Source organism: Delftia sp. Lp-1 (assembly GCF_020523835.1).
In the GTDB taxonomy this organism is placed as follows: Bacteria; Pseudomonadota; Gammaproteobacteria; order Burkholderiales; family Burkholderiaceae_C; genus Comamonas; species Comamonas acidovorans.
This window is the reverse complement of record NZ_JAJALJ010000001.1, coordinates 2338733-2396403: the sequence shown is the minus strand read 5'-3', so window position 1 is coordinate 2396403 and position 57671 is coordinate 2338733. Positions and strand designations below refer to the sequence as shown.

The window sequence follows — 57671 nt, the reverse complement described above, 5'->3', positions numbered from 1 at the left end:
CACGGTGCTGGACGAAACCGCCGCCCAGACGCCCTGGGGCAGTGCCGGCGTCTGGCCCAAGCACAGCCTGCTGGTCGCCCTGCACAACGAAACCTGGGGCGGCGAGAAGTTCTTTCAGCTGCTGGCCCGCCTGGTGCAGACGCCGCACCAGCACATCGACCTGATCGAGCTGCTGTACTACTGCGTGATGCTGGGCTTTGAAGGCCGCTACCGCGTGATCGACAACGGCCGCGCCCAGCTGGAAACGCTGAAGGCGCGCCTGCTGCAGCTCATCGAATCCACGCGCGGCGACCGCAGCAGCCTGCTGTCCGTGCACTGGCGTGGCGTGCAGCGCCTGGCCTCGCCGCCCTGGGCCATGGTGCCGCTGTGGGTGGCGGCTGCCATCACCTTGCTGCTGGCGTTCTTCATCTACCTGTGGTTCAGCTACCGGCTGTCCAACAGTTCGGACGACCTGTTCGCCGCCATCAACGAGATCCGCTTCCCGCGCACCTCGGCGGCCGCCACCGTCGCCACGCTCAAGCCGCGGCTGCGCCAGTTCCTGGAGCCCGAGATCCGCGAAGGCCTGGTCAGCGTGCGCGACGAGGCCGACCGCAGCACCGTCATCCTGCGCGGCGACGGCCTGTTCGACCCGGCCGCCACCGTCGTGAAGCCCCGCTACGTGCAGGTCATCCACCGCGTGGCAGCGGCCCTGGACGAAGTGCCGGGCAAGGTCGTCGTCAACGGCTACACCGACAACCTGCCCATACGCACGGCGCGCTTCCCGTCCAACTGGAACCTGTCGCAGGAACGTGCCCAGGCCGTGTCCCAGATGCTGGGCGGCTCGCTGCGCGACCGCCAGCGCCTGCATGCCGAGGGCCGTGCCGACAGCGACCCCGTCGCCCCCAACAACACGGCAGAAGGCCGGGCGCTGAACCGGCGGGTGGAAATCGTCCTGCTGGTCGCGCCCCAGCAACGTGACCAGCAACTGCAGGCCCTGCCTGCCGCACCCGAGACCAGGAACTGATCCCATGATCCGTCGCATCGCCTCATGGCTGTTCAACCGCTACATGCTGGAGCTTCTGGGCCTGGTGGCCCTGAGCCTGCTCATCTGGTTCGTCGGCCCGCTCGTCTTCATCCAGCCCTACCAGCCGCTGGGCAGCCCCACCGTGCGCTGGTGGATCATCGCCGGCCTGTTCATCCTCTGGTTCCTGCGCCTGCTGCTGCGCTGGTGGCGCGCACAGCGCATGAACGAGCACCTCATGACCGGCCTGGCCCGCCTGACCTCGCCGCGCGAGGCGGACGGCACGCCCGCAGCAGGCTCCGAGGAAGTGGCCGAGCTGGAGTCGCGCTTCAAGGAAGCCCTGGACACGCTGAGCAAGACCCGCTTCGGCCAGACCGAAGGCGGCCTGTTCGGCCGCTGGAACAAGCGCTACATCTACCAGCTGCCCTGGTACCTGATCATCGGCTCGCCGGGTTCGGGCAAGACCACGGCCCTGATCAACTCGGGGCTGGACTTCCCGCTGGCGGCCCAGTTCGGCAAGCGCGCCATCCCCGGCATAGGCGGCACGCGCAACTGCGACTGGTGGTTCACCGACCAGGCCGTGCTGCTGGACACGGCCGGCCGCTACACCACCCAGGAAAGCGATGCGGAGCAGGACAAGGCAGCCTGGAAGGGCTTCATGCAGCTGCTCAAGCGCTTTCGCGGACGCCAGCCCGTCAACGGCGTGATCGTCACGCTCAGCGTGCAGGAGCTGCTCAGTGCCAGCGACGCCGAGCGTGCCCAGCTGGCCCAGCTGATCGGCCTGCGCCTGAGCGAGCTGTGCGAGGAGCTGACCATCCGCTTCCCCGTCTACGTGCTGGTCACCAAGAGCGACCTGCTGGCGGGCTTCAACGAGTTCTTCGGCGCCATGAGCCGCGAGGAGCGCGCCCAGGTCTGGGGCTTCACCTACCCCTATGACGAAAAGACCCAGCGCTCGCCCGCCAGCGACCCGCAGGCCGCCAGCGCCCTGTACATGGAGGAGTTCGACGCCCTGGTCGCCCAGATCGACCGCCTGCTGCCCCAGCGGCTGATGACCGAGCCCGACCTTGCGCGCCGCAGCCTGCTCTACGCCCTGCCCCAGCAGTTTGCCGGCCTCAAGGACGTGGTGCGCGACACGCTGGATGCGGCGTTCTCCGCCTCGCGCTTCAAGGAAAAGCCGCTGCTGCGCGGCGTCTACTTCACCAGCGGCACGCAGGAGGGCATGCCCTTCGACCGCGTGATGTCGGCCCTGTCGCGCCGCTTTGCGCTGCGTGGCCGCCTGCCGGCCGATGCCGTGCCGCAGCAGGGCCGCAGCTATTTCCTGGAGTCGCTGTTCAAGGACGTGATGTTCAACGAGTCCGGCTTGACCGGGCGCAACGCCAAGAAAGAGCGCCAGCTGCGCCTGATGCAGGCCGCCGGCCTGTGCGCGCTGCTGCTGGCCCTGGGCGGCGCGGCCCTGGCCTGGACGCTGAGCTACGAGAACAACCAGCGCTACCTGAACGAAGTGGCCGACAACGCCGGCACGCTGCGCCAGGCCGTGGAGGAATCCAAGGCCACCGATCCCGACAACGTGGTCGCCCTGGTGCCCATGCTCAACCACGCGGCGCGCGTGGCGCAGAGCAGCCGCTTCGAGGAATCGGCCCCGCTGGGCTGGCGCTGGGGCCTGCTGCAGGTGCCCAAGGTGCAGACGGCCGCCCACGCCACCTACCTGCGCCTGCTGGAAGACGCCTGGCTGCCGCGCCTGAGCAGCCATGTCGCGCGCTCGCTGCGCCAGGTCAGCACCGGCAGCCCCGAGGCCAGCTACGAAACGCTCAAGGCCTATCTCATGCTCTACGAGCCCGACCACTTCGACGCCACCTTCGTCAAGGCCTGGCTGCGCAGCGATTGGGAAAACACCCTGCCCCAGCATCTGGTGCAGGCCGGCCTGGTGGACCAGCTGTCCGAACACCTGGACCGCCTCATCGACGGCCGCGTGGTGGTCTCCGCCCAGCCCATCGACGCCAACCTGGTCGCCGAGGTGCGCCAGCGCCTGGCCCAGATGTCGCCCGCCCAGCGCGCCTACAGCCGCCTCAAGCAGCTGCTGAACACCGGCGACAAGCTGCCGCCCGACTTCAGCGTGGTGCGTGCCAGCGGTCCCGAGGCGCCCCAGGTCTTTGCGCGTGCCAGCGGCAAGCCGCTCACCCAGGGCATCAGCGGCCTGTTCACCTATGACGGCTACCACGGCCTCTTCCTGCACGAGCTGCCCAAGGTCACCACCTTGCTGGCCAAGGAGGAAACCTGGGTGCTGGGCCAGGCCGAAGGCCGGCGCAGCGTGGCCCAGGAAGTGCTCACGGGCCAGCTGGCCAACGAGGTCAAGCGCCTGTACCTGATGGAGTACGCGCGCCTGTGGGAAACCTTCCTGGCCGACATCCGCCCCATACGCACGGCCTCGCTGGAGCAGGCCGGCGAGCAGGCCCGCCTGTACTCGTCCGCCAACTCCAGCCTGGAGCAGTTCATCCGCGCCGTGGCCCGCGAGACCACGCTGGCCCGCCGCCCGGAACAGCAGGAAGGCGGCAGCTCCGGCAGCACCAGCAGCTGGCTGGGCGAGAAACTGCAGCGCATCCGCGAGGAACAGCACCAGCTCAGCCGCCTGACCGGCAAGCCGCTGAACGTGGGCGGCATGCTGGCCACCGGCACGCTGGAGGCCGACATCGTGGACTTCCGCTTCCGCGAGTACCGGCGCCTTGCCACCAGCAACGGCTCGGGCCCGGCGCCCATCACCGCCAGCCTGCAGGTGCTCAACGAAGCGGCGGCCGTCATCGCCTCGGCGCGCCAGCAGGTGATCCAGGGCGGCGGCGTGCCTCCCTCGCTGAGCGGCACGCTGGAGAAGGTGCGCTCGGAAGCCAAGCGCGTGCCGCCTCCGCTCAACAGCATGTACGAGGCCCTGGCCACGTCCACCTCGTCCTTCGTGGGAAGCAGCGTGCGCAGCACGCTGGGCGGCAACCTCAACGCCACCATCGGCGACTTCTGCCGCCGGGCCATCCTGGGCCGCTACCCCTTCACGCGCAGCGCCACGCGCGACGTGACCACGGACGACTTCGCCCGCCTGTTCGCCACCGGCGGCACCATGGACGAGTTCTTCCGCACCCAGCTGCAGACCATGGTGGACATCTCCACCGTGCCCTGGACCTTCAAGCAGGGTGTGGACGGCACGCCCGTGGGGGGCTCTGCCTCGCTGGCCGCCTTCCAGCGCGCGGCCTCCATCCGCGACGTGTTCTTCCGCGCAGGTGGCAACACGCCCGGCATTCGGCTGGAGATCAAGCCGCTGGACATGGACGCCTCCATCTCCCAGATGGTGCTGGACGTGGACGGCGAAATCGTGCGCTACCAGCACGGCCCGCAAATCCCCAAGGCCGTCTCCTGGCCGGGCACGCGCGGCACCGGCCAGGCCCGGCTGCAGATCACGGCCGCCGGCGCGCAGAACACCGGCATCGTGACCGAAGGCCCCTGGGCGCTGCACCGCCTGTTCGACCGTGCCCAGATCCTGCCGGGCAACTCGCCCGAGCGTTTCACGGCCATCTTCACCATCGACGGACGCAAGCTGCGCATGGAAGTCACCACCAGCAGCGTCCTCAACCCATTCCGGCTCAAGGCCATGGAGGAATTCGAATGTCCGGACCGGCTGTGAACGCCATGACCCTCCAGCGACCCTGCGCCGCCTGGTGGGGCAAGCTGCCAAGCCAGGGCGATTTCGTCGGCCGGCGCATGCCCCACGCACTGACCATGCGCTGGGACGAGTGGCTGCGCAACGGCATGGACCAGCTGCGCAGCGATGCGGCCGACAACTGGTCCACGCGCTTCGTGCACTCGCCGCTGTGGTTCTTCCTGTGCCCCGCCTCCATCCTGGGCCAGCCCATGGTGGGCGTGATCGGGCCCAGCTCCGACCGCATCGGCCGGCTCTTTCCACTGGCCATCATGGCCACGGTGGACGGCAGCTCCGGCACGCCGGCGTCGGACCAGGACATCGAACGCTTCCTGAGCGGCGCACGCGATGCGCTCATCGACGCACGGCGCCTGCCCCTGTCGGCCCAGCAGCTCGACGAGCGGCTGGCCACCCTGCAATGGCCGTTCCAGCAGGACGGCCGCACGCCGGACAGCGCCTCCATCCACAGCCTGCTGGCGGACCTTGACATGGGCGCCTCGCAGGGCAACGCCGCGCGCCTGCCGCGCATGGACTGGCGCGCCTGCATGCGCCCCGGTTCCACCACCTCCGTCTGGTGGATCTCGGCCACGCCGCGCCACGCCCCTGACGAAGTGGTCCAGCACGAAGTGCTGCACCGCCGCCTGTTCACCCGGCTGTTCAAGGGCGCCTGAGTTCGTCCAGATCGCACCGTCCACTCCACACCATACCCAAGCAACACCGACCCGCCCATGGCCAATATCCAGGACCTGCTGACCGAGACCGCCGCCGAGCCGCCCTGCGGCCCGGACCTTACCTATGACAACGATTTCCAGGCCATGGAAAGCGCTGCGCAGGGCAAGGTAGAACAGCAGTTCGGCGACACCGTCATCCCCGCCGAGCCACCGGACTGGCGCGACGTGGAGCGCCAGGCCTCGGCCCTGATGCAGCGCACCAAGGACCTACGCGTGGCCGTGCTGCTGTGCCGTGCCTGGACCATCCTGCACGGCCTGCCCGGCACGCTGCAGGGCCTGCAGCTGTGCGGCGCCCTGCTGGAGCGCCACTGGGAGCATGTCCATCCCCTGCCCGAGGATGGCGACGACTACTTCATGCGCATGAACGCCCTGGGCACCCTGTCGGACGTGACAGGCTTTGTGCGTGACCTGCGCAACGCCGACTTCCTGCGCGGCGCGCTGGGCCAGATCAGCGTGCGCGACGCCGAACTGATGGCCAAGGGCAACGTGCCCGAGGACCTGCCGCACCTGACCGCCGACGAATTGCGCATGGCCTCGGCCCGCGCGCATGCCGAGGGCCACGAAACCCTGCTGGCCGTCACCCCTGCGCTGCAGGAGCTCGACCAGATCCGCGCCTGCTGCGAACAGCACCTGCCCAGCCACCAGCAGCCCGAGCTCGACGGCCTGCGCCAGCTGCTGCTGGCCCTCAAGCAATGGCAGCCCCAGTCCACAGGCGATGCCGACACGGCCGCTGAAACCGAGCCGGCCGCACAGGCCGGTACTGGGGACGGCCTGGCAGCCCAGCCCGCGCCCGGCGCACCCCACACCCCGGCGCGCAACCGCGAACAGGCGATTGCCCAGTTGCTGGAAATCGCCGCCTTCGTGGAGCGCACCGAGCCCTCCAACCCCGCCCCCCTGCTCATCCGCCGCGCCGCCCGCTTCATGCGCATGGGCTTCATGGACATCCTGCGCGAGCTGTCGCCCGACAGCCTGGCCCAGGTGGAAGTGATCACGGGCGCCCACCTGCAGGAGCAGCAGACATGAGGGCCAAATGCTGTTTCATGGCCCTGGGCGTGGGTCTCTCGACGCCAGCCTTCGCAGATGCCGGTGCACGGCCTGCAAACGCCATCGAGCGCATCACGATCCGCGATGGCACCGCCAAAAGCGAAGACCCCCGCATCCATTGCGATTCACTGCGCATTGACGAAAAGCGCGCGCGCTACTTCCTGCGCCACGCCAAGCCCAGCAGCCAGTTCAATTACGCGCATGCCTATGAAACCGGTAGCTGCAGTGCCCGTGCCGTCGTGCGCTTCAAGGGAGGCCGCCAGGTCAACCTGACCATCGACAGCGGCACGGGCTGGGGGACGGCGGAGAACAAGCGATCCATCGCCTACCTCTACTGCGAGGAATGCACGGACCTGCTGGACCCGGACTTCGCTTTCAAGGAGCTGGCTGCCCCATGACACCCACACCGTCCCCCTGTTTCCACACGGCCTCTTGCGCCCTCAGCCCTTCGGTCCGCCGCAAGGCGGGACTCCAGGCTTTTTACTTCTGCGACCTATTTTTTTCTTGAAAGGAACACCCGCATGTCGCTCACCAAAACCGGCAAGAGTGGTCAGAAATTCATCGCGCGCAACCGTGCGCCGCGCGTGCAGATCGAGTACGACGTCGAGATCTACGGCTCGGAAAAGAAGGTGCAGATCCCCTTCGTGATGGGCGTGCTGGCCGATCTGTCGGGCAAGCCCGTCGATCCGCTGCCCGAAATCGCCGACCGCAAGTTCCTGGAAATCGACATCGACAACTTCGATGCGCGCATGAAGTCCATCAAGCCCCGCGTCGCCTTCCAGGTGGACAACACGCTGACGGGCGAGGGCAAGCTCAACATCGACCTGAGCTTCGAGAGCATGGAGGACTTCTCCCCCGCCGCCATCGCGCGGCGCGTGGGCGCGCTCAACTCGCTGCTGGAGGCACGCACCCAGTTGCACAACCTGCTGTCCTACATGGACGGCAAGCAGGGCGCCGAGGAGCTGATCGGCAAGGTGCTCAAGGACCCTGCGCTGCTCAAGTCGCTGGCCGCCGCGCCCAACATCACTGCCCCGCAGGCCTCGGGCCCTGCATCCGAGGCTTGAGGCAGCACATCAGGAAGGCAAGCACGTCATGAATACCGCAACCCAACTCGAACAATCGACCCAGGCGCTGGCCGGCAGCGAATTCGGCAGCCTGCTGCAAAAGGAATTCAAGCCCAAGACCGACCAGGCCCGCGAAGCCGTGGAAGCGGCCGTGCAGACGCTGGCCCAGCAGGCCCTGGGCTCGGCGATCACGCTGTCCAACGATGCCTACCAGACGGTGCAGGCCATCATTGCCGAGATCGACCGCAAGCTGTCCGAGCAGATCAACCGCATCATCCACCACGACGACTACCAGAAGCTCGAAGGCGCCTGGCGCGGTCTGCACCACCTGGTGACCAACACCGAGGTGGACGAGATGCTCAAGATCCGCGTCATGAACATCTCCAAGAAGGAGCTGCACCGCAACATGCGCCGCTTCAAGGGCGTGGGCTGGGACCAGAGCCCCGTCTTCAAGAAGGTGTACGAAGAGGAGTACGGCCAGTTCGGCGGCGAGCCCTTCGGCTGCCTGGTGGGCGACTACCACTTCGACCACAGCCCGCCGGACGTGGAGCTGCTCGGTGAAATGGCCAAGGTGGCCGCCGCGGCCCACTGCCCCTTCATCTCGGGCGCGGCGCCCGCCATCATGCAGATGGAATCCTGGCAGGAGCTGGCCAACCCGCGCGACCTGACCAAGATCTTCACCAACACCGAGTACGCCGCCTGGCGCAGCCTGCGCGAGTCCGATGACGCCAAGTACATCGGCCTGGCCATGCCCCGCTTCCTGGCACGCCTGCCCTACGGCGCGCGCACCAACCCGGTCGATGAATTCGACTTCGAGGAAGAGACCGACAGCGGCGACCACGGCAAGTACTGCTGGGCCAACTCGGCCTACGCCATGGCGGTCAACATCAACCGCTCGTTCAAGTACTACGGCTGGTGCACCTCCATCCGCGGCGTGGAATCGGGCGGCGCGGTGGACAACCTGCCGGCCCACACCTTCCCCACCGACGATGGCGGCGTGGACATGAAGTGCCCCACGGAAATCGCCATCAGCGACCGCCGCGAGGCCGAGCTCGCCAAGAACGGCTTCATGCCCCTGGTGCACCGCAAGAACTCGGACGTGGCCGCCTTCATCGGCGCCCAGTCGCTGGCCAAGCCCGCCGAGTACTACGACTCCGACGCCACGGCCAATGCCAACCTGTCGGCGCGCCTGCCCTACATGTTCGCCTGCTGCCGCTTCGCGCATTACCTCAAGTGCATCGTGCGCGACAAGATCGGCTCCTTCCGCGAGCGCACCGACATGGAGCGCTGGCTCAACGACTGGATCATGAACTACGTGGACGGCGACCCGGCCAACTCCTCGCAGGAGACCAAGGCCCGCAAGCCTCTGGCCGCCGCCGAGGTGCAGGTGCAGGAAGTCGAGGGCAACCCCGGCTACTACACCTCCAAGTTCTTCCTGCGCCCCCACTACCAGCTGGAAGGCCTGACGGTGTCGCTGCGCCTGGTGTCCAAGCTGCCTTCCGTGAAGCAGGGCGCGAAGTAAGACTGCCCGCCCACCTGGCTCCTGGTGCCGACACGCTCGCACCAGGGCCAGGCCCCATAACAAGAAACAGGCCTGGAGAAGCTTTCCCCTCCAGGACCCAATTCAGAGAGGCTTTTCATGCCCTGGAATGTAGACAACGCCGTCGCCACCCTGCAAACCAATGCCCGCGCCAGTTCGGCCGGCTACTGCGCGCGCTATGTGCGCGATGCGATCGGCGCTGGCGGCATCGCACTGCAGCGCACGCGCGATGCCAAGGACTACGGCACCAGCCTGGTGGCCGCCGGCTTCACACGCTACGACGCCATGCCTGAAGGTGGCTACAAGAAAGGCGATGTGGCCGTGATGCAGGGCTTCACCTCATCGCCCGCCGGCCACATGCAGATGTTCGACGGAAGCGTCTGGATCTCGGACTTCAAGCAGAACGGTTTCTGGGCAGGCCCCGGCTACCGCACCCACAAGCCCGCTTTCAAGATCTACCGCCATCCCTGATGCGCCCATTGAGCCACGCCATGAACGCCTTTTCCAAAGCCTTCTTCACCCTGCTGCTGGCCGGCACGGCCTGCGCCACGGTGCAGGCCGCCCCCGTCACGACAACAGCGACGGCAGCGGACATCACCACCCTGTTCACCGACGCCCTGCATTGCCGCATCGAGTTTCCCGATGGCCGCGACGAAGCGCTGGCCCAGCGCCTGCGCGCCCAGGGCGTGACCGTGGTGGACCGCGCGCCCGGCGAAAGCCTGGACCTGCTCTACCTGTTTGCCACGCCGCTGGAGATCGATGGCACGCAGGTGTCCTCCATCACCGTGCGCGGCGGCAGCGGCAGCATTGTCGCGGCGCGCGCCACGGGCAGCCTGCAGGCGCTGGTCCAGCGCACCAAAGCCCGGCCGCAGGCGCGCAGCAGCTGGAACCTGGAAGGTTTCGGCGAGCTGCCCGCCCAGTACGCACGCGCCATGCCGCTCAGAAAGGGCCTGGACGAGACGCCACCGCGCATCGTCATCGGCCATGTGGCCGGCGAGGCGCCCGACGCCGTGCGCTGGGGCTGCCGCTCCTACGACGACTGACCGGGGCGCAGCCGCACCCCGCCCCTCTCTTTTTCCTGCGTTTTCACCATGCCCCTGCCCAGCTTCACCTCACAGCTTTCCCTGGACGAGCAACTCAAGGCCCTGAAGGACCAGATCCGCCAGGCCCCGGCCTCGGCGCCCCTGCGCGTCTACTACTTCCAGCTGCTGTGCGTGCTGGGCGAATGGCAAAAGGCACTGGAGCAGCTGCAGCTGTGCGCCCAGCTCGACCCGTCGTGCGAGCCCATGGCGCGCGCCTACCGCGAGGCCATCCGCTGCGAAGTGCTGCGTGCCGAGGTCTTCGCCGGCAAGAAAAAGCCCTTTCTCATGGGCGAGCCCGCGCAATGGCTGGCCTGCCTGATCGACGCCCTGGCCCATGAAGGAGCGGCCGCCCAGGACCTGCGTGCCCGCGCCCTGGACGAGGCGCCCGCCACGGCCGGCCACATGGGCGAGCACCGCTTCGAATGGCTGGCCGACAGCGATACCCGCCTGGGCCCCGTCTGCGAGCTGCTGGCCCACGGCAGCTACTACTGGCTGCCCTTCGACGCCATTGCACAGATCGGCTTCGAGCCCGTGCAGGACCTGCGCGACCTGATCTGGCTGCCCTGCGAGGTCACGCTGCGCGAGGGCGGCGCACTGCAGGGCTTCATGCCCGCGCGCTATCCGCTGGTGCCCGGTGATGACGATGCCGTCCGCATGTCGCGCCGCACGCAGTGGAGCCCGCTGGACTCAGGCTCCTCCGATCCTGACGAATCCTCGGGCCACGTGGCCGGCCACGGCCAGCGCATCTGGGTCACCGACTCCGAGGACTTTCCCATGCTGCAGGTACGCCAGCTCACGCTGAGCACCGCTGCCTGATCCCCCTCCCCTTTTCACCACCCGCAAGACCAGACACCTGCCCACAATGTCCGCATCGATTGCCTTCACCCTCTTCCAAGTCAACTACGCCAAGTCCATCGCTGATGAGATGGAACGGCGCCAGCTGGATGTCCTGGTGCTCACGCCCCTGGAGTACCTGGGCATCCTCGCGGACAAGGCACGCATCGACCCGCGGCTCGCCTCCCGGCTGCACGCCATCCTGGCGCAGACGCCGCTGGGCGAGTACTGGACCAAGGTGATGAGCCCCAACGTGGGCGAGCCCTGGGTCGCGCCTGCGGCCCTGGGCTCCATGGATGCCTACATGATCGCCAGAACCCTGCAGGCCCTGGGCATGGCCGGCGTGGGCTCCTACGTCAAGACCACGTCCAGCGGCACCTACATCATCATCAGGGGCCATGCGGGCCTGCGCGGCCACCTGCTGCGCGGCACGCGCTACCTGGCCTCCAACCCGCGCATGGTGCAGATGGGCCTGGGCATGCGCGGGCTGCAGAACGTGGCCAGGGGCGGCTTCATCCTGGGCGTGGTGGTCTCCAGCCTCATCGAGTCGCTGGACTTCATGTTCAACGACGAAAAGACCATGCACGACCTGGTTGGCGGCATTGGCGTGGAGGCCGTCAAGGCCGGCCTGGCCACCATGGTGGGCCTTGGTATAGGCGCTGCCGTGGCTGGCGCCACCGCCGTGGCCGTGCTCCCGCTGGCCGCCATGGCCGTGGCCGTGCTGGTCACAGGCATGGCGCTGAATGCAGCCGACCAGAAATGGCAGATCAAGCAAAAGGTGATTTCCGCCCTGAAATCCCTGACCGATGACACGCCCCAAGGCCTGTACCGCGTCAACACCCAGTCGCCCGAATGGAAGAAGCTGAACCAGGACAACGGTCAGCAGCCCGACGGTGACATCGCCTGCGCGCCCGGCCCCGGCAGTACCGGCCTGCTGTGCAGCATCAACCGTCAGAAGTGACAGGGACCGAATACTCCATGCAAGACCGCGTCCGCCAGAACCGCAGGAACGCCATCTGGGCCATCCCCCTTGGCATGGCCCTGCTCGCGGCCAATGCGTACCTGGTGCTGGCGGAGATTGCGCCCGACATCCGGGGCCTGCTCGATCGCGCGCCTGCCGTCAGGATCACGCCGCTGTCGCCACTGGCCATCACAGCGCTGGCGTTCCCGCTGGTGATGGTTGCGGCCGTCATCGCCAATGCCATTCCCTGCAGCAAGACCGTGCTCAAGAAGGTGGAGTACGCACTGATGGGCGTCCTCGCCATCAATGTGCTTTCCATTGCCGTGTCCTTTCTGGTGGTTGCGCCACTGCAGCACTACGCCATGCCCCGGATGGGATACGAGCGCTGCAACATCCTCCAAGGCCATCCCAGCATGTACTTCACCGACTGGGTCAGCAACCCCGCATGGTGCGTGCGCGGCAAAAGCCGGGAATGGGTGAATGAGCAGGCGCTGCGGGGGAAAGAGTCCTCCAGCCTGCCCTCCCTTTCCAGCCACTTCAGCTCCTGAGGACCCTGCATGCGCCCCAGTCCCCTCAACCCCATGCCCACGCTGCGCACGCGCCAGAACCAGGCGACCGCAGCCAAGGACCGGCTGCAGCCCGCCCTACTGGACCGGCTGACCGACCATGAGCCCCATCTGCGCACCGAGCGGCCCGATGCGGTCTTCGTGAACGAATCCCGCCTGCGCGAGGCCCTGCTGCGCGATCTGGGCTGGCTGCTCAATGCGCGCGATGCCTGGGACCACGTGGAGATGGAGGGGCTGGAGCATGTGCAGCGTTCGGTCATCAACTACGGCATGCCGCCGCTGGCCGGCCAGCTGCTTTCCGAGCTGGACTGGAGCCATGTGGAGCGCAGCATCCGCGAAAGCATCCTGGCCTTCGAGCCGCGCATCCTGCCCAAGACGCTGGCCGTGACGCTGCTGGCCTCCACCGAGCAGCTCAACCACCACAACACGCTGCAGTTCGAGATCCGCTGCCAGTTCTGGTCCATGCCCTATCCGCTGGAGCTGCTGCTCAAGACCAGCCTGGACCTGGAGACCGGCCAGGTCTCGCTGCAAAACCTCAGGGCCTGAGCCCGGACGCCGCCACCCACACCATGAATCCCCGCCTCGTCGAGTACTACAACCGCGAACTGGCCTATCTGCGCGAGCTGGGCGCCGAGTTCGCCGCCGCCTTCCCCAAGGTGGCGGGCCGCCTTTCCCTGCACGACACCGATGTGGCCGACCCCTACGTGGAGCGCCTGCTGGAAGGCTTCAGCTTCCTGAGCGCGCGCATCCAGCTGAAGATGGATGCGGAGTTTCCGCGCCTGTCCCAGCGCATGATGGAGATGGTCTGCCCCCACTACCTGGCGCCCACGCCATCCATGGTGGTGGTCCAGCTCAAGCCCAGCGCCAAGGAAGGCAACCTCGTGGACGGCTTCACCCTGCCCTCTGGCAGCGTGCTGCGCACCCACAAGTCACAGGAAGAGCAGACCATCTGCGAATTCCGCACCGGCGGGCCGCTGACGCTGTGGCCGCTGGAGATACGCCAGGCGCGCCTGGGCGGCCCGGCGCTGGACCTGCCCCATGCGCTGGTGCCCCAGCTGGGCGAGGCCGGCGGCCACCTGCGCCTGCAGTTGGCCACGCTGGACGCCTCGCAGTGCATGCAGCTGGCGATGGACCAGCTGTGGGTCTACATCCATGCGGGCGATGTCGTCGCCTCCCACCTGCAGGAGCTCATCCACACGCAGACGCTGGCCATCGTGGTCCACCACCCGCAGGACCCGCGCCAGGTCTGGGACGTGCTGCAGCCCGATGCACTGCGCGCCGAAGGCCATGACAGCGAGCAGGCGCTGATTCCCTATTCGCACCGCGCCTTCCAGGGCCACCGTCTGCTGCACGAGTACTTTGCGTTTCCCGCGCGGCAGCGGTTTTTCTCGATCAACGGCCTGTCGCGCAGCATGCGCCGCATCGCCCATGACGGCGTGGGCATCACCGTGCTGCTGCGCCGCGCCGCGCCCACGCTGGAGCCGCAGATCGACGCGGCCAAGCTGCTGATGCACTGCATTCCGGCCATCAACCTGTTCGAGTACACGGCGGACCGCCTGCATGTGGCCTCCAACGTGCACGAGTACCACGTCATTCCCGACCGCACGCGGCCGCTGGACTTCGAGGTCTACGGCGTGCAGGCCGTCACCGGCCACCACGAAGGCAAGACCCAGGACCGCGAATTCGCGCCGCTGTACGCATCCACGCACGGCCTGCACTCCACCGAGCAGGCCTACTTCACCACGCGGCGCGAGCCCCGGCTGTTTTCCGAGCGCAGCCTGCGCAGCGGACCGCGCACGCAGTACCTGGGCTCGGAAGTCTTCATCTCCCTGGTGGACCAGCGCGAGGCCCCGTTCTCCGACGACCTCAAGCAGCTGTCCATGCACACCCTGTGCACCAACCGCGATCTGCCCCTGCTCATGCGCGTCAACCAGCCGGGCGGCGACTTTGCACTGCAGGAATCGGCACCCGTGGAATGGGCCCGCGCCATCGCCGGCCCCAGCGCGCCCATCCCCGCCGTGGCCGACGGAGGCCTGACCTGGCGATTGATCTCCCACCTGAGCCTGAACTACCTGGCCATGACCGATCTGTCCGACGAGGAAGGCGCGGCCACGCTGCAGGAGCTGCTGCGCCTGTACCTGGACCTGGGCAACCACCAACTGGCCGGGCAGATCGCCGCCATCCAGGGCATGCGCATCGAACCCATCACGCGCCGCCTGCCCCAGCACCGCCAACTGGTCTACGGCCGCGGCGTGGGCGTACACCTGAGCGTGGACGAGCCGGCCATGGCCGGCGTCAGCCCCTGGCCCCTGTCCAATGTGCTGGAGCGATTCTTCGCCCGCCATGTGGGCGTCAACAGCTTCACCGAGCTGCAGTTGCACTCGCGCCAGCGCGGCCCCGTCGCGCGCTGGACTCCGCGCCCCGGGCAAAGGCCTGGCATATGAGCAATGCTGCCCACGCCCCCCTGCCCGAACCGGAACACCTCCAGTCTGCGGCTCCGGCTCCAGTACCAGCGCCCGCGCGTGCGCCCGTGCAGGCCACCGGGCCCGAAGACGCCCGGGCGCGCCTGTTCTGGCAGCGCCTGAGCGCCAAGCCCTACCAGTTCGACCTGATGCACAGCCTGCGCTACCTGCAGGCACGCCATCCCGCGCTGCCGCGCCTGGGCCAGGCCACGCGCCCCAAGGACGAGCCGCTGCGCCTGGGCCAGGACCCGTCGCTGGCCTTCGCCCCCGCCACCATTGCCGAAATCCTGCCCTCGCGCGCCGGCGAGCCCGAGCGCATGACGGTCTGGAACTTCGGCCTCTACGGCCCCAACGGCCCGCTGCCCACGCACATTACCGAATACGTGCGCGAGCGCCTGCGCCAGCATGACGACGCCACGCTGGCACGCTTTTCCGACATCTTTCACCACCGCATGCTGCTGCTGCTGTTCCGCGCCTGGTCGGACGCACAGCCCACCGCATCGCTGGACCGCCCGGGCGAAGACCCCTTTGGCCGCTACATAGACAGTTTCATAGGCGCCGGCCTGCCCAGCCAGCGCGCGCGCGACGACGTGCCCGACCACGCCAAGCGCTTCATGGCCGGCCATCTGACCCGCTGGACGCGCAACCCCGAAGGCCTGTGCCAGGCCCTGTCGCACTACTTCCAGATTCCCGTGAAGCTGGAAGAAAACTGCCTGCACCACCTGGAGCTGGAGCCCGAGCAGCAGACCCGGCTGCAGGGCCGCCCCTGCAACTCGCGGCTGGGCGTGGACGCCGTCGTGGGCTCGCGCGTGCCCGATGCGCAAAGCAAGTTCCGCCTGGTGCTCGGCCCGCTGGGCCTGGCGCAATACCAGCAGCTGCTGCCCCAGGCCGCACTGTTCCAGACCCTGGTGGACTGGGTGCGCAACTACCTGGGCATCGAATTCGCCTGGGACTACGTGCTGGTGTTGCGCCGCCAGGAAGTGCCTGCCGCCCGGCTGGGCAGCAGCACCCAGCTGGGCTGGACCACCTGGCTCACCCACGCCGAGCCCGCACAGGACGCGCGCGACTTCCGCCTGGACCCCGAAGCCTGGCTGCGCCAGCGCCGCCAGCCCGTGCGGGGCCGACGCCCCGGCCCCAGTCCTCGAGCCACTGAATCACCGAACCACTGAATCACCACTTCCCTGCTTGCACACATGCCCACCGTACAGATCAAGTTCCCGCACAACGCCCCGGTCCCTTCCACGCTGACGCTGGTCGAAGGCAACCGCCTGCGCGTCAAGATCGAGGCCGTCGCCAAGACCTACAAGCTGGGCGCCAGGATCGAAGCGCCCAGCATTCTTGCGGCCCAGCCCCCGGCCCACAACGCCCGCGCCGACAGCTGGCAATTCGACTTCGTGGTGCAGCAGCCCGGGCTCACCAAGCTCAGCATCGTGGCTGTGCAGGGAGCCGGGCTCAGCGTCATGCCCGCAGCCATCACCGTGCAGGTGGAGAAAAGCATTTCGCTGCCAGCGGAGAGCACGACGGAGGGGATGCTGGCAAGGCTGTTCCTGGCGGAGAACACCTCGCCCGCACTCGGTGGCTCAAGCTGGCGAATTGAAGACATTCGGACTTCCATGCAATGGATGCGGCGCGTGATCGAAAACCGCCTCAAGAGCCCGAATCCCGGGGATTTCATGGCACGTGGCGCCACCAGCGAAAAAGACATCGTCATGGCAAACGACCGTGGATCGGTCCAGTTCCACGGGTTCAACCTGTATCCCACGCTGCCATCCGAAATGGCAGGAAACCTTCAAAAGTATCTCCAGAACGCCAACAACGGCCTTCACCCGCAGCGCAAGGCCTATCTGGATTTTGTGCAGGCCGCCATCGACATCGCCCAGGCGCCAGTGCCCCCGGACCCCACATCCACAGGGCTCTTCGGTTGGAAAACCAACGAAGCTCCCCAGCCAGGCCCCGAATTCCGCGAACACAAGACCCTGTCCGGCAACACGTTCTACACCCATACCCGCTTGCGCAAGAAGGACTGAAGCCCATGCCTGAACTTCAACAAGCCCTCCAGCGACTGGGCTCCCCCAGCCACCACGTCCATTGCGCAATGCCTGCCCTTGCCAAGCCGGCCAGCGCCTCGGTCGGTCTCGCACGGGCAGCGTGCCTGACCCTCCTCGCAATCGTAAGTTGGCACGCTGGCGCTGCAGCACCGGCAGACACAGCCGATGCCGCACCAAAACACGCCGCGGCCGCCGACTTCTCGCGCCCGGCCTCTCACTACGTGGCATCGGTTGCGGCCCTTCGCAACTATCTGCAAGCCAAGGACGAAGCCAACAACACCCAGAAAGCCCAGAGCAGGCAGAACTTTTGCTTCGTGCAGCAGCACAACCGCACCGTAACCCCTGCGCGCTCATCGGTCTGGATGGTCTGGCTGGAAGGCGGCCAGATCGCCAATCTGGGGCAGCGCCGCTTCGCCGGCAAACCATCGCCGGATGAAGCGCAATGGGACGGCGATGCCTTGGCCGAAGCCAAGGCCATCCACCTCGCGACCGACGTTCGTGAAACGGTGCAGGAAACGACCGGCAGCAGCATCCTCGTCGAGCGTGCCTGGGTGGACCTGCTGCTGGCGCAGTGCAAGGCCAAGGGCCGCACCATCAAAGTGGCTCCTGCCCGATAGCCGAATGCCGCATCTCCACCAATCCTGGTTGCCGCCCAGCCGGATGTGCCGGATGGCCTGTCTGGTGGCCGCGCTGGCCCTGCCCGCAACAGTCCTGGCTCAGGCCAATGCTGCGGCAGACAACGGCAGCCCTGCGCCAGCAGCCTCCCAGGGTCTCCCCCCTGACGACTTCTCACGTCCCGTCAAGGCCAGCATCCCTTCGCCTGCCGTACTGCGCGCCTACCTTCGACTCAAGCTGCAGTACGCAGACACCTCCTTGGCGGGAAGGCGTCAGCACTTTTGCTTTGTCCAGCAGCGCTCCGCGCCGCCCGAAGATCCAAGCCCCTTCGTCTGGATGATCTGGCAAGACGGCGGCGAGATTCTCAGCCTGGGCTCGCTGTTGGCCCCGGCACATGCCACGCCGCAGGAGGCCGAGGAGTACGGCGAAGGCATGGCGCGCAACAAATCCATCCGCCTGGCCACTGGCGTCCGTGAAACGGCAGAGGAAATCACCGGCAGCAGCTTCCTCGTCGAACGCGCCTGGGTCGACCGGCTGCTGGCGCAGTGCCAGGCCAAGGGCCGCAAGGTCGAAGTCCGCCCCCGCCGCTAGCCGGCATTCCCGGCCCCCATTCATCCACTCTTTTTCCGCACCCAAGACCCATGACAGAAATCAGCCGCCAATCCCTCTTCGGCAAGCTCAACCCGCTGCTGTTCAAGTCGCTGGAAGGCGCCACCGTGTTCTGCAAGCTGCGCGGCAATCCCTATGTGGAGCTGGTGCACTGGCTGCACCAGCTGCTGCAGGAAAACGATTGCGACCTGATCCGCATCCTGCGCCACTTCGACATCGCCTCCGACCGCCTGGCCGCCGATGTGCTGCGCCGTCTGGACCAGCTGCCCCGCGGCGCCACCTCGATCAGCGACTTCTCCGAGCACATAGAGACCGCCATCGAGCGCGGCTGGGTCTATGCCACGCTGATGTTCAACGACAGCCAGATCCGCAGCGCCTATCTGCTGTCGGGCATGGTGCGCACGCGCTCGCTGGCCAATGAGCTGCGCTCCATCTCGCGCGAATTCGACAAGATCTCCGAGCCCGCGCTCAGCGATGCCTTCGCCCGCCTGCTGCCCGACTCGCCCGAGGCACGCATGCGCGCGGCCGATGGCAGCGGGCTGGAAGGCACGCCGGGCGAAGCCAGCCAGGCCACCGGCACCGCGCCCGGCCAGGGCGGCGCGCTGCAGCAATACACCGTGGACCTGACGGCCCGCGCCAAGGCCGGCGAGCTGGACCCGGTCACGGGCCGCGACGACGAAGTGCGCCAGATGGTGGACATCCTGCTGCGCCGCCGCCAGAACAACCCCATCCTGGTGGGCGAGGCCGGCGTGGGCAAGACCGCCGTGGTCGAAGGCCTGGCCCTGCGCATCGCCCAGGGCGACGTGCCGCCGCCGCTGCAGGGCGTGGAGCTGCGCGTGCTGGACGTGGGCCTGCTGCAGGCAGGCGCCAGCATGAAGGGCGAGTTCGAGAACCGCCTGCGCGGCCTGCTGGACGCCGTGCAGTCCAGCACCACGCCCATCGTGCTCTTCATCGACGAAGTCCACACCCTGGTGGGCGCGGGCGGCCAGGCCGGCACGGGCGATGCCGCCAACCTGCTCAAGCCTGCCCTGGCGCGCGGCACGCTGCGCACCATCGGCGCCACCACCTGGGCCGAGTACAAGAAATACATTGAAAAAGACCCGGCCCTGACCCGCCGCTTCCAGCTCGTTCAGGTGCACGAGCCCGACGAGCCCCGCGCCGTGGACATGCTGCGCGGCGTGGCCGCCAAGCTGGAAAACCACCACCAGGTGCGCATTGCGGCCGACGCGGTGGCCGCGGCCGTCAGCCTGTCGCACCGCTACATTCCCTCGCGCCAGCTGCCTGACAAGGCCGTCAGCCTGCTGGACACGGCCTGCTCGCGCGTGGCCATGGCCCTGCATGCCACGCCCGCCCAGCTTGAAGCCGTGCAGCGCCGCATCGAGGCCCTGGGCGTGGAGCAGGAAGTGCTGCTGCGCGAGGCCGCCCTCGGCCTGCCCACGGCTGAGCGCCTGCAGGCGCTGGAAACCGACCTGGCCAGCCTGCGCGAGCGCCAGGCCACGCTGGCCGAGCGCTTCGGCCAGGAAAGCGCGCTGGCCCGCCGCATCCTGGAAACCGAGGCCGCCCTCATGGGCCTGAAGCCGCCCGTCTTCTCCACCGGCGCCGCCGCAGACCCGTCCGCTGCGGCACCGGAGACGGCCGCCGAAGCCACCGCAACCGAACCTGCCGAGCCCCCCAGCGTGGCCTCGCTGGAAGCGCTGCGCCGCCAGCTCGCCGAGCTGCAGGGTGATGCCCCGCTGCTGCAGCCCGTGGTCGATGCCGGCGTGGTCGCCGCCGTGGTGGCCGAGTGGACCGGCATTCCCGTGGGCCGCATGGTGCGCGACGAGGTGCAGTCCGTGCTCTCGCTGGCAGACACGCTGGAGAAGCGCGTCATCGGCCAGCGCCATGGCCTGGAGGCCATCACGCGCCGCATCCAGACCTCGCGCGCGCGTCTGGACGATCCGGGCAAGCCCATCGGCGTGTTCCTGCTGGCCGGTCCCTCGGGCGTGGGCAAGACCGAGACGGCGCTGTCCCTGGCCGAAGCCCTGTATGGCGGCGAGCAAAACCTCATCACCATCAACATGAGCGAGTTCCAGGAGGCGCACACCGTCTCCACCCTCAAGGGCGCGCCACCGGGCTACGTGGGCTACGGCGAAGGCGGCGTGCTCACCGAGGCCGTGCGCCGCCGCCCCTACAGCGTGGTTCTGCTCGACGAAATCGAAAAGGCCCACTCCGACGTGCACGAGATGTTCTTCCAGGTCTTCGACAAGGGCTGGATGGAGGACGGCGAGGGCCGCTACATCGACTTCAAGAACACCGTCATCATCCTGACCTCCAACGTGGGCTCGGACCTGATTGCCAACATGTGCCGCGACCCGGACCTGGCGCCCACGCCGGAAGGCCTGGCCCAGGCCGTGCGCCAGCCGCTGCTGCAGACCTTCCCTGCCGCGCTGCTGGGCCGCCTGACGGTGGTGCCCTACTACCCCATCTCCGACGCCATGCTGGAGCAGATCATCCGGCTGCAGATGCTGCGCATACAGCGGCGCATCGAGGAACGCCACGGCGCGCAGTTCAGCTTCGACGAAGCCGCCGTGGATCTGGTTCGCCGCCGCTGCAGCGAGGTCGAGTCCGGTGCGCGCATGGTGGACGGCATCCTCACCCAGAACCTGCTGCCGCGCATGGCCACCCACTTCCTGCAGGCCACCGTGGAAGGCCAGGAACTGCAAAGCCTGCACGCCGGCGCCAACGGCGACGACTTCACGCTGGACGTGCGCACCCGCGCTGCGGAGCCCGCATGAGCGGGCGCCGTCTTCCACGCGCCACCACGGCAGTGATTGCCGCCGCGCTGCTGGCCGCCCCGGCCGCGCAGGCGCTGGACCTGGGCGCCATCGGCCAGGCTGCCGACACCGTGCAGCGGGCCTCGGGCGCCGCCACGGCCGGCCAGCAGGCGCTGGAGGCCGGCCGCAGCGCGGCCAGCACGGCCACCAACGCGGCCACCGGCGCCGCCAGCGAGGCCCGTGCCTGGTGGGATCGCAACCAGGCCCAGCCCGAGGCGGCACAGTCGCCGCCCTCCGGCGCCGCCCCCGTGCAGGACGACCAGGGCGGCCCACGCCGCGTCATGGCCGTGCTGGGCGACGCCTGGACGGACAGCGCCCGGCGCGGCCAGGCCGTGGTCGCGCTCATGGACCAGGGCCCCTACCTCGTGCAGCGCCAGGCCGCCCATGTGGCGCCGGCCAAGTCGCAATGGCTGGCCCTGCCGCGCGGCGACAGCACCGGCGTGGCCATCGAACTGCCCAGCGACCCAGAAGGCACGACCTATGACCTGTCCACCGGCCGCGCGCGCCCCGGTGGCCGGGGCGTGCGCATCTTCGCCCTGTCCGTCCACGCCGACGTGCCCCAGCGCGCGGGCCGGCGCAGCCTCGACGCCATAGAGCAGCACGCCATGCTGCGCGCCAGCTCCGTGCGCACCGAATGGCCGCGCCAAAGCGGCGACATCCTGGAGCCCACGGGCGGCAAGCTGCTGGTCTGGGCCAGCGATGCCACGCAGCGCTTCCCTTCCGGCTTTGGCGCCGACGGGCGCCTGTTCACCGCCGACGACCCCATGGTCACCCTGCCGCGCGGCTACACCGTGGTCACGCTGGAGCCTCAGGGCCTGCGCTTCGACCGCGCCCGGGAAATCGCCCTGGCCTTCCATGCCGTCCAGCCCGCGCAGGACATCGACCTGTCCCGCCTGGGCGCAGGCGATGCGGCCCAGGCCCTCATCGGCCTCATTGCCGAGCGCCACCCGCTGGCCGCTGCCAGCGGCTTTGATGCCGGCAAGCTGCGTGCCGACTACGGCCAGCGCCTGCAAACCGCCGCCGAGCGCGGCGACAGCGCCGCACAGGCCCAGGCCCTGGCAGAAATGGGCCAGCGCCTGGGCGATGGCCAATACCGCGTTCTGCTGCCCGGCGGCCAGGCCTGGCCTGCCCGCTCAGACCGGGGCCTGTCCCCGCAGTTGCTGGCCCGCGGCAGCGTCAACATGCCCATGCCACGCACCTGGCTGCGCGAGGACGGCCGCATCGCCATCACCAGCGTGGCGCCAGGCTCTGCCGCCGCCAAGGCGGGCCTGCAGCCCGGCAGCGACATCCTCGCCATCGAAGGGGAAAGCCCGGCACGCTACCTGGACCGCATTGCCCCCGCCTCGCTGCGCGCCGGTGCCGACGCCCGCCGCGCCGACCTGCTCGCGCTGGACCTGGGCACGCCCGCCACGCTGAGCCTGCGCACCGCAGCGGGCACACCCAACAGCACATCCAACAGCACATCCAACAGCGCATCCAACAGCGCATCCGGCAACCAGGAACAGACCCTGCGCCTGGACGCCGCCCCCGCCGCCACCACGGCCCTGCCTGCGGCCGAGCCCGCCCTCGCCTCCTTCCTGCTGCGCAGCGCCCAGGGCGGCAACCTGGCCTACATCGCCCTCGACAGCTTTGCCGACGGCGCCACCGGCCAGCTCAACCGCTGGGAAAGCGCCCTGGCCGCCGCCACCCAGGCCAGGGTCACGGGCCTGGTCATCGACCTGCGCGCCCACCGGGGCGACGACGCCTACCAGCTGGTGCCCCACATGCTGGCCTCGCTCTACACGCGCGACAAGCCGCTGCGCATGCAGGACGCCGCCCAGCGCCTGTTCGACCCCGCCGCCCGCGTCTGGCGCAGCCGTGGCGGCCTGGGCCTGCCGGCCCAGCTGCCGCTGGCCGCCTCGGGCACGCCCTTCACGGCCCCCGTCGCCGTGCTCACCAGCCCCAGCTGCGCCGGCCCCTGCGAACTGTTCGCCGCCTGGCTGCAGCACAGCCAGCGTGCCGACATCGTCGCCACCAGTGCCACGGCCGGCGCCACCGGCCCCGCCACGCGCGTGCACCTGCCGGCCGGCTTCATCGTGCAAGTCCCCCTGCTCGCAGAAACCGGCCCCGCTGGCGGCAACAACACCGCAACACAAGCCCAAGGCGTGCCCCCGCGCCTGCGCGTGCCCGTGGACGCGGCCTTCACCGCCTCCATCCAGGCCGGCGGCGACCCGCTGCTGGACGCTGCCGTGCTCCACCTGGATCGCAGCCGCACCGCGCAGGCGTCGCGCTAGACCCACAAGCCCTTGCCGCCATGCCACCGCGCCTGAACCCCGCCCGTTTCGTGACTTGTGCAGTCATGGCTGCCAGCGCGCTGGCAGCGGGCTGCTCGTCCAGCACCGACCAGATCTGGACGCTGCAGCAAGCGCGCAATCTGGGCAGCTTCGATGCATTGCCCCGCCTGGCCCGCGCCGCTGACGGAACCCTGGCCGTGCAGCCCCGGGACAAGGAACCGGCCGCCGCCATGGCCGCGCAGGCCCGGGCCTGGGCGGCAGCGGATGCGATGGCCTGGACCAGCGCCCAGGCATGGTCGGCAGGCAATGTGCTGTTGATCTATGCCTTGCCCGGCCAGCGCGGCATGGGCGCTGCGCTGGCACTGGGCGCCGAGGCGCGCATTGTGCACCTGGCCGAGTTCCGCAGCGGTGGCAACGACATCCCGCCCGACCTGCACCTGGTGCCGGGCGGCCGGTTCGTGCTGGCCAGCCTGAAGCGCTCCGTCCCTCTGGGCGAGGGCCTGCGCAAGGTCGAAGCCACCGGGGAGCTACGGCTGTATGGCGCGGATGGCCGGCAGACCCGGGTGTTGAACCAGGCGAGCCTGGCCGGCAGCGTGCTGGCCCGGAGCCGGCCAGGCTCGCTGGACCCGGACCAGCCCAGAACCGACAACGACTGGTTCAACGTAGCCCTGACGCCGGGCGGCCTGGCGGTTTTCACCGACCGGCGCGGCAACTACCAGTTCATTGCGCTGGGCCAGCCCTTCGACAGCGACCCTGTCATGGATGACGCCCAAGATGACGCCAACGGCGCCCGTCCAGGGCTGGTGTACGCAGCCCGCTAGCAGCAGAGGACCTTCAAGCCACCCCATGCAAGCCCTTCATCGACCGGCGCACGCAGGCCCCGCCATCCAGGCCTGAAGCCCCGACCCCTCTTCCACCCCAAGCACCGCGAGATCCGACACCATGACACGCAGAGTCACCATCAACACCCCCCTGGCAGACCAGCTGCAGCTGCGCCGGCTGCAGGGTCGCGAGGAAATCAGCCATCTGTTCGCCCTGGAGATCGACCTGCTCAGCGAAAGCGACAGCATCGATCCCAAGTCCCTGCTGGGCAAGGGCGCCACCGTGGTGGTGGAGACCCAGGACGGCGGCAAACGCTACATCGATGGCCTGGTCACGGCCTTCGGCATGCGCGGCCAGGACGAGCACCGCAACTTCCTGTACCGCGCGCGCCTGTCGCCCTGGCTGTGGCTGGCCACACGCCGCAGCGACTTTCGCATCTTCCAGAACAAGACCGTGCCGGACATCATCAACGAGGTCCTGGGCATCTACGGCCACCCCATGCAGCAGCGCCTGACGCGCTCCTACCGCACCTGGGAGTACTGCGTGCAGTACAACGAGACGGACTTCCAGTTCGTCTCGCGCCTCATGGAGCACGAGGGCATCTGCTACTACCACCAGCACAGCGCGGGCCAGCATGTGCTGACATTGGGCGACGACATCGTCGCCTCGCACGACCCGCTGCAGGGCGGCGCCGTCATCCCCTTCCACCCGCCCGGCAAGGCCGCCGTGGCGCGCGAGGAATGCATACACGCCTGGGAACTGCACCAGCGCGTCAAGCCCGGCCGGCACTACAACGACGACTACGACTTCAAGAAACCCCGCGCCGAGCTGTCCAACATGCGCCGCAACCCGCCCGGCCATGCGCACGACGCCTACGAGATCTACGAATGGCCGGGCGGCTACACAGAAACCGGCGACGGCGAGGACTACATCCGCGTGCGCCTGCAGCAAAGTCTCACGCGCCAGAGCACGGTGCAGGGCAGCTCCAACCACCGCGCCATGGCGCCGGGCTACACCTTCACGCTGGACAACTACCCGCGCGGCGACCAGAACCAGGCCTACCTGGTCACGGCCGTGGACTACGCCTTCGAAGAAAACCCGCGCGTCAGCGACGGCGGCAGCGGCGAGGGCTCGACACAGAAATTCGTGCTCCAGGCCCAGCCCACCAGCCTGCCCTTCAAGCCCCAGCGCATCACCGCCAAACCGCGCACCACGGGCCCGCAGACCGCCGTCGTCGTCGGGCCCGCGGGCGAAGAGATCTGGTGCGACCAGTACGGCCGCGTCAAGGTGCAGTTCCACTGGGACCGCATCGGCGGCATGAACGAGAACTCCAGCTGCTGGATGCGCGTGGCCACCAGCTGGGCTGGGCCGGGCTTTGGCGCGGTGCACATCCCGCGCATCGGTATGGAAGTCATCGTGGACTTCCTCAACGGCGACCCGGACCACCCCATCGTCATGGGCTGCGTCTACAACGCCTCCAACATGCCGCCCTGGGCGCTGCCGGCCAACGCCACGCAATCGGGCATCAAGACCAGATCCAGCAAGGGCGGCGCACCGGGCGCGGGCATGAAGAACGGCCAGGGCGACGCCAACGCCATCCGCTTCGAGGACAAGGCAGGCGCCGAACAGCTGTGGCTGCATGCGCAAAAGGACCAGCTCACCGAAGTCGAGAACGACGAGGACAAATGGGTGGGCAACGACCGGCGCAAGACCGTGGACCGTGACGAGACCAACGTCATCCACCGCGACCGCACCGAGACCGTGGACCGCGACGAGACCATCACCGTGCACAACAACCGCACGGAGCGGGTGGACCACAACGAGAAGATCAGCATAGGCGACAACCGCAATGAAGACGTTGGCATCGACGAGAACATCTCCATCGGCAAGAACCGCAGCAAGACCATAGGCCGCAACGAGAAGGACAAGATCGGCAACAACTGGTCGATCAAGGTGGGCAGCTTCAAGACAGAGACCATCGGACTGGCCTATATGCAGAACGTGGGCCTGGCCAAGATGGTGAACATCGGCGCCGCCTACAACGTCAACGTGGGCGCGGCCATGGTGGTGAATGTGGGGCTGAACCAGAGCACGACGGTGCTCATGAACCGCAGTGTTTCAGTGGGTCAGAACCAGTCCACCAGCGTGGGCAAGAACCGCACCGACGACACGGCCGACAACCATACGGCGACGGTCGGCAAGAACTCCGCCACCACCGTGGGCGAGGTGCAGACGATCACGGTGGGCAAGGAAATGGCCATCACCGTGGGCGACGCCATCGAGATCAAGTGCGGCAAGGCCGTGTTGCGCATGACCAGCGACGGCACCGTGCAGGTCAACGGACAGACGATCTCCATCAGCGGCAGCTCCAAGGTGACCGTGTCGTCTCCGGACAGCCATATCAACCCCGCTTGAAGGAAATCCCATGGCAATCCCACAAGCACGCATTCCTGTCGAACCGTCCGATGACGGCAGCCTGCAGCACGCCGTGTCGAACGTACAGCTCCTGGCTGGACGAGTCATCGAAGCTCAGGAACAAGACCTGTATCTGGTGGCCCTTGCGCAAGACCCCGTGGTTTCGCTTCAGGCTCCCGCTGGCGTTCTGCTTCCGGAACTGGTTCCCGGAGACGAGGTCCTGCTCGCAGTCCTGCCCACCGGGCGGGCCACCATTACAGCCGTTCTCTCGCCTTCTCCTGCAGCGCCGTGGGCGCAGCGTGCCATCCGCCTGCAGTCGCAGGACTGCATCACGCTCAGTTGCGGGCAAGCCACGCTGAAGCTGACAGCCCAGGGCCTTGTCCGTCTGGTCGCACTGACGATTGAGCAGGACGCGCGGGACCTGCTGGATCTGGATGCGGCCGAAGTCCGCATCAACTGAAGGCTGGATCAGAGATGGACCTGAACGCTTTCGAGACCACGCAGGACATGCCCTGCAAGCGTGTGCCGCCATATGAGCACCAGATGCCCATGCTCGGGTTCAATGATCAGCGTATCGAATTCGGGACTTGCAGCGCCGCGCTCACCACGCATCACCCAACTGAGCTGCGGACGGATAGCAGGAATGATGGTCTCCCCCTCGCCCTCGGCGCTCAGGTGGACCCAGGCAACCCTCGTTCCCGCCCGTACCTGGTCCCGCCTGAATTGCATGCGCGGATGGGCGCAGTTCCATGCAGCCGGATCAAACGAGGCCGGCATTCGCGAGAGAAGGCCCGGCGACTGTTCCAGCTCCTGAGCCGCATAGCTGCCCCACAAGGCACGACGCGGCAACCAGCTGCGTCCTATGCAGCCAAAGCCGGCTGGCGAAATCCGGTCGGCTGGCGATCGGAGCGGGTCATCGACCCATTCGAGCTGATGCATCGGCGCTCCGTCCTGGGGAAGGCCTGCACTGAAGCCCGCCCCCACCGGATTGGGGCCGTGAAATATTTCGGGGTTTTCTGCATCCGCACCGCCAAAGGCGAGGTTGTAGGTCAGGGGAACCTTGAGCGCAGGCTCCAGCTCCTGCACCACAGGCACCAGCCCCATCTTGCGGCGCCAAACGCGCTTGCCAAAGACGCGGATGACGCGGTTTTCGCCGCCAATGGCCAGACCCGCGTCGAAACGTGCCACAGCCTTGCCGCCAGGTGCATGGGCATGGCCATTGAACAGAACATCCACGCGGGATTTCAGCGGGGCGATATCGGCCTCGTGGCGCACCACGTGCCCGCACCCATCAAAGGACTCATCACCGCGAAACACCGGCACCGCCTTGCCCTGTGCCACTGCGCGGCCCGCGAAATCCAGCGTGGCCTTGATCACCACGGTGGAGCACAGGCCGCCGTCGGCGCCATGTCCCGGCAGTATTTCCGCAGCAAAAGGCGTCAGATTGTCCAGCATCGCTTGGGTTCCTCCTGGGCGGCATTGTCCCTGATGCGATGCCGCTGCGACGTAGCGACCAGCCTCTTTTCATCATGACCGTTATTGAACTCCCCATTCCCCGGGCCATCGACATCCCCGTCATGGACGGGCAGGCGCCCCGCTTGGCACGCACACTGGTAACGCAGTACTGGCGCCGCGCCCAGTTGCTACAGCGCCCCGCGTCGCGCCCCGACGCATTTGCCGTGTTCGACGACAGCATCGTGCAGGCGCTGAGCGGCCTGAAGCAGCACCTGATGCACGCACCTGAGCTGGACCATGCCTGCCAGCAGGCCATCGAAACAGCTGGCGCTGAAATCCTGGATGAGCCCTCCCGCATCTTCGCGCTGGCCTGCCTGCAAGCCCTGCACCTGCAACGCAAGCACGTTCACGATGGGCTGGAGCGAACGCTGGGCGCCCATCTCCATGCCCAGCCGAACGCGGTCTTCAACGCCATGCGGTTTTGCTTTGACAACACCGTCGCCGAATACTTCACTTGGCTGCTCTCCCAGGAACAGCACAGGCAGAGCGCGCCATTGGCACAGTTGCTCCAGCGCCTCGCAATTTCCCGGCCAGCTGTCAGCGACGAATTCGCACAAGCCATCTCTGCATGGACATCCGGTCTTCCGGGCGGCGTAGCGGCCCTGTGTGATTGGCGATGCACAGGGCGTGGCGATGAAGCCAAGGCCATCGCAGCCACGCAACAAGACAGCGATGCGCAGGCCGCCTTGCTGGCGCTGGCGCTCATGGGGAGCCGGCAGGAAACGCCTGTGGCACGCACTCTTTTGGCCCGGATGCCGCATTCCACCGTGGCCTTGGCCCTGCTGGCCGCCAGGGATGGACATGCGCTGGCAAGCGCCTTGCGGCAAGGCCGGCATCCCCAAATGCCCTGGGACCTGCAGGTATATGCGGCCTCGCTTGTAGGAGACATTCCTCTGCTTCGCCAGCTTGCTGCCCATACGGCCTTGGAGGATGAAGAGGCCTGCCGCACCTTGGCTGACGCCACGGCCCTGCTTACAGGAGAGCCTGCCGATATCGCCTTCGACATGGGTAATGAGGCATCCGGCCGTGCCGCCTGCGTGGATGCTGCCCTGGCCGCGCTTCCTGTTTCAGGCCCTGCACTGCGTCTGGGCCGCCCTCGCACACAGGTGGTTCTGCAAGAGTCCTCGGCCATGGTGGGAGCGCCCTTGCGACGACTGCTCTATCTGGAACATCTCTCACGCGTGGGCGCAGCGCTGTGGATCGAGGCCGACGATCTGGCCGTCGTTCAGGCCCTGGCCTGCAGCACGGCCTCCGTGATCGAACGTGCGGCATTCAACATCGGCAGGGCACAACCATGAACCCTCTCGTCATCGCGGCCACTGGTGCATGCACCCCCATCGGGACACGGGCCTGGCAGACCGGCTGCGGCTTCACTGCACGCCAGTCGAGCTTTACCCGGCAGGCCATCACCGGTCAGGCCGAGCACCGTGCCACCGTATCCCGGGTGCAAGCCATTGATGCAGCCTGCAAAGGAACGGAACGCCTGATCCGGCTCGCAGCCCCTGCCCTGCACGAAGCGTTGCGCGGCCAGCCGGCGCCTGCCGCAGGCTGGCCGCTGCAGCGGCCCATCCCCCTCTTCGTGGCACTGCCCGACTCCTTGCCCGAGCTGCCCGGCTGGATAGACGCCGGCCGATTCGCACTGGAGCTTCCCCGCGCACTGGACCTCGCCGCAGAGTTCCTGCCCATCAAGGTCTACCCGGGCGGCGCAGTGGCAGGCGCCGATGCGCTGTCGCAGGCCTATCGTTTCATGCACGACAACCCCTCGGTGCCCGAAGTGATCATCGGCGGAGTGGACAGCTTCGTGGACACGGAGATCGCGGACGTGCTCTACCAGCGTCGCTGGGCCAAGGTCAACGGCGTGTGCGAAGGCTTCATTGCCTCGGAAGGCGCAGCCTTCGTACGACTGTCCCGCAAGCCGGCCACTGCAGATTTCGTCACGGTCTATCCACCATTCTTTGCAGACGAGCCACGCTCACGCATGGACAGCGACACCCTGCCCGATGGCCGCGCACTGATCGAGGCCAGCCACGGTGCGCTGAAGGCAGCGCACATGCCGGTCAACGCCCTGCACTCCTATTGGTCCGACATGGATGGCTCGGCATGGCGGGGCGCAGAGCTGGCCAGCCTCTCCGCGGCGCTGGCGTCACAGGGCGGCCTGCCGCAAGCCCAGGACCCGGCAGCACTGCTTGGTCAAATGGGCGCGGCCTGGGCGCCTCTCATGCTCAGCCTGTTCCATGAGATGCGCCAGTGGCTGACGCACCCCGTCATGCCGTCGCCCCTGGCAGGCCACGCAGGCCTGCTCACGGTCACCGGGCTGAACACCCGCGTGGCCGCCTGGAGCGCCACCTGGAATCGCCATGCCCGCACGGCAGGAAGATCTTCCGCAGCCGGGCGGCGCCAATCCTCCATTTCCCAAGAGTCCTGAGTCCATCCATGGCCACCTACGTCAACGACCGCCGCGCCATCCACGAAGGCCGCAATCCGGCCATGATTCCTGGCCCGATCAACCCCGTCTTTCCCAAGCCCCAGGGACCACCGGTTCCCATCCTCAACATGGCCCATGGCCCGGGCCTGAAGAACGGCACGGCCACGCTCAAGATCGATGGGCACCCCGTGGCCGTTGCCGGCAGCCGCTTCGAGTCCATACCCGCCACGCCCGACAAGCTCGGTGGTATCGCGGGCGTGCGTTCCGGCGTTGTCGGCGGCGCGGCCGAGCCCACCAGCTACAGCAGCGATACCAAGTTCGAGAGCCGGGGCAGCGTGCGGTCCTTCGACACGACCAAAAGCAACGCCATGGTCATCAATCCTGGCTGGGCCATGCGCCTTGCCATGAAGGCGCTGCCCGGTCCCTATGACCAATTGGCGCAGAAGGTGATCGAAAAGCTGCCGGGCGCCTTCTCCAGCCAGCTGTCGGCCCTTGGAGAAAGCCTGACCGATCCCAGCGCGCTGATCGGGCCCGCCCTCAAGCTCGTAGGCAAGCTCATTCCCGGCGTCAACCTCGTCGTCGGAGGGGCCGCCATGGCCCAGGCGGCCGAGCAAGTCGCCGAACTTGCCCAGGAAATCCAGGAGCTGCTGACACCGCCCCTGACCGACGAAAAAATCGACCAGATCGCCGAAGTGATCGCCGATGGCGTGGCCGCCATCACCATTGGCTTTGTCCTGGGCAAGATCGCCCAGCGCGCCAAGTCGCGCCGCAACCCCGTGGCACAGCGCACGGACAACAGCGTCAATCCCAACACGCAGGGCAACATCATCGACAACGCCTCCAAGGGAAGCATTGCCACGCCACCGACCTGCGAGCTGGGCACATGCCATCCCGTGATCTTTGCCACAGGCACCAAGATCCTGCGCGACACGGATTTCGAATTGCCCGGCCCCATGGCCCTGACCTGGCAGCGGTACTACCGCTCCAGCGACCGCCGCCCCGGCTGGCTTGGATGGGGATGGAGCACGCCCCTGTCCACCGAACTGGTGCTGGTCCACGATGCGGTGCACTACTACGACGCCCGCGGGCGCCGCATACAGCTGCCCGTGATTGCCGCCGGGACCAGCCACTTCGACCCGCGCGAAAAAATCACCGTCACCCACCACCAGCAAGGCGGCTGGAGCGTTGAAAGCGCCGATGGCACCCGGCACCTGTTCGCCCCCCCGGCCACCGGCCAATGGCGTCTGCCACTAGTGCACCTAGTGGACCGCAATGGCAACACCATCACCCTTCACTACCCGGCCTACACCGCCACAGGCATCGATGGCCGCGCGCCCCGCCCGCTGGGACTGACCGACAGTGCTGGCCGCAAGCTGCGCTTCACCTGGAGTGAAGACCAGGGACCCTCCGGCCCGCTCCTGCAGGAAATCCACCTGGAATCCCGTGTGATCGACGGTGTGGAACAGGTCGGCGGCCTGCTGGCACGCTATGCCTATGGGACGGATGGCAACGTCCCGGATGACGCCCATGCCAACCTCCAGTCCGCCACGGATGCCATGGGCGGCGCGGCGCACTATCGCTATCGCCAGCACCTGATGGTGGCCTACAGCAGCCGCACCGGCTTCACCTACCACCAGGAATGGAGCCGGCTTGACGCGGGCGGCCGCGTCGTGCGGACCTGGACCGACGAGCCCGGCACGCTGGACACTCGCTTCGACTACGACCTGGGCCGCCGCACAACGCATGTCACCGACGCCCTGGGCCGGCGCAGCAGCTACGAATACAACGCCCGGCATGAGGTCATCGCCATCGTCGAACCCGGGCCGGATGGCCAGCCCGTCCGATCCGAGACGCGCATGGACGCCGCCGGCAACCCGCAACAGGCGCGGGACGCCATGGGCCGCACCACCCGCTGGCAATTCGACGGCCAGGGCAACCTGCTGGCCGTCACGGACGCATCAGGTGCCACCACCCGCCTCAAGTACAACCAGCTCAACCTGCCCGAAGAAGTCACCGACGCGCTGGGCCATGTCTGGCGGCAGGCCTACGACGCCCAGGGCAATCTGGTCGAGCGCCTGGACCCGCTGGGCCACGCCACGCGCTGGAAGTACGACACGCGCGGCCTGCCCGTCGCCATAGAAGACGCGCTGGGCAAAACCCGCCATCTGCAGTGGGACGAAGCCGGACAGCTCGTGGCCTACACCGACTGCTCGGGCCAGGTCACGCGCTATGCGTGGGACATCCTGGGCAACCTCGTGGCCTCCACCGACGCCCTGGGCCAGACCACCCGCTACCTTCACGACGCGCTTGGACGCCTGCGCCGGATGTGGGGCGCTGATGGTTCCGAACATCACTATGCCTACGACCCCCAGAGCAACCTGCTTTCCTACACCGACCCGCAAGGCGCCATCACCCGCTACACCTACAACGGCCTGGACCAGCCCGTGGAGCGCCGCGATGCGCTGGGCGGCACGCTGCGCTACCGCTATGACGCCGTGGGCAGGCTCATCGCCCTGCAGAACGAAAACGGCGCCGTCACCAGCTTCACCTACGACGCCGCAGACAACCTGATCGAGGAAACCGGTTTTGACGGCCGCATACAGCGCTACCGCTACAACGCCGCCAGCGAACTGACCGAACTGCACGAGCGCGATGCCCACCTGCCCCCGGATACGCCCTACGATCCACGGCCCGACGCAGCCCTGCCCAAGCGCACCCTGTTTCGCAGGGATGTGCTGGGCCGCCTTGTCGCCAAGATCCACGTGGGCAGCGACGCGGCAGGTAATGGAGACGGAGGAACCACCACCTATGGCTACGACCTGCTGGGCCGCATGCTGCATGCCAGCAACCCCGATGCACATGTGCGCTTCGCCTACGACGCTCTATCGCGGCTGGTGGAAGAGACCCAGGTACACATGGCGCCCAGTGCAGACGAGCAGGCGCTGGCGACCTACAGCTATCGGCACGCCTACGACGCGCTGAGCAACCGCACGGACTGCTGGCTGCCCGGGGGCCGACACGTCCAATGGCTCTACTACGGCTCGGGCCACCTGCACCAGATCCTCGCCGACGGCCAGGTGGTCAGCGACATCGAACGCGACGCCCTGCACCAGGAAATCGAACGCACCCAAGGCACGCTGACCAGCCGCTATGGCTGGGACCCCATGGGCCGCCTCACCTCCCACAAGGTCAGCCAGCAAGGCGCGCTCCAGGGACAGCCCGGCAGGCCTTCACCCCAGGCCCTCTGGGACCGGGATACGCCCCTGCCCTCCGGCCAGCGCATCACCCGCCTGTACCAGTACGACCCCACAGGCAACCTCGTCGCCACGCGCGACGGCCTGCGCGGCGACAGCCAGTACCGTTACGACGCCCTGGGCCGCATCCTCGCCGCACAGAAAAATGCTGCCGGCGGATCGCCCACCTCGGGCCGGAACCTGGAAACCTTCGCATTCGACCCCGCAGGCAACCTGCTCAACCCCAACCGTGGTGGAGACCTCAGCAGCGGCGGCACCAGCAACGAACGTGAACAGGTGCCCACCAACCGGCTCGCTGTCTACCAAGACCTGCGTTTCCAGTACGACCTGCACGGCAACATCGTGGAGCGCCGCATCGGCTGGCACACCGTGCAGCGCTTTCGCTACAGCGCCGAGCACCAGATGCTCGAATCCACGGTCACGCGCTACCACGACAGGCCCGAACCGAAGATCGCCGGATCGAATGCGCAGCCAGAGCCTGCCGCCACCGTCCAGACCACGCGCTACCGCTACGACGCGCTGGGCCGGCGCATCGACAAGCACGATGCCTTCGGGCGCACCACCTTCCTCTACGACGGCGACCTGCTCGCCGGAGAAATCCGTGGCTCACGCCTGAGCGAATACCTCTACGAGCCCGACAGCTTCGTGCCCCTGGCCAAGCTGGAGTCGGAATGGAAGAGCGAGGAAAACCGCAACGCACAGGCAGAAGCGGACAAAGCCAGCTTTGCCACCTACTACTATCACTGCGACCAGATCGGCGCCCCCCAGGAACTCACTGACGAAACCGGCCGCATCGTCTGGGCCGCCAGCTACAAGGTCTGGGGCCAGACCCAGCAGCTGCAGTACCTGCGCACCGGCACGGACGATGCGGCGGTGTTCACCCACGACCAGCGCCCGCTGGCCCTGGCCGCCCAGGGTGAGGTACAAAGCCTGGCGCTGGTGGAGCAACCGCTACGGTTCCAGGGACAGTACTTTGACGGCGAGACGGGGCTGCACTACAACCGGTTCAGGTATTACGATCCTGTGGTGGGGAGGTTTGTGCATCAGGATCCGATTGGGTTGTTTGGTGGAAATAATTTATTTATTTATGCAAACAATCCTCTCGAATGGATAGATCCGTATGGCTTAGCAAAACGCAGTGGACCTGGTATTAGGGAAAAGCTGTATCCAACAAGAATCCGCAAACGCCGAAGAGATGCCCTGGAGAAACAACAGACAGACACCAACGGAAATATCCCTTGCGCTATTTGTGGGTGCTTATTAAACACAAGCAATACTTCTGTTCAACATGATCCAGCACTGGTTCAAACACATAATACACAAGGATATAATACGGATCAGAAAACCAGAAATGATCTATATAATACAACTGCAACGAGTCTGGTGTGCCTTCCTTGCCAAAAGTCTGAGGGAGGGACCATGAGTCACACCCAGCAATATCGCACAGATACAGGCCCAAACTTTAAACCAAGAAAATCAAGGAAGAAAAAAGATGATGGATGCGCAAATTAAAACTGAAGAAGCAAAAGAAGCGATATTATCCTTCGATATTAGAAGGAGCGTTATTTTGTGCGCTTATATTAAAGAATGGGGAATGCCGGAATACAGATTGAAGATGGGTAAAAACAACACCCATTCAGCAGTAGAATTATACTTTTTCCCAGCAAAAGATAAAAAATATCCAGCCAGATTCGCAACGGTAGGACTTTCAAATTTCACAAGAAAAAATGGAAAACGCATCTGCACAGAATTCATGTTGGCCTTGGAGAGTGGATTGGGAAATGAAAGCATTGACAGAGTCTTTACGTATTTTTGCGACATAATAGCGCACAACATTGAAAATGTAGAAAGCTCTGAGCCTCCACGGGTCATGAGTGAAAGCGCCTTGGCCCCCGAAAAATGGACAACCAAGGCCATACTAATTGATGAACTACGAGGAGAAAGCGAGGAGCTAGAAGAAATAATAATAGGATCCGAGAAAGTTAGCCTATTTTGGGTCGTTCCAATTAATGAAAATGAAGAAAAGATTATTCTCAACAAAGGCATCGACGCTTTCGATGAATATATAGAGAACCTCCCTTACTCCATAATAAATCCGGTTCGACCAAGCTAGCAACTCCAATATAATTCTCATTAATTCCGGCATGTGATATATATCAGAAATTCTCATAAAGTTTCTCTTGAAAAACAAGTGAATTTGTTAAATATTTATTTATATAAAATAGTATTCATATATAAATTCGGAAAACTCTAATTCCATTTAAATGGTCTCTTAAAAGCTAAAAATCATTAAACTAGCAACCCAGACGCACATGTGCGCTTCGCCTACGACGCGCTGAGCAACCGCACGGACTGCTGGCTGCCCGGGGGCCGCCACGTCCAATGGCTCTACTACGGCTCGGGTCACCTGCACCAGATCCTCGCCGACGGCCAGGTGGTCAGCGACATCAAACGCGACGCCCTGCCCCAGGAAATCCAACGCACCCAAGGCACGCTGACCAGCCGCTATTGCTGGAACCCAATAGGCAGCCTTACCACCCATAAGGTCAGCCAGCAAGGCGCACTCCAGGGTCAGCCCGGCAGGCCTTCACCCCAGGCCCTCTTGGAGTCGGAATGGCGGAGTGAAGAACACTGTAACGTGCAGGTAGAGACGGAAACAGCTCAGGCCAGCTTTGCCACCTACTATTACCAATGCGACCAGATCGGCGCCCCCAGGAGCTCACCGACGAAACCGGCCGCATCGTCTGGGCCGCCAGCTACAAGGTCTAGAGCCAGACCTATCAGTTGCAGTACCTGCGCATAGGCACTGACGATGCGGCAGTGTCTACTCACGACCAGTGCCTCCTGGCTTTGGTTTATAAGGAACATCATGGAAAACGCGGATTTCATAAAAGTCATCAAAGACGCAGCCTTGAAAGCATTTTCCAATTTAAGAAGTTCTCATCCAGAAGAGGATTTTTGTGCATTTGGCCTATACTCTGACGAGGGCGCTATGACTGTTTGCCCGTCAGCAAACACTACCTCGTTTTTAGAGAAGAAAATTAAAGAAGACCCAGAAGACACTCAATATTACAAATGGAGTACAGCCGAATGGAAATACGAATTCTCAGGACACGATTGGTTTACTGACGTTTCTGCCGAAATATCAAAATTTCATAGCACAAAACACAGCAATAAAGATTTTATAAAATTTCAGAAAAATCTTTTCGAATCATGTGTAGCTGCACTTGAGCAATTAAAATCCGAAAATTTTTTCGGCAACTGTATATTGGTTTTTTCTGTAACAGGCTATACCAATAATAAAAAGGAAATTTCATGGATCTCGCGCCTTAACAGCCCACAAGAAGCATCTAATTTCAAAAAATGGATTAATGAGCAAGACGAATAAATAAAATGCCCAACTTATTGATCTCGTAGAATGGATTTCTACAGAGTAAAAAACTTGAATATTTAGAGAATTCAGAAAAACACTAATGGAGTACACTCCATAAATACTCTATCTATTTTGGATGGGTATGTCTCCAGTCCACGCGTTACCGCCACGACGCTCTGGACCGGCACATAGACAAGCAGGATTCCTTCGGGCGCACCACCTTCCTCTACGGCGACCTGCTGGCCGGAGAGATTTGTGGCTTCCGCCTGATCGAATACCTCTATGAGCCCGACAGCTACGTGCTCCTGGCTAAGAGTAAATCAGAATGGAGGAACGACGAAAACCAGTTAAAGAAGCCTCAGAAAAATCTCTGCACCGCAGCTAACCCTGTTCTTGATTCTTTGATCGACTAGGTTGTGATTTTGGAATACCGGATTTTTAATATTATCAACAAATGTGAAATATCAAAATTTAATATTTTGAATAACTTCAGAAAATAAAAACCTATGACAACCATACCGGATTATCCAGCGGACGTGCAAGAGATTCTCATTTTCATGAGAGATGGAAAATTTCTCAACGGCATATACAAAAATAATGATAAACATACAGAAATCATCAAAAATATACATAAAGCCCTGGAAATATATACCGATCAAGATATAAAAGTTCCATATTACTTTCTGCCAGATATATTCAATTCCGTTCAGGGCGAAATTAAAATACCCACACCGCCAAATCAGTTAGAAAATTTCGCAATGCATCGTGATTCGGAAAACTATTACGAAAAAATAAAAACAAATAACAAGCATCTGATGATTGATTTAAATCTGGATGATGATGACTACAATTTTCTGACAAACATCTTCTACGAAGATCTTGTGGCTTGTGCAAAAGCCAGACTTTTCTCAGAAGAAAAAATCAATTTCTTCGAGAAATTATTCAAAATATATGAGTCATCAGGATTTCCCTGTGGTTGGAAAGGAGGCAATAATCCGAACAACGGTGATTTTGTAATTTTCTCTAAGACTGATCTCTAGCTATTTGAACAATCAATAACCATGGCCAGCACGATCGACACCATCATGACCTTGATGTCAGGCAGGTATCATCGTGACCCTCCTTTGGAAGAAGAAACAATCAAGGACACATCAAGAAGGATGAATCTGCCTGGCGACTACACCCAATGGATGCATTGGTCCAATGGAGGAGAGGGTGATTTCGGGGCTCTATATTTAGTTTTCTGGCCGCTGAACGACATTGATCAACTCAACAGAGAATTTTGCATTCAGAAGTATCTTGGCGCCAAGGCTTTGTGCTTTGCCACGGACGGCGGAGGAGTTGGCTATGTTTTCAGATCTCTCCCCAACGACAGTTCTGTTTGGTCCGTTCCCTTAGGAGATCTGGACTGGAACGCGGCAAGGAAATTAGGCGACAATCTTGGTTCGGCGTTGGTTGAATCCCTAAATTCCAAATAGTCCGAGATGGTCTAAAAAATCAAGCAAGTCAAAGCAATAGATTTCTTCAGCAGCCGCCGACCCGAATCAACGCAACCCAATAATATTCATGCCCCTCAATCTTCAACTTGCTGAGGAAACCATACAATTGCTGGCTGCCGCATTCTTTCATCACGATTGAAAAATCTCTTGAAAACCGCTTCAGCATCAGCCCGTTGCAGATGGATAAGGCGTGTGAAGCATTGAAAAATTATCTCGGAAAAAACGATTTCACTGCCTTATCCCCTCCTCCCACGGGAAGCAAGATCACTCAGGAGAATGATGATTTTTATGCCGAAGACGATCGTGTCTCCATCAGGATCTATCCATTGAATTCCGGAGACTGGGGCTATGAGATGGACGTTTACATCAGAGACAAAAAGTCTGATCTGACCATGCGTGGCGAGCTGCCTGAAGATTTCTGCAAGAATCCGCACGGCCTCAAATTTCATCTGTTTGAAGTCATGTGATTTTGTCCCGACCATGCACACCATCCCTGAACTCGCCAGCCCCAAATCCTGGCAATCCACCCTGCCCTCCCGCCGCGCAGAGATTTGCCAAGCCATTCTGGAGGGGCTGCCGCGCGGCTTCGAGTTCGCAAAACCGTTCCTCTCTACAGAACTTGCTGAGGTTGGCGGCACGGCATGGGAGGTTCCCTGCTTTTACGACGCGCAGCATGAGACCACGCTGACCCTGGTCCTGGGCGACGATTTCACCTACGGGGCAACGGCGCAGCGGTTGGATAAGCTGCGCGATTCGATTCCTGCGGAGGACTGGTCCTTGATTGCGCCGGTGGTCCATGCAGCGCAGGAGGCGGGTCCCGTGCATGTGCCCGCATTTCTGATGGGCCGCTTTCCCACGTTCGAGTGGGTGATTGAAGAGCATGTGGAGCTGTGCGATGGGCTGGAGCGGCCTGATTTCTACAGCGAGGACGGGCCGTTTCCCGCCTATGTCACGCAAGAGGAAGCGCAGCGCTTTTTGGCCGCCACGGGCTATCGCCTGCCTTGGGACCATGAGTGGGAGTACGTTGCGAAGGCAGGCATGGAGCGGCTGTATGTGTGCGGGGACGCAGTTCCCCAGCGCGATCTGTCCGGTGATGTGTGCCTGACCCAGTTTGGCGATGGGCAGCTTAACCGCGCGGCCGCCAATCCTTGGGGAATGGTGGCGTTGACGGTGGCCACGTTCACCCGTCTGCAGGCCAGCCCGCACGAGTGGCGCATCCGTGGCGGTGCGGCGGCGTTCTATCCGTTTCAGCATCGCATGCAGCAGGCCATGCTGCTGACGGAGCTTCAGCTGCCGCTGGCCAACATGCCAGGGCAGATGGCGGGTCTGCGTCTGTGCCTCGATGTGCCAGCCATATAAGGGCATATAGGGTCATATGGGGCCATATGGGGTAAATCCGTGCACAGCCGTTGTTGTGGCGCTCCTGGCACAGCAATGTTCTGGTGGCGTCATTTTTCGGCTTTAGGATGGCGGGCCATGCGCAATTCCCACTCCCTTTGGACGGCGGCAGCCCTGGGCCTGGCAGCCTGTCTCGGCACCAGCCCGGCCCATGCAGCCCGGCCCATGATCACGGACGATGCCCGCATCGTCGATGCCAAGTCCTGCCAGCTGGAAAGCTGGGTCAAGTCCAAAAAGGACAGCACGGAGTTCTGGGCGCAGCCGGCCTGCAATTTCACGGGCAATCTGGAGCTGACGCTGGGCGCGGCACGCACGCGAGAGGACGGCAGCAGCCGGACCACGGATGTGGTGATCCAGGGCAAGACCCTGTTCAAGGAACTGCAGCCCAATGGCTGGGGCTGGGGCCTGGCCGTGGGCAATGCCCGGCATCCGAATGACGAGGGCCAGGGCCGGGGAGATCTGTACGCCTATGTGCCCGTCACGTTCTCGCTGCGCGATGACCGGCTGTTCTTCCACACCAACGTGGGCTGGCTGCGCACGGCGCAGACGCATCGCAACCTCATGACGTGGGGCCTGGCCACCGAGGCCCAATTGAGCCAGAGCACCTGGCTGATTGCCGAGACATTCGGCCAGAACCAGGGCAAGCCCTTCTACCAGATGGGCCTGCGCTACTGGCTGGTGCCTGGACATGTGCAGATCGATGCCACCTACGGCAATCGCGCCGGCAGCAGCACGCAGGAGCGGTGGTTTTCCATCGGCTTGCGGCTGCTGTCTTCGCCGTTCCTGCCCTGAGTCCTTTCCAGCTTGCGCCCTGCCAGGCCCTCTCACAGCGCGCCAAGCCGCCTGAGCACCATGAAGGCCGCCATGGCCAGCACGCCCAGCATCAGAGAGAGTTGATTGGCGCAGGCCAGATTGCCATCCAATACGTTGTTGTAGATGGCCAGTGACAGGGGTTCCGTCCGGCCGATGATGTTGCCGCCCAGCATGAGCGACAGGCCGACCTCGCCCAGCGCACGACCCCCTGACAGGATCAGGCCGGCCGCAATGCCGCGCCGGGCCAGCGGCAGCTCGATGCGCCAGAACACCGACCAGGGGCGGTGCCCCAGCATGGCCGCCGCCTCCAGCAGGCGTGGCGAAGTGCCTGCAAAGGCGGCCTGCGTGGGCTTGACCATGAGCGGCAACCCGGCAATGAAGGCCGCAATGACCAGGCCCGTTTGCGAAAACACGATGTCGGGCCGCAGCACGGCCGGCAGCATCTGGGTGACAAGCCCTTGCCGGCCCAGCAGCACCAGCAGGCCATAGCCCAGCACGATGGGCGGAAACACCAACGGCAGGCTGACCAGTGCATCGACCAACTGGCGCCCCGCAAACCGGCGCCGTGCCAGCAGCCAGCCCAGGCCTGCGCCCACCAGCAATTGCAGCATCAGGCTCCAGGCAATGACCTGCGCGGTCAGGGCCAGTGGCGCCTGGGCGCAAACGGAGGCGGTCATGGACTGTCAGTTGCCAGCAGGGATTGGGTGGCCCATCAAAGGCCGTGCCGCTCCAGCACCTGGCGGGCCTGCGGCGTGGCGATGAAGTCCAGCAGCGCCTGCAGTTGCGGTGATGAGGCGCGGCCCTTGAGCACGGCCAGGCTCAGTTCGATGGGCGGATGGCAGCTGGCCGCCACCGGCACGCTGGCGCCCACGCGGTCTTTCAGGGCCAGGGCCTCGGTCTTGTTGACGAAGCCTGCGTCCACCTCGCCGGTGGTCACATAGGCGCTGACCTGGGGCACCGTGGCCACTTCGACCAGGCGTTCGCCCAGCGTCTGCGCCAGGCCCAGGCGCTCCAGGCAGATGCGCGCCGCGTTGCCGTACACGGCCTTGCTGCGGTCGGCGATGGCAATGCGCTTGAATTCGGGCCTGGCCAGGTCCTGCACGCTTTCCAGGCGCTGGCCGCGCGCGGCCACCAGCACCAGCTGGCCCTGGCCCAGCGTGATGTAGCGCTCGGCCAGTTGCATGGGCTCGACAAAGGCGCGGTCGCCAATCAGCACGGCGATCTCGGGGTTCTGGCGGGCCTGGGTCTCGATCTGCTTCATGTTGCCAAAGCTGGCCTCGGCGCGAATGCCCGTGGCCTGGCCGAAGGCCTGCAGCAGTTCCAGCACGGGCTTGCGGTAGCCGGCGCCAGCGGCCAGCAGCAGGCCTTCATCGGCATGGGCCAGGCTGGCCGAGCCGGCAAACAACAGCGCCAGGAGCGGCGCCAGGCCGCGGGACAGTATGCGTTTGAACATGGATTTCCTCCTCTAGGACGCGGCGTTGAAGCCCACGCCCCTCTCTTCACGAAATATTCAATCGTATACGACGAATCCCGCACCCACCCATGTGCTCCTACTGCAGCGCCCATAAAAAAGCCTCCATGCATGAGGCATGGAGGCCGGCAGGCATGGCTGCCTGCGTCTCGGGCCAAGGTGTCTGGCCGCAGCGCTTACTTGTTGGGCTTGGCCGCAGGGCCGGCAGCGATGGGCGCCACGCCTTCGGGCTTGACGTAGGTGACCGAGGTCACGTAGTGCACGCCGTCGTATTTTTCTGCGCCGTTCGGGCCGGTGCGCTCACCGCCGCTGCGCTCGTCGTGCGTGGCTTCGGCCACGTAGGTGCCCTTCCAGGGCATGTCGAACTGCACCAGGCCCTGCTCGTCGGCATGGGCTTCCTTGCTCCAGCCCGATTGCACGGTCAGCACGACCTTGGCCTTGGGCAGCGGCTGGCCCTTGTAGATGACCTTGAACTCGCCGGCCTTGCCCGAGGGCACCACATCCAGCGTGAGGCGCGGGGCCTGGGCGGCAAAGCCGGTGATCAGGCGCGCGGCCGGGTGGTACCAGTTGCGCAGTTCCTGCTCGCCCTTCTTGCTGGTGTACAGCGGGTAGCCGGCATCCTCGGCCACGATGCTGTCGCCCTGCCCGGCCTTGAAGGGCAGCGCAAAGCCGGTGCCGGTCTTGCGGCCATCGGCCGCCTTCTCGCCCTGGGCAGACACCAGGGTGGCCACGGGCTTGCCGAACTTGTCGAGCAGGCCCGGCGATGTCTCGCGCAGGTTGTCGCCAAACTCGCCAAAGCGGATCACGGCGGTTTCGCCGGCCGGCTGTTCCAGCCAGATCTGGTGGGCCTGGCTGGCGCCGCTGGCGGCCAGGAGTGCGGAGACAAGAATCCAGTGTTTCTTCATTGCAGCTTCCTCAAAGGACAAAAAAACAGCCATCGGCGCCACAACGGGCCGACGGCATGAACGTGCTTGGGGAGTGGGGTGCGGCCGCATGTCGCCGCATTGATTATTGAATGCGAATGGTTTGCATTCTATGCGCATTGCACACCGCCCCGGCGCAGTTCACCAGGTGGCTGCAATGGGGTCCGGCCCAGCGTTCAGGCGGCATCCTCGATGCGCACCGGCTCGCCCGTGAAGGCCAGCGCCTCAGCGGCCTGCTCCCAAGGGCTCCGGTCAGCCGCCCTGGCCGGGCGCAGCACAAAGCCCTCGCCTTCCGCATGCGTGGTGCTGGCCGCGGGCGGCAGCGGCAGGCCCATGCGCTCATGCGCCTGGGCCACCAGGGTGCGGGCGTAGATTTCCGCAGCCATGCTGCGCAGGCGCGGCTTGTAGACCTTGCCCACGTTGGTGGTGGGCAGCGCATCGATGATGTGCACATAGCGCGGGCGCGCAGGCGCTTCGTCCACGCCGGCTGCGGCAAAGGCCAGCAGTTCGGTCTCATCGGCCTGGGCGCCGGGCTGGAGCGCGACAAAGGCCACAGGCACCTCCCCCGCATAGGCATCGGGTGCGCCCACGGCGGCGCAGGCCTTGACGGCGGGATGGCGCTCCAGCGCCTGCTCTATCACCTGCGGATCGATGTTGTGGCCGCTGCGGATGATCACGTCCTTGGAGCGCCCGCGCAGCCGCAGCAGGCCATCGTCGCCGACCGAGCCCAGGTCCCCCGTGATCAGCCAGCCGTCATCGGTGAGGTAGCTGGACGACGCGATGCCGCCCAGGTAGCCGGAAAACAGGTTGGGCGACTGGAACACCACCATGCCGGTTTCGCCGGGCGCGGCTTCCTGCCCTGATGGCCGGCCGTCCGGCCCCATGCGGCGCACGGCCAGGCGCGCAAACGGCAGGCGCAGGCCCACATGGCCCGCCGCCGCGTGCAGGCCGGGCGGCGTGATGGTGGAGATGCCCGTCATCTCGGTCATGCCCAGGCTCTCGTGCACATGGAAACCGCTTTGCGCCTTGAAGCGCGCCGCCACCTCGGGCGACAGCGGCGCGGCGCCCGTGCGGAAGTAGCGGATGGAGGACACATCGGCCCCCTGCAGCGGCACCTCCACCAGCGCGGCCAGCACCGTGGGCACGGCCGACATCAGCGTGGGCTTCCACTGTGCCGCCATGCGCCAGAAGCCGGCAATCACGGCCTTGTTGCGAAACAGACCGGTGGTCGGAATGATGACGTGGGCCCCGGCCGAGAAGCAGGCCAGCGAGCCCGGCAGCACGCCCGCCACATGGAACAGCGGGTAGCCGTTGATGGTGCGGTCGGCCGTGTTCAGGCCCTGCATCTGCACGCTGGCCCAGGCGGTGTAGACCTGGGCACCATGCGTCTGCACGGCGATCTTGGGCGCACCCGTGGTGCCCCCGGTATGGAAGTAGGCCGCCACGTCGCCGGCCTGGGGCTGGCGCCCGCTCACCAGCCGGTCGGAGGGCTGGGCGGCCAGGGCGGCATGCAGATCGCTGGCGGGCCAGCGCTGTCCATCCCCCCGGGGAACCCGGCCTTCATGCGAAACCCAGAGCACATGCGCCAGATCCGCATCCAGCGCCGTGACTTTCTCGCGGATGCCGGCATCGTCCTCGTCCGCCCAGGCGATCAGAAAGCGCGCGCCCGTGGTCCGCATCAGGGCAGAGATCTTCTCGGCACTCAGCAAAGGATTGATGGGCTGCACGATGCCCGCCGCCTCGCCGCCCCACAGCGCAAAGTGGTACTCCATGCAGCCTGGCAGCAGGATGGCTACCGTGTCGCTGGCGCCCATGCCCAGCGCATGCAGGGCATTGGCCGTCTGGTGGATCTTGCCCAGCAGCTCGGCATAGCTCAGGTGCCGGGCGTCATGAACGCTGCCGGCCTGGGGCAGAAAGCTCAGCGCCCTGCCCTGGCCGTGCTCACGCGCGGAGTTGCAAAAGAGGTCGTAGACCGTTTGCGCCGTGATCAGCCCGGCCATGGGCTGGCTTTCGATGGCCTCCACATCGGCCAAGGAACGCACGGCCCGCAGGGGCCGGAACATGGATTGCGCAGGGATAGGACTCATGGCCATGGGCTCACTCCGCGCCCAGGCCGTTGGTGCGCACCACCTCGCCCCAGCGCGTGTAGTCGCTGCGGATCAGGGCCTCGGTGTCCTGAGGGTTGAGGTAGGCGGCCGTCACGCCGATCTTCTCGAAGCGGTCGCGCACCTCGTCGGTGGCCAGCAGCTGGCGCGAGGTGGCGCTGAGTTTGTCGATGATGGCGCGCGGCGTGTCCCTGGGTGCCACCAGGCCGCCCCAGGACGATGCCTCATAGCCGCCAAAGCCCTGCTCGGCCATGGTCTGCACGCCGTCCAGCGCCTTCACGCGCTGCGGCGTGCCCACCGCCAGCGCCTTCAGCCGGCCACTGCGGATATGGGGCAGCGCAGACACCATGTCCGCATAGATCACCGGCACCACGCCGCCCAGCGTGTCGTTCATGGCGGGCGCGCTGCCCTTGTAGGCCACGTGCTGCATGGTGTGCAACTTGGCGGATTTCATCAGTTCCATGCTCAGGTGGCCCGAGCTGCCCGCGCCGGAGCTGGTGTAGTCCAGCGTGGCGGGCTGCGCCTTGGCGTACTGGAACAGCGATTTGAGGTCGGTCACCTTGGGCAGCGACTGCGCATTGACCGCAATCACATTGGGCAGGTCGTAGATCTTGGTGACCGGGGCGAAATCCGTGGCCGGGTGGAACTTGACGTTCTTGAAGAAATGCGGCGCCATGATGGTGGGCGTGACCATCATCATCAGCGTATAGCCGTCAGGCGCTGCCGTGCGGAACTGGCCTGCCGCCACCGCGCCCGATGCGCCGGGCTTGTTCTCTATCACCACGGGCTGGCCCAGCTGGCGCGCCAGCGCCTCTGCGTACACGCGCGCCGCGCCATCGGTGGGCCCGCCCGGCGGGAAGGGAACGACCAGGCGAATCGGCCTGTCGGGCCAGGCGCCGGTATCGGTATTGGCCTGCGCCGCGCCGCACAGCGATGCGAACGCAGCCACGCCGATGGCGCCCAGCGCCATGCCCTTGGCCAACGCCTGTCTTTTTGTGATGCCTGCCATCTTGTCTCCTTGAATGTTTATGTGTTCTGGCTGGCCCATTCTGCCCAGCGCACCCTCTTTGACAATGGCGGCGGCGGTTGACATCATGTCAAACAATATTGACACCCCCTTGGACTGCAGCGCATGGATCTCCTGGCATTCAACATCCTTGTCCAGATCATCGAGCACGGAAACCTGAGCCAGGCGGCAAAGTTCTTGAACATGTCGCGGGCCAACGTGAGCTACCACCTGGCCCGGCTGGAGAAGTCCCTGGGCGCATCGCTGCTGCGCAGAACGCCCCAGGGCGTGGAGGCCACCGAGGTCGGCCAGCGCATCTATCGCCATGCGCGCAACATCCTCAACGAGACCGAGCTGGTGCGCGAGCTGGCCCAAAGCAGCACGGACGACATCTCGGGCAAGATCGGGCTGAGCGTGCCCACCGGCTACGGCCATCTGGTCATGGCGCCATGGCTGATCGAGTTCAAGCGCGCCCATCCGCAGGTGGTGCTGGACATCCGCCTGGAAAACTTCATAGACAACCTGCTCAAGGACAGCGTGGACATCGCCATCCGCGTCATGTCCGACCCGCCACCCATGCTGGTGGCGCGCGACATGGGGCCGGTGCGCTACAGCCTGTGCGCCTCCAGCGACTGGCTGCGCAGCCACCGCCTGCCGGAGACCCCGTCCGAGCTGTCGCGCACGCCGCTCATCACATCGGGCGGAGAAAGCGGCAAGGTGCGCCTGCAGATTGCGCGGAACGGCCAGCCGCTGGAGGAGCTGGACATCACGCCCACGCTGATGTCGCGCAGCTACCCTTTCCTGTGCGACTGCATCACTGGCGGCCTGGGCGTGGGGCTGGTGCCCGACTACATGGTGCGCCGCCAGGTGGAAGATGGCCGCGTCGTGCTGGCCATGCAGGACTACGACTTCAGCATCAACCAGGGCCGCATGTTCATGCTGTACATGCCCAACCGCTTCCAGTCCGGCGCCGCCCGCGCCTTGATCGACTTTCTGAGCGACAGGATGGGCCTTGCGCGCATCATCCGGCCGGGTGACTTGCCCGACACGGCGCAGGCCTTGCGACCGCCGGAATGACGCTGGAACAAAGTTTGTAGACGACTGGTCGGTTTTTACGTTAGACTTCGATCCCATGAAGAAACCCGCACAGGAAACACGCCAGCACATCCTTGATGTGGCGAAGGCGTTGATGACCCAGAAAGGCTATACGGCCGTCGGCCTGGCCGAGGTCGTCGCGGCTGCGGGCGTGCCCAAGGGCTCCTTCTACTACTACTTCAAGTCCAAGGAAGAGTTCGGCCAGGCCCTGCTGCAGGAGTACTTCGACGAGTACCTGGCCAAGATCGATGCGCTCATGGAAACGCCCGATCCGGCCATCTCCCGGCTGATGACCTACTTCCGCCATTGGACGCAGAACCAGTGCTCGGCCCATGCAGGAGGCCAGTGCCTCGTGGTCAAGCTGGGCCCCGAGGTCTGCGACCTGTCCGACGACATGCGCTCGGTGCTGCGCACCGGCACCGACGCCATCATCACCCGGCTGACCGACTGCGTGCGCGCCGGCCAGGCCGATGGCTCCATCACATCCGACCTGGACGCGCCTGCGCTGGCCGAATCGCTGTACCAGCTGTGGCTGGGCGCCTCCCTGCTGTCCAAGCTGGGCCGGCATGAGGAGCCATTTGCCGCAGCCCTTGTGTCCACGAAGCGGCTGCTGGGCTGAGCAGGCCTGGCCGCCGCTTTTTATTTGCCTTGTTTGTAGACGACTGGTCAACTTCAAACCCTTCACCTCTTACCCATCCCTCTTCCTCTTTGTTCAACCACCACCACTGCACACCATGACCGACCACAGCCTTCACACCGATCTGTTCTCCCCCACCCAACTGGGCGGCCTGTCGCTCGCCAACCGCTTCGTCATGGCCCCGCTGACCCGCAGCCGCGCCGGTAACGACGGCGTGCCCACCGAACTGCACGCCGCCTACTACGCCCAGCGCGCCAGCGCGGGCCTGTTGATCAGCGAAGCCGTCAACATCTCCGCACAGGGCCGGGGCTACAACCTCACGCCCGGCATCTGGACCGAGGAACAGGTCGCCGGCTGGAAGAAGGTCACCGACGCCGTGCACGCGGCCGGCGGCAAGATCGTGGCCCAGCTGTGGCACGTGGGCCGCTACTCGCACGTGGACCTGCAGCCCGGTGGCGTGGCCCCTGTCGCCCCCTCTGCCATCAAGGCCGAAGGCGTCACCTTCACGCCCAACGGCGTGGCCGAGGTATCCATGCCCCGCGCTCTGGAAACCAGCGAAATCCCCGGCATCGTCGAGCAATACCGCCATGCGGCCGAATGCGCCAAGCGTGCAGGCTTTGACGGCGTGGAAGTGCACTCGGCCAACGGCTACCTGCTCGACCAGTTCCTGCGCGACTCCACCAACCACCGCAGCGACGCCTATGGCGGCAGCATCGAAAACCGCGCCCGCCTGACGCTGGAAGTCACCGACACCGTGGCCAAGGTCTGGGGCGCCGACCGCGTGGGCATCCGCCTGTCGCCCGTCACGCCCAACGCCGGCAACACGCCGCTGGACAGCGATGTGATGGCGCTTTACGGCTACCTGATCCCCCAGCTCAACCGCTTTGGCCTGGCCTACCTGCACTTCGTGGAAGGCGCCACCGGCGGCTCGCGCGAACTGCCGCCCGGCGTGGACCTGGACGCGCTGCGCAAGCTCTTTGACGGCGCCTACATGGGCAACAACGGCTATGACCTGGAACTGGCCATGGACCGCCGCGCCAAGGGCCTGATCGACACCGTGGCCATCGGCCGCCCCTTCATCGCCAACCCCGACCTGGTGGCCCGCCTGCGCCATGGCAAGGAACTGGCCGTGGCCCCGCACGAGGCCTACTACGGCGGCGGTGCCCAAGGCTACACGGACTGGCCAGTGGCCGCCTGAGCCGGCCATCCACCCCACGATCTGCGGCACACTGGCTGACCTGCGTCCTCATCGAATGACCAATCGAAAGACCAAGCCATGCAACTGCTGATCGTGGGCGCCACGGGGCTGGTGGGCAGCCAGGTGCTGCAACAGGCCCTGGCCGACAGCCGCATTACCCACGTCGTGGCCCCGGTACGCCGGGCGCTGCCGGCGCATCCCAGGCTGCTCGCCCCCCTCGTCGATTTCGAGCACCTGCCTGAAGACGCCGACTGGTGGCGGGCCGATGCCCTGGTCTGCACCCTGGGCACCACCATCAAGACAGCCGGCAGCCAGCCGGCGTTTCGGCGTGTGGACCATGACTATCCGCTGCTGGCCGCACAGCTGGCGCGGCGCCATGGCACAGCCACCTATGTACTGAACTCGGCCATGGGCGCCGATGCCGGCTCACGCATCTTCTACAACCGCGTCAAGGGTGAGCTCGAGCGCGACCTGCAGGCTCAAGGCTTTGCCTCCCTCACCTTCGTGCGCCCCGGCCTGATCAGCGGCCCGCGCACCGAACACCGCGCGGGCGAACGCTTCATGGTCGGCGTTCTTGGCGCCCTGTGCCCGCTGCTGCCCCGGCGCTGGCGGCTCAACCCCGCGCACCGCATTGCGCAGGCCTTGATAGAGGCTGCTGTCAACGCCAGGCCCGGCGTCCATATCGTGGGTTCCGAGGCGCTGGCCGAGTGAACACCATGCACAGTAAAGAACCTCTCAGAAAGCTCGCATGAACCCGCATATCGCCCCGGTCGATCTCGCCAAGTCCTACCGGCTGATCAACCACGGCCCCACCGTCCTGGTCTCGGCCCGCCATGGCGGCGTGGACAACGTCATGGCCGCAGCCTGGTGCTGCGCGCTGGACTTTGCGCCCCCGAAGCTCACCGTGGTGCTGGACAAGGCCACGGCCACGCGCGCCCTGGTCGAGCAAAGCGGCATGTTCGTGATCCAGGTGCCCACGGCCGCCCAGTTGCAGCTCACGCACCAGGTCGGCACGCGCACCCTTTCCACCGATGCCGGCAAGCTCACCACCAGCGGCGTTCAGCTGTTCGGCATGGAAGGGTTCGACCTGCCCTTGGTGGACGGCTGCGCCGGCTGGCTGGCCTGCAGGCTGATCCCGGAACCCCACAACCAGCAGGCCTACGACCTGTTCATCGGCGAGATCGTGGGCGCCTGGTCCGACACCCGCGTGTTCCGCGACGGCCACTGGCACTTCGAGGACGCCGACCCCGCGCTGCGCAGCCTGCACTACGTGGCGGGTGGGCAGTTCTATGCGATTGGGGAGGCGTTGAACGTGCAGGACGGATCGCCCTGAAACTCGCCAATGGCGGCATGGCTGTATTGCACAATCCAGCCATGCTCTCGGCCACTGCCTCTTCCCTTGCATCTTCCCTTGCCTCTTCGCGCGCAGTCCCCACGCGCGAAACCTATTCCGAGTTGCAGCAGGCCTACGAGCACTTCAACCAGCGCCTGTTCGACGATGCCCTGCCCCATTGCCTGATCACGCTGCAGCGCGAGAAACGCACCTGCGGTTACTTCTCTGCGGCGCGCTTTGCGTCGCTGGATGGCAGCACCACGGACGAGATTGCGCTCAACCCCGCCTACTTCGCGGCCGTGCCCATCATCGAGACGCTGCAGACCCTGGTGCATGAGATGACGCACCTGTGGCAGCACCACTTCGGCAAGCCGGGCCGCGCGCGGTATCACAACGAGGAATGGGCGGACAAGCTGGAATCGCTGGGCCTCATGCCCTCGTCCACGGGCCGGCCCGGCGGGCGGCGCACGGGCGACATGATGGCCGACTACGCCATGGCGGGCGGCCCCTTCCTCGCGGCCTGCGAGCAGTTGCTGACCACGCGCTTCCAACTGAGCTGGTACGACCGCTTCCCGGCCATCGAGCATGTGGTCACGGGCCAGTGGAGCATGGCCACGCAGATCCAGGGCATGCAGGGCACGCAGCCGCCCATGTCCTCCGTGCCCGCCCTGGCCGAAGCCGTGCGGCCCGTGGGCACCTCGGTGGCTGTGCCAGGCTCCACCACCGGCGAGACCATGGTGCAGCCCGTCAACAAGTCCCTGCGCGTCAAGTACCGCTGCGGCGGTTGCGCCGCGCCCGTCAATGTCTGGGGCAAGCCGGGGCTGAACCTGATCTGCGGCGATTGCGGCAAAGGCTTCATGGCCCAGGATTGAGGGCCCGGCAAGCCAGAGCGCTGCACCTGCCCTGCCCCACCTCCCGGCACAAGCGCGTGTGCGAACTCAATGCAGCAGCGTGGCCGCCAAGGTCACCTCGGGCACGCCTGCCAGTGCCTTGGACAGCGGGCACTGGGACTTGGCCTCCTGGGCGATTTTCTGGAACTGCGCATCATCGATGCCGGGCACCTTGGCCTGCAGCGTGAGGGCAATGCGGTCGATCTTGAAGCCCTCGCCGTCCTTGGCAAGCCGGACCTTGGCTGTGGTGTCCAGCATCTCGGTGGCGATGCCCGCCTTCTCGCAGGCAAAAGCAAAGGCCATCGTGAAACACGCCGCATGCGCGGCGCCCACGATCTCCTCGGGGTTGGTTCCCTTGCGGTCATCCCCGAAGCGGCTGCCAAACCCGTAGGGATGGTCCTTGAGCGCGCCGGTCTCCGTGCTGATGCGGCCCTGGCCGGTCTTGCCTGCACCTTCCCAATGGACGGAAGCGGTTTTCTCGGACATGTGTTTCTCCTGTGCGTTGGTTGGACAAGCCGCCATCACAGCACAGGCGCCACAGGGCAAGGCGTGGTCCCCGGGCGCGCCAGCCCCTGCGCGCACGTCCTACAGAGCCAGGCTTAAACACTCATCCAGCGATCTTTGTGATGGCAAAGCCGGCCCCCTCACCCCACAAACACCTGCCGCGTATCCGTTCGCCCCACGATCACCGCCGCCAACACCGCCGCCGCCGCCGCAACCCCAAAATTCGCCAGATAGGCCGCCTGGGCCGAAGTCTCCAGCAAGGCCGCGAACAGCGATCCGCCAATGGCCAGGGTGGCCGCCACGGCAATGGCCTCGCACAGCTGCAGGGCCGAGCTGTTGGCACCCTGCTCGCCGGGCGCGGACATGGACAGCGTGAGCACCGACAGGCTTGCCGAGAGCAGGCCCATGCCCAGCCCCGACACGATCCAGCCCACCACCGCCACCCACACGGGCACGGCCGGCCAAGCCACCGATGCCGTCAGCAGCACGCCCGCCAGCACCGCGCTGGTGCCCACACGAAGGAAGCGGTGACGGCTCCAGCCGTTGCGGCTGTGTCCCTGGTACCAGGAAGCGGAGCACCAGCCCAGCGCACCCGCGCTCAGCACCAGCCCCGCCATGGGCGCTGACAGCCCGTGCTCGCGCGCCAGCCCCAGCGGCAGGAACGCCTCGGCCCCGAAGAATGCTGCAAACACCAGACCGCGCAAGGCGATCACGCTGGGCAGCCCGCGCCCGGCGCGCAGCGTGCCGGCCGGCAAGAGCTTCCAGGTGCAGACCAGCGACAAGGCCGCGGCCACCGCCACCGCCCCCAAGGCGCCCGCCGATTGCCTCTGCCCGCCCACATACAGAAGGCAGATGCCCGTGGCCGCGCCCAGGGCCCGCAGCCCGCGCCGCACACCGCCCTGCATGCCCTGGCCATGGCCGCCCAGGCCTTGGAGCGCCGGGCGCAGCATCGCCCCGGCCGGCAAGGCCAGCAGGGGCACGCCCAGGAACACCCAGCGCCAGCCCAGGTGCTCCACCACCAGGCCGCTCAACGCCGGCCCCACCAGCGCGGGCACCACCCAGGCCGTGGCAAACGCCGCAAAAATGCGCCGCCGCAGTGCCTCGGGATACCGCCGGCCCACCAGCACATACAGCGCCACCGACATGCCGCCCGCCCCCAGCCCCTGAACCAGCCGCCCCGCCAGAAACACCGGCATGGAAGGCGCAAAGCCCGCCAGCAGCAACCCCGCCACAAAACACGCCATGCCAGACCACAGCGGCGCCGCCGGCCCGCGCGCGTCGCACCAGCCGCCCGCCACCGTCATGCCCACCACGCTGGTGGCCAGGGTCACGCCAAAGGCAACCGCATACAGCGGCACCCCATCGAGCGCGCGGGCCACCGCCGGCATGGCGGTGGCCACGGCCAGGGCCTCAAAGGCAATCAAGGCCACCAGCGAGACGATGCCGATCGTCGTCAGGCGGTAGGGGGAGGACAGGATGGACCAGCTCTCGGTGGTCGTCGGCCGGACCTGATCGTCCAGCGTGAGGGAATCTTGATGGGGCATGGATGCTTCTTGGTTGCAAGGTCTGCGCCGGCCATGGCGCAGTGCCATGGCGACGAGAAGCCTGGAGCATGCAACCTCAAGTGCGGTTGAGATCAAGGGGGTCCTGCCCCCAAGTACCTCTTACCGCTCGATCACACGCCAATACTGGCCAGAGGAGCGGCTGGTGGCCGGCAGCATGACGGCAATACCATTGTCATTGGCCGTGTCCAGTACGACGGCATCCGACAGGAAGCGGTTGTAGAGATGGAACTGACCCGGCAGGTCACTGGGCGCACAGCGCCATTGCTGGCCGCTGAAGCGTGGGGAGTCTCCCGCTGACGCCGTCATCTTCAGCTCAAGATGCGATTTCCCCGCCACGCTGGTGACATCGAGCGCCATGGTGCCCGGTCCGAACGCCGCATTCTGGACAAGCCAGTAGCCCTTGCCGGTGCGCATGAACCTCCATCTGTCGGCGCCCAGAATCATGGCCGGGACGGAAATCTGCCATGGCTCGACGTTGAACAGACCGGGAGGAGACACAAGGCCCGTGCCCTGCAGCAGCGCTACCGCATTGCGCCTTTCACTCCAATACAGGTTCTGCAGCCCGACCCACTGGCGGTCCTTGAGCATGGGGCATTGGTCGTACAGGTAGTCGCCCGTCTCGTAGCGCCGAAAATCGGCATCGCTGAGCCGCTGGGCCGAGAGTGCGTGCGCCTCGGCGGAGATCCGTGCCAGTTCCCGCATGGCGGCCGTCATGGCGATCAAGGGCGCGGATGAACCACGCACCGGCCTCACCGGCAAGATGCGGCGAGCATTTGCAAGGTCGGAGGCCACGGCCCGCCAGCGCAATGCCAGGGTGCTGAATTCCGTTGCCATCGCCTGCGGCGCGGGCCCGAGGCGGACCACCGCGTTTGCCGGTGGCGGCTGCCTGGCATGGTGCGCGGCGGCCACGCGAAGCAGCGAGGCATGACTTTCCAGTTGCGCCACGACGGGTGCAGCCGCCGCAATGGCCGCATCCATCTCCGTCTCGACGGCTGCGACACCCGCATTCCATCGGGCCTCGTCCAGCGGCGCGTCGGGAGCCAGCGAAACGGCATCCAGCTGGTCGCACAGCTGCTGCAAACGCCCGACGGCCTGCCCCAGCTTTTGCACCGTATTGGCCAGCCCGTCGATACGCGCACGCAGCGTGCCCCAAGCGGCCGATGCCGCCTTCAGCGCAGGGAACGACTGCATGCTCTCCAGGCTCCTTACCAGCGTCATGCGGCCGCTGGCATCGTCCAGATCAAGCCCGGTCAGGAACGAGAACTCGGCGATATCGGTCCATACCTGCCGTGCGACTGGCTCACGCGCCGGCTCGGCTTCGACGCGGCAGCTCGCTGCCATGGCGCCACCGCAGCACAGCGCCGTGGCAGCGGCGGGCAGCCACAGAAGCCGGGTCATCTGGCTGCAGTGCCGGCCATCAGCAGGCGCAGGGCCCGAGGCGCTGCCGGCATCTGTCGGGGCTCCAGCACTTCGATCAGCCACGTCGTGAACGGCGTCGGGCAGACATCTCCCAGGTGCTGCGAGAACTCGATCTGGTCGCCGGCGTACGTGAAGTTGATCTTCAGGGGCGAGCAGAAAAGCCTCTCGTCCCCGTTGCCCGTGCTGTCATGAAAGTCGCTGCCAGTCACCATGTCGATATTGATGCGCTGGGCCGAGGCATCGGCAAACTCCAGCCAGGCCTGCACCGAAGAAAGGCGGATGCGGCGGTAGCTGGCCAGTGCCGGATGGCTGGTGGCAATGGACAGGCTGATGGGCTGCCCATGCGCCAGCTGCTGCAGCAGCGCGGCGTCAGTGACCCGCAATTCCCGCCGCAAATCCCCTTTGGCCCTCGCATTGGCGGCCTGCGCGCTGGCGTGGTCTGCCAGCAGGGTGGCGTGTGCATCTGCCATGGCGGCGGCCGTGCCCGGCATCGACAGACGGTGGCCGGGCTGCTTGCCGGTCTCGTAGGCCTGTGCGGCGCGGACCCCGAAGCAGTCCACGAAGAAGCCGCGGCGCGCACTTTCTGCCCTGAGGGTGATTTCTCCCTGCAGCCGCGCGCTGCGCTCCAGCTCTGTCAGCGCCTGCTGCTCCAGTGCCTGCAGGCGCTTGCGCTTGCCGATCACCGCAACGTATTCCAGCTTGAGCGTGGCAAGCTCAAGGGCAATGGCATTCTTGGATGCGCTTTGCTCTGCCAGCAGGCGGCCATAGACGGCCACCTTCTGCACCTGTGTCTTGAGGGTGTTGGCGGCGTTGCGCACGGCCGCCTCGGTGCCTTCCGTGGCAAGCACCAGATCCAGCCGGTTGACTGCATCGTTTTCCAGCACCGTCCAGGCGGCCTTGGCTTCATTGGCATCCGGCATGAGCGCCAATGCACGCATGGTGTCGCCCAACTCCCGGGAAATCCCCTCGACATCCAGCCCGCCCAGTGGCCCACGGATCACCGGCAGCACCGCATTCAATGCGCCCTTGGCGGGATCCACCAGATTCTTGAGCGTGCTGGAGTTGTGCCTGGCCCATTGCAGCGGAATGGCAAACGACTGGCCCAGGGCCTTCAGCGCCTTGAGCGGGCCGTCTATGCTGCCGCCAAGCGTCTTGGCCTGCCCGTACAAATCCCTCAGGCCGAGCACGCCTTTCTGACCGGTCTCGGTCAACGCCTTCGGGTCGGGCGGCACGCCCACGCACAGGGCGGCCACACTGCCCGCGACTGCGATGACGCCAAAGGCGATTTCCAGGCTCATCTTCACGGTGCGCACGATCTGGGCAACGTCGCTTTCAAGCTTGAGCCGCATGGCGGCAAGTTCCGCTTCAAGCTCCTCCTGGCGCACCGTGCGTGCGGCGCGGTCAAGGGCCTCGATCTGCTGAATCAACCGCTGCTCCAGCTCGGTGCAACGTGCCTCCAGCGTCTTGAGGTCCAAGGTGTCCCGGTCGGCAAACGCCTGCGCGACGCTGCCCACGGCACCTGCCAGCTCGCCGCTGGCGCGCAGGCTGCGCAGGTGGGCCTCCATGGCCGCCATCACCTCCTGCCGGGCCTTGGCCAGCGACAGATAGCTGCCTGCGCTCAGATCAGGAATCGGCCTGGCCAACCCGTCAACGCCCATGACAGGCAGCAGACGCTGCAGCGAACCCGCCGCCTGGATCAACTCGCCAAACCCGGACTCGACCCCCGACCAGCGCGTGATCCAGCCCAGCGCCTCATGGCACAACGCCAGCTCGGCCGCGCTGTGGCCGGGCCTGCCCGCCATGCCGGCGCTCAGGGCAAACAGCGCGGCCAGCACCCTGTGCATCGGCTCGCCATGCTCCAGCAGGCCGGGCGGCACGGGGGTGTGCTTCACCACAGCCCGGTTGTCCTGCCACAGGAAATTGCTGAACTGCGGCCTCGCCACCGTGTCCCAGGCCTCCTCCAGCGCATAAGGGGTGTCGCGCGTGGGGCCGCCGTACAGCGTGAACCGGCCCTCCACGGCTTCCACGAAAATGCGCACCCTGCTGAGCTCGTTGCCCGCGTCATGCAGCATGCGCAGCACCGTCGTGCCTTCGGAAACAATGCGGCGGGCAACCACCGTCAGCCGCCGCACCGAACCGTCAAGCCGCCTGTCGAACCCCTTGGGCACCACCACGGTATCGGCATGGATGTCCAGCGCCTGCAGGCCGGCCGCGTCGGCCTCGTCCAGCGACACCTTCAGGTCCACCACCAGATCGGCCACGGTGCCGAAGGGATTGAAGCTGCCGTCCGGCGCCCGGCCACCGCTGCAGACCAGCGGCCCTGGCGGCACCAGGCCCTCGGCACGGTAGCGATCGATCAGGGTTCGCAATTCAATGGGAGTCATCGCGACAGTGAGCGCGGGAGTCATTGCTGAAGTCATGGCGGGTGATTCCAGGTAAGGCACTGCACCTGTGCAGCGGTTGGACAAAGGCCGGAGCAGATCGCTCAGGCTGCCTTCTTGCTGGCAAGCTCCACCAGTTGGTCCACGCTCTGCGCCTTCTTGGGCGTGCCGCCAAAACGACGGAAATGGTCTGCCTGTCCGGCGACACGCGCCCAGCCCTTCTTGGCCGTGCAGCGCGGGAGTCATTGCTGAAGTCATGGCGGGTGATTCCAGGTAAGGCACTGCACCTGTGCAGCGGTTGGACAAAGG

The 57671-nt window shown here is 65.6% G+C and carries 50 protein-coding genes (1 of these 50 cut by a window edge); 40 read left to right on the top strand and 10 right to left on the bottom strand.

Annotation, left to right across the window (positions count from 1 at the left end; all coding sequences use genetic code 11):
* From LGR64_RS10735 to LGR64_RS10625, 23 genes are all read left to right on the top strand, one after another.
* Positions 1–1003: the 3' portion of a DotU family type VI secretion system protein gene (locus LGR64_RS10735; RefSeq protein WP_012205670.1), read on the top strand. Its footprint begins 329 nt before the window's first position; only the last 1003 of its 1332 coding nucleotides appear in the window; its start codon lies off the left edge, out of view; the stop codon is at positions 1001–1003.
* 4 nt (positions 1004–1007) lie between these two features.
* Complete coding sequence (gene tssM / locus LGR64_RS10730; protein WP_230355407.1) at positions 1008–4664, top strand: type VI secretion system membrane subunit TssM; 3657 nt, start codon at positions 1008–1010, stop codon at positions 4662–4664.
* Positions 4646–5350: a type VI secretion system-associated protein TagF gene (tagF, locus tag LGR64_RS10725; protein WP_230355406.1), complete on the top strand. Its 705-nt coding sequence runs from the start codon at positions 4646–4648 to the stop codon at positions 5348–5350. Before tssM ends, tagF begins: the two co-directional genes overlap by 19 nt.
* A gap of 57 nt (positions 5351–5407) precedes the next feature.
* Positions 5408–6433 carry a type VI secretion system protein TssA gene (tssA, locus tag LGR64_RS10720; protein ID WP_141831944.1) on the top strand — a complete coding sequence of 342 codons (1026 nt, stop codon included), beginning with the start codon at positions 5408–5410 and terminating at the stop codon, positions 6431–6433.
* Complete coding sequence (locus LGR64_RS10715; RefSeq protein WP_230355405.1) at positions 6430–6852, top strand: hypothetical protein; 423 nt, start codon at positions 6430–6432, stop codon at positions 6850–6852. The genes tssA and LGR64_RS10715 overlap by 4 nt, the downstream gene beginning before the upstream one ends.
* 123 nt (positions 6853–6975) lie before the next feature.
* The gene (gene tssB / locus LGR64_RS10710; protein ID WP_012205675.1) at positions 6976–7518 is read left to right on the top strand and encodes a type VI secretion system contractile sheath small subunit; all 543 of its coding nucleotides are present in this window, start codon (positions 6976–6978) and stop codon (positions 7516–7518) included.
* Positions 7519–7546: 28 nt separating this feature from the next.
* The gene (gene tssC / locus LGR64_RS10705) at positions 7547–9040 is read left to right on the top strand and encodes a type VI secretion system contractile sheath large subunit (RefSeq protein ID WP_012205676.1); all 1494 of its coding nucleotides are present in this window, start codon (positions 7547–7549) and stop codon (positions 9038–9040) included.
* Between the two features lie 117 nt (positions 9041–9157).
* Positions 9158–9529, top strand: a complete 372-nt coding sequence (locus LGR64_RS10700; RefSeq protein WP_013802359.1) for a hypothetical protein — start codon at positions 9158–9160, stop codon at positions 9527–9529.
* A 20-nt stretch (positions 9530–9549) separates the two neighbouring features.
* Positions 9550–10101 carry a hypothetical protein gene (locus LGR64_RS10695; RefSeq protein ID WP_230355404.1) on the top strand — a complete coding sequence of 184 codons (552 nt, stop codon included), beginning with the start codon at positions 9550–9552 and terminating at the stop codon, positions 10099–10101.
* A 48-nt stretch (positions 10102–10149) separates the two neighbouring features.
* Entirely contained in the window at positions 10150–10956 is an 807-nt protein-coding gene (locus LGR64_RS10690) for a type VI secretion system accessory protein TagJ (RefSeq protein WP_230355403.1), read from the top strand.
* 46 nt (positions 10957–11002) lie between these two features.
* Positions 11003–11935 (top strand): hypothetical protein, encoded by a 933-nt coding sequence (locus LGR64_RS10685; protein WP_043823013.1) that lies wholly within the window; start codon positions 11003–11005, stop codon positions 11933–11935.
* A gap of 17 nt (positions 11936–11952) precedes the next feature.
* Entirely contained in the window at positions 11953–12483 is a 531-nt protein-coding gene (locus LGR64_RS10680) for a hypothetical protein (RefSeq protein WP_141831938.1), read from the top strand.
* Positions 12484–12492: 9 nt separating this feature from the next.
* Complete coding sequence (gene tssE / locus LGR64_RS10675) at positions 12493–13047, top strand: type VI secretion system baseplate subunit TssE (RefSeq protein WP_012205683.1); 555 nt, start codon at positions 12493–12495, stop codon at positions 13045–13047.
* 23 nt (positions 13048–13070) lie between these two features.
* Positions 13071–14945 (top strand): type VI secretion system baseplate subunit TssF, encoded by a 1875-nt coding sequence (tssF, locus tag LGR64_RS10670; RefSeq protein ID WP_012205684.1) that lies wholly within the window; start codon positions 13071–13073, stop codon positions 14943–14945.
* A complete protein-coding gene (gene tssG / locus LGR64_RS10665; RefSeq protein WP_230355402.1) occupies positions 14942–16132 on the top strand; it encodes a type VI secretion system baseplate subunit TssG in 1191 nt (396 codons plus the stop codon). Before tssF ends, tssG begins: the two co-directional genes overlap by 4 nt.
* Before the next feature lie 24 nt (positions 16133–16156).
* Complete coding sequence (locus tag LGR64_RS10660) at positions 16157–16990, top strand: hypothetical protein (protein ID WP_230355401.1); 834 nt, start codon at positions 16157–16159, stop codon at positions 16988–16990.
* Positions 16991–16995: 5 nt separating this feature from the next.
* A complete protein-coding gene (locus tag LGR64_RS10655) occupies positions 16996–17628 on the top strand; it encodes a hypothetical protein (RefSeq protein ID WP_230355400.1) in 633 nt (210 codons plus the stop codon).
* Between the two features lie 52 nt (positions 17629–17680).
* Positions 17681–18217, top strand: coding sequence for a hypothetical protein (locus tag LGR64_RS10650; RefSeq protein ID WP_230355399.1), 537 nt, complete (start codon positions 17681–17683; stop codon positions 18215–18217).
* A 50-nt stretch (positions 18218–18267) separates the two neighbouring features.
* Entirely contained in the window at positions 18268–21009 is a 2742-nt protein-coding gene (gene tssH / locus LGR64_RS10645; protein ID WP_230355398.1) for a type VI secretion system ATPase TssH, read from the top strand.
* The gene (locus tag LGR64_RS10640) at positions 21006–23321 is read left to right on the top strand and encodes a S41 family peptidase (RefSeq protein WP_230355397.1); all 2316 of its coding nucleotides are present in this window, start codon (positions 21006–21008) and stop codon (positions 23319–23321) included. Before tssH ends, LGR64_RS10640 begins: the two co-directional genes overlap by 4 nt.
* A gap of 20 nt (positions 23322–23341) precedes the next feature.
* Positions 23342–24142, top strand: coding sequence for a hypothetical protein (locus LGR64_RS10635; protein WP_230355396.1), 801 nt, complete (start codon positions 23342–23344; stop codon positions 24140–24142).
* A gap of 121 nt (positions 24143–24263) precedes the next feature.
* Complete coding sequence (locus tag LGR64_RS10630) at positions 24264–26558, top strand: type VI secretion system Vgr family protein (RefSeq protein ID WP_230355395.1); 2295 nt, start codon at positions 24264–24266, stop codon at positions 26556–26558.
* A 10-nt stretch (positions 26559–26568) separates the two neighbouring features.
* Positions 26569–27018, top strand: a complete 450-nt coding sequence (locus LGR64_RS10625) for a hypothetical protein (RefSeq protein ID WP_096916374.1) — start codon at positions 26569–26571, stop codon at positions 27016–27018.
* 8 nt (positions 27019–27026) lie between these two features.
* Here LGR64_RS10625 and LGR64_RS10620 read toward each other — a convergent pair whose 3' ends face one another.
* On the bottom strand, positions 27027–28013 hold the full coding sequence (locus tag LGR64_RS10620) for a DUF2169 family type VI secretion system accessory protein (protein ID WP_230355394.1): 987 nt from the start codon (positions 28011–28013) through the stop codon (positions 27027–27029).
* A gap of 38 nt (positions 28014–28051) precedes the next feature.
* On the opposite strand from LGR64_RS10620, the gene LGR64_RS10615 reads away from it, so the two are divergent.
* The 11 genes from LGR64_RS10615 to LGR64_RS10570 all read left to right on the top strand — a co-directional run bounded on the left by LGR64_RS10615 (position 28052) and on the right by LGR64_RS10570 (position 40814).
* Positions 28052–29371 (top strand): hypothetical protein, encoded by a 1320-nt coding sequence (locus LGR64_RS10615; protein WP_230355393.1) that lies wholly within the window; start codon positions 28052–28054, stop codon positions 29369–29371.
* On the top strand, positions 29368–30498 hold the full coding sequence (locus LGR64_RS10610; protein WP_141831912.1) for a 3-oxoacyl-ACP synthase: 1131 nt from the start codon (positions 29368–29370) through the stop codon (positions 30496–30498). Before LGR64_RS10615 ends, LGR64_RS10610 begins: the two co-directional genes overlap by 4 nt.
* Positions 30499–30506: 8 nt before the next feature.
* Positions 30507–35264 carry an RHS repeat-associated core domain-containing protein gene (locus tag LGR64_RS10605; RefSeq protein WP_141831910.1) on the top strand — a complete coding sequence of 1586 codons (4758 nt, stop codon included), beginning with the start codon at positions 30507–30509 and terminating at the stop codon, positions 35262–35264.
* Positions 35245–35865, top strand: coding sequence for a suppressor of fused domain protein (locus LGR64_RS10600; RefSeq protein ID WP_221632740.1), 621 nt, complete (start codon positions 35245–35247; stop codon positions 35863–35865). The genes LGR64_RS10605 and LGR64_RS10600 overlap by 20 nt, the downstream gene beginning before the upstream one ends.
* Before the next feature lie 578 nt (positions 35866–36443).
* Entirely contained in the window at positions 36444–36521 is a 78-nt protein-coding gene (locus tag LGR64_RS28665) for an RHS domain-containing protein (protein ID WP_230590973.1), read from the top strand.
* A 100-nt stretch (positions 36522–36621) separates the two neighbouring features.
* Positions 36622–37140: a DUF4303 domain-containing protein gene (locus tag LGR64_RS10595; protein WP_157760125.1), complete on the top strand. Its 519-nt coding sequence runs from the start codon at positions 36622–36624 to the stop codon at positions 37138–37140.
* Positions 37141–37631: 491 nt separating this feature from the next.
* Positions 37632–38165, top strand: a complete 534-nt coding sequence (locus tag LGR64_RS10590; protein ID WP_143343429.1) for a hypothetical protein — start codon at positions 37632–37634, stop codon at positions 38163–38165.
* A gap of 21 nt (positions 38166–38186) precedes the next feature.
* Positions 38187–38603 carry an SMI1/KNR4 family protein gene (locus LGR64_RS10585; RefSeq protein ID WP_141831904.1) on the top strand — a complete coding sequence of 139 codons (417 nt, stop codon included), beginning with the start codon at positions 38187–38189 and terminating at the stop codon, positions 38601–38603.
* Positions 38604–38710: 107 nt separating this feature from the next.
* Positions 38711–39091 (top strand): hypothetical protein, encoded by a 381-nt coding sequence (locus LGR64_RS10580; RefSeq protein WP_230355392.1) that lies wholly within the window; start codon positions 38711–38713, stop codon positions 39089–39091.
* A 13-nt stretch (positions 39092–39104) separates the two neighbouring features.
* Entirely contained in the window at positions 39105–39983 is an 879-nt protein-coding gene (locus LGR64_RS10575) for a hypothetical protein (protein WP_141831902.1), read from the top strand.
* 117 nt (positions 39984–40100) lie between these two features.
* Positions 40101–40814 carry a hypothetical protein gene (locus LGR64_RS10570; protein ID WP_088164683.1) on the top strand — a complete coding sequence of 238 codons (714 nt, stop codon included), beginning with the start codon at positions 40101–40103 and terminating at the stop codon, positions 40812–40814.
* A gap of 32 nt (positions 40815–40846) precedes the next feature.
* Here LGR64_RS10570 and LGR64_RS10565 read toward each other — a convergent pair whose 3' ends face one another.
* The 5 genes from LGR64_RS10565 to LGR64_RS10545 all read right to left on the bottom strand — a co-directional run bounded on the left by LGR64_RS10565 (position 40847) and on the right by LGR64_RS10545 (position 46343).
* Positions 40847–41512, bottom strand: a complete 666-nt coding sequence (locus LGR64_RS10565; RefSeq protein ID WP_141831900.1) for a molybdate ABC transporter permease subunit — start codon at positions 41510–41512, stop codon at positions 40847–40849.
* Positions 41513–41547: 35 nt separating this feature from the next.
* Positions 41548–42288 carry a molybdate ABC transporter substrate-binding protein gene (gene modA / locus LGR64_RS10560; RefSeq protein WP_198821536.1) on the bottom strand — a complete coding sequence of 247 codons (741 nt, stop codon included), beginning with the start codon at positions 42286–42288 and terminating at the stop codon, positions 41548–41550.
* Positions 42289–42482: 194 nt separating this feature from the next.
* A complete protein-coding gene (locus tag LGR64_RS10555; protein ID WP_013802332.1) occupies positions 42483–43211 on the bottom strand; it encodes a DUF4198 domain-containing protein in 729 nt (242 codons plus the stop codon).
* Positions 43212–43405: 194 nt separating this feature from the next.
* The gene (locus LGR64_RS10550) at positions 43406–45322 is read right to left on the bottom strand and encodes an AMP-binding protein (RefSeq protein ID WP_141831896.1); all 1917 of its coding nucleotides are present in this window, start codon (positions 45320–45322) and stop codon (positions 43406–43408) included.
* A gap of 4 nt (positions 45323–45326) precedes the next feature.
* The gene (locus LGR64_RS10545) at positions 45327–46343 is read right to left on the bottom strand and encodes a Bug family tripartite tricarboxylate transporter substrate binding protein (protein ID WP_207444249.1); all 1017 of its coding nucleotides are present in this window, start codon (positions 46341–46343) and stop codon (positions 45327–45329) included.
* 123 nt (positions 46344–46466) lie between these two features.
* Between LGR64_RS10545 and LGR64_RS10540 the strand changes: the two genes are divergently transcribed.
* The 6 genes from LGR64_RS10540 to LGR64_RS10515 all read left to right on the top strand — a co-directional run bounded on the left by LGR64_RS10540 (position 46467) and on the right by LGR64_RS10515 (position 51475).
* Positions 46467–47417: a LysR family transcriptional regulator gene (locus tag LGR64_RS10540; RefSeq protein WP_230355391.1), complete on the top strand. Its 951-nt coding sequence runs from the start codon at positions 46467–46469 to the stop codon at positions 47415–47417.
* Between the two features lie 55 nt (positions 47418–47472).
* Positions 47473–48054 (top strand): TetR/AcrR family transcriptional regulator, encoded by a 582-nt coding sequence (locus LGR64_RS10535; RefSeq protein WP_012205713.1) that lies wholly within the window; start codon positions 47473–47475, stop codon positions 48052–48054.
* A gap of 115 nt (positions 48055–48169) precedes the next feature.
* On the top strand, positions 48170–49270 hold the full coding sequence (locus tag LGR64_RS10530; RefSeq protein WP_230355390.1) for an alkene reductase: 1101 nt from the start codon (positions 48170–48172) through the stop codon (positions 49268–49270).
* Positions 49271–49348: 78 nt separating this feature from the next.
* Complete coding sequence (locus LGR64_RS10525) at positions 49349–49981, top strand: NAD-dependent dehydratase (RefSeq protein WP_198821548.1); 633 nt, start codon at positions 49349–49351, stop codon at positions 49979–49981.
* Between the two features lie 37 nt (positions 49982–50018).
* Positions 50019–50603 carry a flavin reductase family protein gene (locus tag LGR64_RS10520; protein WP_198821549.1) on the top strand — a complete coding sequence of 195 codons (585 nt, stop codon included), beginning with the start codon at positions 50019–50021 and terminating at the stop codon, positions 50601–50603.
* A gap of 41 nt (positions 50604–50644) precedes the next feature.
* The gene (locus LGR64_RS10515) at positions 50645–51475 is read left to right on the top strand and encodes a SprT-like domain-containing protein (protein ID WP_088164672.1); all 831 of its coding nucleotides are present in this window, start codon (positions 50645–50647) and stop codon (positions 51473–51475) included.
* Between the two features lie 66 nt (positions 51476–51541).
* Here the strand turns inward: LGR64_RS10515 and LGR64_RS10510 are convergent, their stop codons facing one another.
* The 4 genes from LGR64_RS10510 to LGR64_RS10495 all read right to left on the bottom strand — a co-directional run bounded on the left by LGR64_RS10510 (position 51542) and on the right by LGR64_RS10495 (position 57365).
* Positions 51542–51979 (bottom strand): OsmC family protein, encoded by a 438-nt coding sequence (locus LGR64_RS10510; RefSeq protein ID WP_034393960.1) that lies wholly within the window; start codon positions 51977–51979, stop codon positions 51542–51544.
* Positions 51980–52137: 158 nt separating this feature from the next.
* The gene (locus LGR64_RS10505; RefSeq protein WP_230355389.1) at positions 52138–53541 is read right to left on the bottom strand and encodes an MFS transporter; all 1404 of its coding nucleotides are present in this window, start codon (positions 53539–53541) and stop codon (positions 52138–52140) included.
* Positions 53542–53661: 120 nt separating this feature from the next.
* Positions 53662–54960 carry a hypothetical protein gene (locus LGR64_RS10500; protein WP_230355388.1) on the bottom strand — a complete coding sequence of 433 codons (1299 nt, stop codon included), beginning with the start codon at positions 54958–54960 and terminating at the stop codon, positions 53662–53664.
* On the bottom strand, positions 54957–57365 hold the full coding sequence (locus tag LGR64_RS10495) for a hypothetical protein (RefSeq protein WP_230355387.1): 2409 nt from the start codon (positions 57363–57365) through the stop codon (positions 54957–54959). Before LGR64_RS10495 ends, LGR64_RS10500 begins: the two co-directional genes overlap by 4 nt.
* Between the last annotated feature and the right edge of the window lie 306 nt (positions 57366–57671).

Excerpts from the sequence above, each read along its gene's own strand:
- tssM (WP_230355407.1), top strand. The coding sequence starts at position 1,008 with ATGATCCGTCGCATCGCCTCATGGCTGTTCAACCGCTACATGCTGGAG.
- tagF (WP_230355406.1), top strand. The coding sequence starts at position 4,646 with ATGTCCGGACCGGCTGTGAACGCCATGACCCTCCAGCGACCCTGCGCC.
- tssA (WP_141831944.1), top strand. The coding sequence starts at position 5,408 with ATGGCCAATATCCAGGACCTGCTGACCGAGACCGCCGCCGAGCCGCCC.
- LGR64_RS10715 (WP_230355405.1), top strand. The coding sequence starts at position 6,430 with ATGAGGGCCAAATGCTGTTTCATGGCCCTGGGCGTGGGTCTCTCGACG.
- tssB (WP_012205675.1), top strand. The coding sequence starts at position 6,976 with ATGTCGCTCACCAAAACCGGCAAGAGTGGTCAGAAATTCATCGCGCGC.
- tssC (WP_012205676.1), top strand. The coding sequence starts at position 7,547 with ATGAATACCGCAACCCAACTCGAACAATCGACCCAGGCGCTGGCCGGC.
- LGR64_RS10700 (WP_013802359.1), top strand. The coding sequence starts at position 9,158 with ATGCCCTGGAATGTAGACAACGCCGTCGCCACCCTGCAAACCAATGCC.
- LGR64_RS10695 (WP_230355404.1), top strand. The coding sequence starts at position 9,550 with ATGAACGCCTTTTCCAAAGCCTTCTTCACCCTGCTGCTGGCCGGCACG.
- LGR64_RS10690 (WP_230355403.1), top strand. The coding sequence starts at position 10,150 with ATGCCCCTGCCCAGCTTCACCTCACAGCTTTCCCTGGACGAGCAACTC.
- LGR64_RS10685 (WP_043823013.1), top strand. The coding sequence starts at position 11,003 with ATGTCCGCATCGATTGCCTTCACCCTCTTCCAAGTCAACTACGCCAAG.
- LGR64_RS10680 (WP_141831938.1), top strand. The coding sequence starts at position 11,953 with ATGCAAGACCGCGTCCGCCAGAACCGCAGGAACGCCATCTGGGCCATC.
- tssE (WP_012205683.1), top strand. The coding sequence starts at position 12,493 with ATGCGCCCCAGTCCCCTCAACCCCATGCCCACGCTGCGCACGCGCCAG.
- tssF (WP_012205684.1), top strand. The coding sequence starts at position 13,071 with ATGAATCCCCGCCTCGTCGAGTACTACAACCGCGAACTGGCCTATCTG.
- tssG (WP_230355402.1), top strand. The coding sequence starts at position 14,942 with ATGAGCAATGCTGCCCACGCCCCCCTGCCCGAACCGGAACACCTCCAG.
- LGR64_RS10660 (WP_230355401.1), top strand. The coding sequence starts at position 16,157 with ATGCCCACCGTACAGATCAAGTTCCCGCACAACGCCCCGGTCCCTTCC.
- LGR64_RS10655 (WP_230355400.1), top strand. The coding sequence starts at position 16,996 with ATGCCTGAACTTCAACAAGCCCTCCAGCGACTGGGCTCCCCCAGCCAC.
- LGR64_RS10650 (WP_230355399.1), top strand. The coding sequence starts at position 17,681 with ATGGCCTGTCTGGTGGCCGCGCTGGCCCTGCCCGCAACAGTCCTGGCT.
- tssH (WP_230355398.1), top strand. The coding sequence starts at position 18,268 with ATGACAGAAATCAGCCGCCAATCCCTCTTCGGCAAGCTCAACCCGCTG.
- LGR64_RS10640 (WP_230355397.1), top strand. The coding sequence starts at position 21,006 with ATGAGCGGGCGCCGTCTTCCACGCGCCACCACGGCAGTGATTGCCGCC.
- LGR64_RS10635 (WP_230355396.1), top strand. The coding sequence starts at position 23,342 with ATGCCACCGCGCCTGAACCCCGCCCGTTTCGTGACTTGTGCAGTCATG.
- LGR64_RS10630 (WP_230355395.1), top strand. The coding sequence starts at position 24,264 with ATGACACGCAGAGTCACCATCAACACCCCCCTGGCAGACCAGCTGCAG.
- LGR64_RS10625 (WP_096916374.1), top strand. The coding sequence starts at position 26,569 with ATGGCAATCCCACAAGCACGCATTCCTGTCGAACCGTCCGATGACGGC.
- LGR64_RS10620 (WP_230355394.1), bottom strand. The coding sequence starts at position 28,013 with ATGCTGGACAATCTGACGCCTTTTGCTGCGGAAATACTGCCGGGACAT.
- LGR64_RS10615 (WP_230355393.1), top strand. The coding sequence starts at position 28,052 with ATGCCGCTGCGACGTAGCGACCAGCCTCTTTTCATCATGACCGTTATT.
- LGR64_RS10610 (WP_141831912.1), top strand. The coding sequence starts at position 29,368 with ATGAACCCTCTCGTCATCGCGGCCACTGGTGCATGCACCCCCATCGGG.
- LGR64_RS10605 (WP_141831910.1), top strand. The coding sequence starts at position 30,507 with ATGGCCACCTACGTCAACGACCGCCGCGCCATCCACGAAGGCCGCAAT.
- LGR64_RS10600 (WP_221632740.1), top strand. The coding sequence starts at position 35,245 with ATGATGGATGCGCAAATTAAAACTGAAGAAGCAAAAGAAGCGATATTA.
- LGR64_RS28665 (WP_230590973.1), top strand. The coding sequence starts at position 36,444 with ATGCGACCAGATCGGCGCCCCCAGGAGCTCACCGACGAAACCGGCCGC.
- LGR64_RS10595 (WP_157760125.1), top strand. The coding sequence starts at position 36,622 with ATGGAAAACGCGGATTTCATAAAAGTCATCAAAGACGCAGCCTTGAAA.
- LGR64_RS10590 (WP_143343429.1), top strand. The coding sequence starts at position 37,632 with ATGACAACCATACCGGATTATCCAGCGGACGTGCAAGAGATTCTCATT.
- LGR64_RS10585 (WP_141831904.1), top strand. The coding sequence starts at position 38,187 with ATGGCCAGCACGATCGACACCATCATGACCTTGATGTCAGGCAGGTAT.
- LGR64_RS10575 (WP_141831902.1), top strand. The coding sequence starts at position 39,105 with ATGCACACCATCCCTGAACTCGCCAGCCCCAAATCCTGGCAATCCACC.
- LGR64_RS10570 (WP_088164683.1), top strand. The coding sequence starts at position 40,101 with ATGCGCAATTCCCACTCCCTTTGGACGGCGGCAGCCCTGGGCCTGGCA.
- LGR64_RS10565 (WP_141831900.1), bottom strand. The coding sequence starts at position 41,512 with ATGACCGCCTCCGTTTGCGCCCAGGCGCCACTGGCCCTGACCGCGCAG.
- modA (WP_198821536.1), bottom strand. The coding sequence starts at position 42,288 with ATGTTCAAACGCATACTGTCCCGCGGCCTGGCGCCGCTCCTGGCGCTG.
- LGR64_RS10555 (WP_013802332.1), bottom strand. The coding sequence starts at position 43,211 with ATGAAGAAACACTGGATTCTTGTCTCCGCACTCCTGGCCGCCAGCGGC.
- LGR64_RS10550 (WP_141831896.1), bottom strand. The coding sequence starts at position 45,322 with ATGGCCATGAGTCCTATCCCTGCGCAATCCATGTTCCGGCCCCTGCGG.
- LGR64_RS10545 (WP_207444249.1), bottom strand. The coding sequence starts at position 46,343 with ATGGCAGGCATCACAAAAAGACAGGCGTTGGCCAAGGGCATGGCGCTG.
- LGR64_RS10540 (WP_230355391.1), top strand. The coding sequence starts at position 46,467 with ATGGATCTCCTGGCATTCAACATCCTTGTCCAGATCATCGAGCACGGA.
- LGR64_RS10535 (WP_012205713.1), top strand. The coding sequence starts at position 47,473 with ATGAAGAAACCCGCACAGGAAACACGCCAGCACATCCTTGATGTGGCG.
- LGR64_RS10530 (WP_230355390.1), top strand. The coding sequence starts at position 48,170 with ATGACCGACCACAGCCTTCACACCGATCTGTTCTCCCCCACCCAACTG.
- LGR64_RS10525 (WP_198821548.1), top strand. The coding sequence starts at position 49,349 with ATGCAACTGCTGATCGTGGGCGCCACGGGGCTGGTGGGCAGCCAGGTG.
- LGR64_RS10520 (WP_198821549.1), top strand. The coding sequence starts at position 50,019 with ATGAACCCGCATATCGCCCCGGTCGATCTCGCCAAGTCCTACCGGCTG.
- LGR64_RS10515 (WP_088164672.1), top strand. The coding sequence starts at position 50,645 with ATGCTCTCGGCCACTGCCTCTTCCCTTGCATCTTCCCTTGCCTCTTCG.
- LGR64_RS10510 (WP_034393960.1), bottom strand. The coding sequence starts at position 51,979 with ATGTCCGAGAAAACCGCTTCCGTCCATTGGGAAGGTGCAGGCAAGACC.
- LGR64_RS10505 (WP_230355389.1), bottom strand. The coding sequence starts at position 53,541 with ATGCCCCATCAAGATTCCCTCACGCTGGACGATCAGGTCCGGCCGACG.
- LGR64_RS10500 (WP_230355388.1), bottom strand. The coding sequence starts at position 54,960 with ATGACCCGGCTTCTGTGGCTGCCCGCCGCTGCCACGGCGCTGTGCTGC.
- LGR64_RS10495 (WP_230355387.1), bottom strand. The coding sequence starts at position 57,365 with ATGACTCCCATTGAATTGCGAACCCTGATCGATCGCTACCGTGCCGAG.